The sequence below is a fragment of the Chryseolinea sp. T2 genome, from assembly GCF_037203685.1.
Lineage (GTDB): Bacteria > Bacteroidota > Bacteroidia > Cytophagales > Cyclobacteriaceae > Chryseolinea.
Map to the genome: position 1 here is coordinate 461,372 of NZ_JBBCAU010000004.1, position 57,671 is coordinate 519,042.

The following is a 57,671-nucleotide window of genomic DNA, read 5'->3' on the forward strand; positions in this document are numbered from 1 at the left end:
CCTGCACACCCAGATCAGTCGCGCTGTACAACGCGTTGGCGGCATCAACATCCATTCCCTGAACACCCGGGCCTGATGTGCCATACGCAATGTGATAATGAACATAGGGCTGCCCGTAGTCTATACTGCCATCTTCATTTACCTTGAATGAATAACCAAATGGAGTTTCTGAGGAGGCAACGTTCAGGAAGGTTTTTTCAGCAGAAAGCGCCACGGCGGCGGGTATGAAGTCCGTTGTGAAGTATCGCACATTCTTCTTTGCAATGTTGTAGTAACCGATCTGCGGCTTCTTCCCATCACCAAAGTAAATTCCCCTGGCAGTTGAATACATGAATTCGACATCAGAGTGTGTGGCAAGGGTTGTAGTCTCTCCTGAATTTTCGATCGACACTATCTTGCGCCCGTCTTTTACCCATCCAATGAGACCTGACGGACCAGCAGTGACCACGTCAATGGCCGTGTTGGTCTTCGTAACCTCATTCTGCGGATTCATTTTATAAAGACTTCCATGGTCAACAAAGAACAGATTGCCGTCCTTGTCGGCTGTAAACTTCCCAATCTGCTGCCCTTTCAGGGTGACTTCCTTCCAGGGTTCTCCATCGATGAGCAGATCCATTCTGGGCTTTATTCCTTTATGCGTAGCAACCGGTGCCGGATAATCTTTCCAAAGCCAGTCCATAGCCTGGCCCATGATAGATGATGCGTGTTTGCTGTCATGGCCTCCGGTTCCCCAGCTGTGTTCAACTTCGTAGCCGCCATAAGTAAGAGCGGACAGCATCGCCTGGTTAGCTGTCCACCAGTCGCCGGCGTAGATGTTGAGGTCGCTATTCCCATCTTCAAGGAAGACGCGAATTGGTTTTGGCTCCGACTTTCGCACGAGCGTCGTAAACTCATCTGCGCCTCTTAAACCAACGTAAGTGCCGATGGTACTAAGCACCCTCCTGAACTGGTCAGGGCGTTCCCACGCAACATTGAACGCGCATATCGCGCCCGAACTTGCTCCGGCAATAGCACGGCTGTCTGGATCCTTTTTGATGTTATACTTTTTCTCAACTTCCGGCAATAATTCCTCAGCGAGGAACGTGGCATACCGATCGCCAAGCGCATCGTATTCGAGGCTTCTGTTGTAGCGGGGAAACGCACCCTCACGCGATGCAGTTACTGAACCAGGATCCACAAATACGCCGATCATAACGGGGATCCTATGCGCAGCAATCAGCGAATCCATCACCTGGGGAAGCCGCCATCCCGTCGCGCGACCCAATCCATCCTGCACGACCATCAGACATGCCGGCGCTGAGGCGTCGTACTGCTTGGGCACATAATACCAATAGTTGCGCGTGGTCCCCGGATAAACACGACTTGTCAGTTGCAGGGGGCCGACAATATCCCCGATTGGCACCTGGGCAACAACAATAGCTACATTGAAGACGACGAGAACGAAAGAAAGTATCGATTTCATGGATGAAGGTTTATGAACTACGACTTCCATCGCGCATGTGGGACGCCATTCTCTGAGTCAGGTCCTGGCTATGCCGGTAGTCGTCATTGAATTTGAAGCTACTAATCTTCCCTGGATTTTCCGTAATCCGAACTCAACGTCGTCAGAAAATCGGTAATTTCGGGAAACGGAGTTTGCATACCCACCAAAGTGCAGCATCCCGTTTGCAGTTATGAATATTGAAGACATTCGAAACATCTGTGTCAGCTTTCCTCATGTAACCCAGGATATCAAGTGGGGCAACGACCTCGTGTTCTCTATCGGATCAAAGATGTTCTGCGTTGCTGGCTTAAACCAGGATCCTGCTTCTGCATCATTCAAAGTCACCGACGAGGAATTCGAAGAGATCTCTGGAAGACCACACTTCAAACCTGCTCCTTACGTCGCGAAGTATAAGTGGGTGCTGATAGATGACATCACAAAGATGCGCAAGAAGGACTGGGAACGTTACCTCAAACAATCGTACGAGCTGGTGAGGGACAAACTACCTGCTAAACTTCGCAAACAACTTGAAAAGTAGAACGTTTGTACGTCCCTGCACCGTTAGTAAACCACCGACTAAATCATCATTCCGTACTGATGCGAGATAAACTGATATACAGGCAGGCACGCCCGGCTGATGCAGAGCCCTTAAAAGAGCTTGCAGCAACTACATGGAGTCAGTTTGAGATTGTAATCGGCGCAGAGTCGTGGGCCTACTTATCCAACGCATTGAGCAAAGTTAACTATTCAACGCTGATCGATACATCCTATGGAGCCATCTGTGAAGTTGGAGATACAATTGCAGGCATGGCCTTCCTCGTCCCCAACGGAAACCCAACCGATATCTTCCCCGCCGACTGGTGTTATGTCCGGATGGTAACTGTGGATACCGCCTATACCGGTAAGGGTATTGGCCGTGGCCTTATGTCGATGTGCATTGAACATGCCCGGTCACAACACGAAAAGGTTATGGGACTGCATACCTCGGAATTTATGAATGCTGCCAGGCACATCTATGAGAGTATGGGATTCTATGTTGTAAAAGAACTCGAGCCGCGATTTAATAAGAAGTACTGGCTTTATCGCCTTGACTTGTAAACCAGTCAGAATCATAATTTTGTACCGGGTTAGGCTTGTGCTGTAACGCTATATAAGCCAACGGACGCGACAGATGTCGGGCGTGTCCTGACGTGTTTGGCACGAACCTGAACTGCAACGGCCAAAAGTATAAACAGGTGGGAGCCCTCGTAATATTCTCTGGGTGATATGGCGTAATACGATAAGCGCGGAGATGATGTTTTCTGACCAGCACCGGGAGCGTTGGTTTTGTTTTTTTCTCTTTCTTTGTGTCAAACCAACTTCATTTCTCGTTCCAATGTTAACGGCATTCAACACCTCGCTGAAGTTCAGGTACAGTTTGACCTTCCGGATCAAACTGTCAATCCTCGTGATGACATTTTGCCTGGCAGGCTGCAAAAAGGAAAGCACGTCTGACAATGAGTTGAACGATAGCCTTGCCTCTGCAGGAACTGATACAACGGGTATCGTCGAAGATGATGATATGATTGCACAGAACGATGGCCCGGCAGCGTTGTGGCCCCGTGCAATTATCGCTTATGATGGTCCCGTAGATAATGAGGTGAGAAAGTTGCTAGTGAGTTTTTTACCCTTGCAGAAAGTCCTTGATGCGTCAGAGAAATCTGTCGCATTAAAAGACAGCCTTGAGATGACGCACCTCGATGCAGATGGCGGCCCCGCACCAATACTCACTGAACCTTCCGATAGTGCCATATTCAGACCTGTAGAGATTGCAGCATGGCAGGCCATACAGAATTATAAGAAGTGGATTGAAGCGGGGTCTCCGGCGAAAGACGCTTGTCCGTCTTTGCTTGAACTTGAACGCTTGCAGGGCGATGACGACAAGTCAGTCTCCTATTTGCCGGAACCAGGAGCTTCAAAGTACCTTGCTAATGGCAAGTTCTTCTTTCTCGGTGGCGCGCCTTTCATAGAGGAGGTGGTCACTGAAGATGGAACACCATTCACAGATCCGAATGGCAAGCCGGAGAAGCATTACACAAGCGTGCTCAGCGAAAACGGACGATACTTCTTCAACTCGCTATACCATTTCAAAAACGTACCTGTCAAACTTGATTTTGGTAAGCCATTGCGTTCTTATGAAATGGGGCCACAGGAGGTGAATGGAGTCGGCTCGCTTATTCATCGCTTCGTGAATCCGATAACTGTATCATTCCTGACCGATGAAGGAGTCGTTCCTGCCAGGCTGATCTCGGTCGAAGTGAAACTAGTCGCCGAAAGCTTAGGATGTGTGTCCGACCAGCCACTCTACACTTTCGCGTGTGATAAGCCGATTGATCCAATGAACATCCTTGGTGTTTATGTTTCCTATAGCTCTTCGCACACAGGGTATAAACTGGTGCGACATTCCGCCGGCGTCTGGACGATTGACCTCAACGGAGATGGCATTGCCGATCTGGGTTGCGTATCGGGAGCATTCGAAGGTATTGCCAGCGACACCATGGCGGAAGTGCTATGGTATGTGAACAACAACGGCAAATGGCAGGTCCTTGACTATTCTTCCGAGCTTGATTGCACATGATCCTTATCCTTAAAGCCGGGCTGTTCTTGATTGTTAATTTTTCGAACTGAAGGTATATGATTCTATACTCTTCCGGGCAGGAATGCGCATGATTCCGAAACAACTGACAGGCATCTTTTTCCTCTGTGTATTTTTTGTCACGGTTATCGCTGCGGCAGTCTATCGTAGTATGCCCTATCCGTTGCAGGCAACTTCAGGCGAATCTTCCGCCGGCACGTGGCTGTCGGGAGTGTTGTTGGCCGTCGGCGCCACTTGCTCACTCATTAACGGGATGCAAAGCCGTAACTGGAAGTGGTATGTTATAGCTTTGTTCTTTCTGTTGCTTGCGGCCGACGAACACTTTATGTTTCATGAGCGACTTAAGGAATGGTTGATCTTCACCGACCACTCAAGACCTTTCTGGTTTTACGAAGCGCCGGTATTGATCGGTGCCGCCGCCGGCGTTCTGGTAGCCTATACGCTGGCAAGGATGTTACAGGGATCAGGCCGGCTACTGCTCTTCATTGGTGCAGTCCTCGGTTCGATATCGGTAATCATGGATGTCCTGGCGGCCGGTGTTTTGTTTGAGGATGTGTTTAAACTGCTCGCCGAGCTGACAATAGCGTGTGCGTTGCTTTACAATAAGGGCTGACGTGATTCACATCGCGTGCTATTACTGTATTCCATTTGCCCCGACAGTTCAAATGTAATACCTTAGGTTACTCCAATCGTTTAAGGTTATTTTTAGTTAGCCAGTCGTCGTAGAGGTAGTCTTTGATTTGTCTGCTCACAAATTTCTTTCTGAGGTATTTGCCAATTTCTTCAGGTTTGAGGAGCCTGATAGTAGGTTGCCTTGGAAGATCGAACAGATTCTGAAGAAGGTATCCGCATTTAACGAAGTACACCTCTCCGGGCTTCAGAGTGACGGGATAGTTAATGCTCTTTCGCTTCTGGTAGTTTGTGCGCTTGTCTGCATTCAGCGAAGGCGCCTTAGTGCCAGCATGAAGCGAAACGCGATCGAGATAGGTCTCCAGTATGATTACATCTTTAGTCTTGATCCTTCCCAGGAGGCTATCGCTGGCATAGAGTTTATAGCTCCTGTCGAAACTGAAGATGTCGAACGTTCTGAAGAGAACCACCGTTGAAAACGGCTCCGAATCACTCGAAACTGTTTTCTGCCCATGCAAAGGCAAATGAAGTACACACATCATCCCCCCAAGGAGGATTGTCTTACCGAATAAACACATACAGGAGCAGATGCTAAGAATAACTGCAATTCCGCCTAAATATTTTGCTAAAGCCCCTAAACAGTCCTACAATTCTTAATTCTTAATTCTTAATTCTTAATTCTCTCGTATCTCTCCGCATTCATTGGAAACTTGTTTTGGTATCCATCCGGCCATTGAAGGCAGAACATCGCCCACTCCGGTACATAGACTATTTTGCAGATGGGAAACTCGCCTTTGTAGTATAGCCGCACCGAGTCACCTTCATGCAGAGCGTTGCCGTTCACGTCGTACATGCCAATGAACTGTCCTTTGAAAAGATCCCCTGGAACTTGTTTACTCATAGACGCAAGATAGCATCAAAGCAAAATTAGTTTGGGCGATGAATGATGCTTTTCCTCCTATCAGGAAGATACAAGTGATTTAAGAATTGGTTGCAATATGTCCTTTTGATTATATTCGTTTGGGTGGAAATCTTCAGGAGGGGTGGTGGTCGCTTTCACCCTTTAACTCAGACATCCATGAAGAGAATACACGCCCTCGAATGGGAAGACCTGCGCTGGTTTCCGGAAAGCTGGCGCGACTACGGCACCGATTATCTCCGTTTCATTGCTATTCACTTCGGAATCTATAAGCCAGTGTTACCTTTTCTTAAGAAAGGTTTGCTTTCGAGCGGCAGCAACGAATGGGTGGATTGCGCTTCCGGTGGAGGCAGCAGCCTTGTCGATCTTGCATTGGATCTTCAATGCGATACTCCGGGTCTTAAGGTTGTTCTCACGGATTATTATCCAAACGTCAAATCATTCGAATATACGAGGAGTCAGCTTCCAGGCATCTTTAGGTATGAGTCTGCTTCCGTAAACGCGATGGACATGCCTGCTCACTTGAGGGGTAAATTCATCACTTTGTTCGGTGCTTTTCATCACTTTCGTCCCGACGAAGCAAAACGTATCCTGCAAAACGCTGTTGATACACAATCACCGATCGGCATATTTGAGCCACTAAATCGTACAGTAGCCAGTTGGTTGTCGATGCTGTTCGTTCCCATAAACACGTGGCTATTCACGCCCTTCATGCGACCTGTCCGATGGAACGTATTGCCTTTCATCTATCTCATTCCAATTGTTCCGCTGTTTATTCTCTGGGATGGCATTGCATCTATCCTCAGAATGTATTCGGCGAAAGAATTGAAGGAGCTGGTGGCATCGTTGAGGAACGGTGATACATTTCAATGGGAGATTGGTAAGACGAACAGCAAAATGCCTGTGTATTATTTGCTCGGCGTAAAGAAGAATGACGTACGGTAGAAATTCTGAATTGCTGCTAATCAGATAGTTCCTGCACTTCGAACACGACCGATAGTAAAATGCTTAATCAGCTCAATAATCAGCTCAATATGAAACTATTTCTTCTCAGTGTCTTCGTTGTAATTCTCTCAACCTGTGCCGACAGTCAGATGAGCAGAGCAATACTTGTAGTATTCGCCCATCCAGATGATGAAACCACGATCGGTCCGATAATGGCAAAGCTGGCCAAGTCGGATAAGCTTGTATACATCGTGGCTACAGATGGCCGGTACGGAACGAGGACCAAACTCTCAAGCCCCGACTCCCTGATTGCCGTACGAAAGTCGGAATGTGCCTGTTCTAAAAAAGCTCTCGGACTCGATTCCCTGATCATGTTGGATTATCATGACGGTCTCGGTTCTCAAACCAGCGTGCCTGAATATTTTAGCCAGACACGTGCTCTCCGCGATGCACTGAAGAATCACATTGAGGCAATTAGTCCAACCATGATTATCACATTCGGACCCGACGGCGATACCGGGCATGCTGATCATCGAATCGTCGGCAACCTGGTGACCGAAGTGTTGTTACGGGAAGGTTGGGTTGATAAATACCCGCTCTACTATCTCGGCTGGACGAAACAGCAGGCTGCAAAGTTCGATGTTGATGAACTGGGATATGCCGATTCCAAATATTTTAATACCTCCATTCCTTTCGATAAGGAAGATGAAAACAAATACTTCGCATCTATTCAATGCTTCGTGAGCCAGTACACAAAACAAGAAATGGCTTCCTGGATCGAAAAGGAAACGGCCGATAAGGAAAATGTTATCCACTTCCGCCGGTTTGCAGTAAGCAGTGGTCATTCATCATCCTTTTAATTGCAACCATCATTTGTAGTGACCGAGACTAATTACTCGTGCATCTCTCGAGTCAATGATAATTTCAAATCCTCCACCTCTGTCGTATCGGCCTCTCAGTGATCCTGAAAGGAACCAATATTCACCAATCTGAAATACACCGTAGGGTCGTTCGTGATGTATTTTCTCTTCGCCAAACGCACCGAACAGAAGCGGCTCGGCAATATTAATTGCAGTTTCCGAATCTTTGATCAAGATCTTCGCGCCGTATGGCCGATATCTTTTGGTAGAATCGCCGAGGATCTCATTGATTCTTCTCACGGCGAACTCACGATGGAGGGCCACTCGGTTTGGACGGTCGTAATAATTGACTGCACCGGTCAACCCGCCGAGCAATATCAATCCCCAGATGCACAACTTCGGATTGACAAACATATTTAGCTCAATAAATTTTCGCCGCGTAGCCTATTCCTGCCTCAGCGACGAGGTAGGATTTGCCGTCGCCGCCCTGAAACAAATCAATCCCACCGTCGACAGTGAAATGAACGTCAGGAACATCAGCGGCACAACAAACAACTCCCAGCCTGGTGTAACATGAAACGCAAATGCCGAAAGCCACTTCTGAGCCGCGATATACACAAGCGGTGTCGCTACAACATAGGCAACAGCAAGCAGTTTCAGGAAGTCGGCGGAGAAGAGGGACAATATCGTAAGCACTGATGCACCCAGCACTTTACGTATACCCACTTCCTTCGTCCGATGGATGACAGCGAAGATCGAAAGACCAAGCAATCCAAGGCAGGCGATCACAATGGCAAGTCCAGTGAAGATGCCAAAGATTGAACCAAGCTGCACATCGGCGGCATACTGACGATTGAAGAATTCATCGAGAAAGAAGTACTCGAACGCATTGTTGGGAAACGCCTTATCATAAATGCCTCGTATCTCATCTATCGACGCCCGCATGTTACCCGCCTCTAGATTGACAGAGAAGTAACCCCAGGCGGTGAACTCCGGGACGAGAAACATCATCGGCTCGTATTTACTCTTGAGCGATACCTGGTGATAGTCTTTGATAACGCCAACAATCTCTCCATGCTGTTCGCGGGGTCCCATACCAAAACTCACTTTCTGATGTATCGCCTCTTCAGGATTTTGAAAACCCAGTTGATGAATAAGCGACTCATTCACAATTAAAGGAGCCTCATGATCATATGAAAAGATATCCTTCTCGGAAAATGAACGTCCACTGAGCAGCTTCATCTGATAGGTGTCGAAGAAGTCCTTATCAACGCTTTGCTGAAAGCAATTGAAATCAGCGTCGTGTGTAAGCCCCTGTTTGCGTATACCGTTACGTGCAAGCAACACTCGTCCCGGTATTCCATCTGATGCTGCCGAATTTTTAACGGCCGACACCCGTTCAAGTTCATTCTTAAAGAAGGTAACATGATTGGCCAGTGTGGAGTCAAACACAGCGGGCGACTTAATAACCAGTATCTGGTCTTTGTTGTACCCTAGATCCTGTTTCTGCATGAAGGCCATCTGACGATACATAATGATCGTGCCGGCAATGAGGAATATTGACAATGCATATTGAAAGGTCACCAATCCCTTGCGCAGCAGTTGGCCTGAAGATGACTTATAGAATTTGCCCTTGAGGACCAGTGCCGGATTGAATGATGACAACAGAAGGGCAGGGTAACTTCCGACCAATAGTGTTCCCGTTATCAGGATACCGACGGCCAGCATCCAGATGCCGGCAGATCCGCCTACATGGCTGTCAAAAAGTACCGTGCTGAGATGCTTGCCTACGAGCTGCTCAAACAAAGGAAGCGTGATCATCAAAAAACAGGCGGCGGTGATCAACGCGAGGAAATTCACCAGGAATGCGTCGAAGAAGAATTGTATGATGAGTTGTGTCCGGTTCGCTCCAACCACCTTACGCAACCCTACTTCTTTACTTCTCTCCAGCGATTTTGCCGTGGATAAGTTGATGTAGTTTATCCAGGCAACTACGAGAATAAATATGCCCAGTAACCCGAGGAAGTAAACCACTCTCTCGCTGCCGTTCACGTCCTGCTCAAGAGACAAATTGGATGTAAGATGAATCGACTTGATAGGTTGGAGATGAAGTTTGATGTCCCATTTATATTCCTTCACGACATCACCGAGATACTTATCAACCATACCGGGAAACTTGTCCGTGACATTCTTCGCATCAACACCGGGCTTCAGGAGTACATAGTTGTAGAACTCGGGCCAGCGCCATTGGTCGTATCCCCAGTTTTCACCTACAGAAGAAAATGAAACCAGCGCGTTGAAGGACAGATGAGAATTCTCGGGAATATCTTTGAGCACGCCTGTGATGGTGAGGTTCACCTCGCGGTTCAGACTCAATTGCTTGCCAAGGCCGGGCTCCTCTCCGAAAAACTTCTTCTTCAGCGACTCAGTGATTACCACAGAGTTCTTTTCAACCAAAGCCGACGCAGCATCTCCTTCAACAAGAGGGTACGAGAACATGGTAAGAAAAGGACCGTCGGCCAGGAACATCTTTTCTTCATTGAATGAGGTAAGGTTGCCTTGCTTGTCCTGCGACGACAGCGTGATCGAATTCACGAAGAAGTTTGTCTTGGCTAGACGCGCGAAAGTTTCCACCTCCGGAAAGTCTGCCTTCATGGCCGGTGCTACAGCGGGATGGTTGGCTGCCGACTGATTAAAGGAACCATTGCTTTCCTGACTGCTGATGGTGACACGGTATAGCCTGTCGCCGTTCACATTGTATGTATCATAGCTTCGTTCGAATTGTATGTAGCAATAAATGAGGCCGCATACACAAAGCCCGATTGCAAGACCGGCGATGTTAATGGCAGAGAAGAGACGGTTCCGAAGGAGAGTTCTCCAGGCTACGGTAAGATAATTTCTGAACATGGTGCTTGTATTCAGCTAGTCAAATTCAAAAGTTGTTCCAGAGCTGCAGTGCAGCAAAAGAATTGAATTTGACGTGCTTTCGAAGTGTGTTGGCGCATGGCCCGTTCGTTGTTGAAGATTGACGTTCGTTTTCGGGCATGGGGTGTTTCGTGTTTCTTACCTGTGAACGATTGCGCAGTTCAAGCGGAGTCGTCATTGTTTTGGACCTTTTGTCTGCACTTAAACGAGTCACCTCAACCTTTCGTCAAGAAACCTGCGCCACAAGACATCGCCTGAGATTTGGTCTGAAAGTTTCAACGTATAATAGAGTATGGTTTGAGTTCAATCTTTTATCTCGGGCTTTTGAAGTCACGCTGGGTGGTTACGCAAGAACGCCTCTCATGATCATCCTGTCAATCGGAGAACGGAATTGTTGGTGGCAGTTCCCTCATCCAGGTAGCGTGATTTTGAAATAAAGCATTATGAATTCTATGGTGAGCTGTAACCATTTGAATTTTGTTTGGTCTTTAGTATGATATGATTAATGATCAGGCCAACGGAACCATGGATATGTTCAGTAAGGAACAACCTAGCTGTTCACATCTGAACAAAATACATCGTGATGATTGATAAAGCAGATTGAATAACAAACAATCTGCGACGGCATGATAATTGGCTACCCGACTATCGTGCGCCCGCTGATTCCTCTATAATAGTTAATAGTTTTTTTTAACCATCATTCAGTATGTACGCAAAATGTATACTGCTGCTACTCCTATGCTTGTTGCTTACCAGTTCACTGACGGCCAGGATGCGGAACGGATATGCGCCCGAACTTTCTATCGCACGCGAGTGTCTTCAACTATTGAGTCAACGATTATTATTCGAACCTGATATGTCGGAGCGGGAGCGAAGGAAGATACACACAGCAATAAAGAAGCACGCGGATGTAATTGCTATGTATGAGCTCACCCAGTCATTGCTTCTGCAATTTAAGGCCGTCTCACCAAAAATGTATGCGCTCATGGACGCACTGGAAGACAAGCGCGGAAGGGAAACGGATGTCTATGTGCGCTTTGTTCCCGAACAGAAGTCACCCATGAAGTTGAGCGGCACGAGCTTCTTCCGGGTATCCCCGACGGATACTGACGCCAGTCAATCCCGGTTTGGAAAGTTCACTGTCGCTATCGATATATGGATCTGCGATACTTCCCTTAACATTCTCGCCCACGAGCTGGGACACACGAGCTATATAGTGCCCAACCTCGCCGCATACCTGTCTTACTACGGAAATATTTACAGAAGCCCCTTGACAGCAACGCATGTCGGTCATAGTCCCACCGACGCCAGCGGAAGGATGGCCTATTCATTCGGCCAGCAGTATCTGCGCGATCGCCGCGCTTACAAATCGTCGATGGGCACGCTTCCACGCGTGGCAACTGTGATGAAGGATGTTAAGAGAACGATCTACGAATCGGTCGAATCGCGTTTCAACGATCTGATTGCCTCCTCAGTTTCTTACGAATAGTTTTTTATTCCCATTTGGTCTTTGCTGATAATGTGTTTGTTTTACGGATCATAGTGAGCCGTCTGGCGCTATAGTGCTGCCTCGCTGCTTCGTAACAAACCTCATGGCTAAGTTCCTCAGGAGAATCTTCATCTTTTCGCTGTTTGCTGCAGCGTTCTATTTCTGTTTTGGGTTCTTTATCGTTCAGCCGATCGGAAAGTTGAAGGACGGCTCTACCATCTTATACTTTCGTCTGGGGGCAAACGGCAGGTTCATCTCCTCAATAGATGGCGTTCTTCTCGACAATAGCGAAGACATAAATCTGGTCAGTAGGATGTTTGTGTTGGGAAAACTGGGCAAGGTCGTTAATGAACGAAAGGTGGCGTCGTTTCCTTATTCCAACACGCTGTACCTGATATCGACCAATGGTAAAGACTTCAATTGACGGAATATGATGCATAAACTGATAACTTTGTTGTTCTGCCTTACGCTATTCTCTGTGTCCCCCGAAAATATGCCCGTTCAGCAAATCTTCCTCACCGGATATGTGATTAATGATAATTCCGACGTTGTTGGTGAAGTGTTGAGCAGGCAAGGCAAAATTACTTCTGCCACCGTAAGTGGCAAAGATGCTGCTGTGTTCAGCATTGGGAAGGACAATGTTCTACATGTAAGAAGCTCAAAACTGAAGAGCACACAGCAACGCTTTGAAATCGAGATTAGGGCGTCAACATCTTCTGGCGAAGTGACTTCAACTTTCATCATAATTAAAAATGATTTTATTCGGAATAGGGTAGTGGCTCATCGCGGCGCCTGGAAGAATACAGGAGCACCGGAGAACTCGATTGCTTCATTGAAGCACGCTATAAAGCTTGGCTGTGAGGGGAGCGAGTTTGACGTTCACATGTCGTCCGATTCCGTTCCATTGGTGAATCATGATAATTCTATTCAGGGCGTCTCCATCGCAAAGTCGACTGCATCTGAATTATTGAAGATTAGCCTGCCCAACGGCGAGCCTATGCCTACTCTCGAAGGCTACCTGAAGACGGGCATGGAACAATTGAAGACGAAATTGATTCTTGAAATCAAGTCGTCGGAGATGGGCAAGGAAAGCTCTATTGCATTGACCCGCAAGATTGTGGCGATGGTCGAGAGCCTCCACGCGCAGGCCTGGGTCGACTACATTGCCTTCGATTTTGATGTATGCAGGGAAGTGCTACGACTAGCTCCTTACGCCAAAGTTGCTTATCTGAATGGCGACAAGTCGCCGGAAGAGCTGGTGGCCGACCATTTCTTCGGACTCGACTACCACTTCAAAATAATTCAAAAGAATCCGGATTGGATCAGGGATGCTCATGAACGAAAGCTTACCGTCAATGTATGGACGGTGAATGATGCGGATCTGATGAAAGATTTGTTGAAGCAAAATGTTGAATTCATCACTACGAATGAACCGGAGGCACTGCTGGATTTGATCCGAAGCAAATAGTTTCCCTATCAGCTCGCAATGGTTGACCGGCATTGTGGCCCCATAAGGCATGTGGTTTTGTTATCTTGTGAATCTTAAGTAATACTACATGAAAAATCGCCGGACTTTTCCTGCCTCCATCGTCCTTGCCTTTGTCATATTCACTTTCGGTTGTCAATCGCGACCGGCTCTTGCACCTGGAGAAGGATATGTTGACGTAAAGGGTGGAAAGATATGGTACAGAGTTATAGGAAAAGGGAAGCGCACACCGCTGATGCTTACTCATGGCGGGCCAGGAGGGACAAGCAGAAGCTTTTACCAGCTCGCATCCATTGGCGAAGATCGCCCGATCATCTTGTTTGACCAGCTTGGCAGCGGCCGCTCAGGATATCATGAGGACACCACATTGTTAACGGTCGATAACTTTGTTGAACAGGTAGCAGCTCTGAAGACGGAATTGGGACTTCAGACGTTTTACCTTCATGGGCATTCTTGGGGAACGGCACTGGCGCTGGAGTACTATGAAAAGTATCCTCAGGGTATCAAAGGACTGATCTTCAATAGTCCTTACTTCAATACGAGGCTTTGGAAAGCCGACGCCGACACATTGATTATGGGGCTCCCGGACTCCACTCAGCGGGCAATATATGAGGGAGAGAAAACTGGTGATTTTGAAGCGGCAGCATATTTGGCAGCCAATGAGATCTATGCGAAAAATTTCGGGCTGAGAAAGACCCGCCTTACAAGCGAACTTGATACTGTACCCGCTCCTGGAAACAAGTTCATCTACAAATACATGTGGGGGCCCACCGAATTCACGGCAACGGGAACGTTGAAGTCGTACGATAATCTTGATGAGTTGAAGAACATCGACGTCCCCACGCTGTTCATCACCGGCGAGTTTGACGAAGCGCGACCTAAGACGGTGCGTTACTTTCAAACCCTTGTTGCCGGCTCGAAGCTGGTAGTTATAGAAGGCGCCGGCCATGGCACTATGCACGACAACCGGGAACAAAACATTGCTGCAATTAAGACATTTCTGGACTCACTCGACGCAAAGGGCCTCTAGCCCCAGGGATCTCAAAGGATAATCAATGAGTTTGACGCCATCATGCGCCAGCCAATTCTTAACTCTTAATTCTTAATTTTTCTCCGCCTCATTCGCCCATGCCAACGTTCCCTTGCCATATCGTTGTATGTAACGGGCCGCCTTTCCTGTAGGAACGTTTACTATTTTCACTGCTTCGTTTGGCACAATCTTTAGTTCGCCAGAATCATGCCGCGGTGCTTCAGGAATGAACACAACACTGTTCTTGTCGTCCTGTTCCGATAGAAAGCCGACACTCCAGCCATCTTCACCTTTAACGAGAACTGTCTTAAGGTTGGCAGCATCGCCGTGCCCGACCACGTCAGCAGCGATGGATTTAATCATCGTATAGCCGGGCAGGTACGCAAGCACATTCTCCTCCAGCCAGTCGATATGCCTGCGGATTGATTTAGAATGAAAGATCAATCCGGCAACAAAACAAACCAGGATCAGCAATACGATAGCCAGAATGTTGCTACCGTCCAGCCCTAAGATAATGTCTGGAAGCCTATCAGTGAGTGGCTTTGAAAGTCTCAGCATGATAAGTTTTGCCCTGTTAAGAATAATGATGGATATCACTACTGGAATAAGAAAAAGAATTCCACCTGTTATGGTCGTGCGGAGGAAGTGTAATACTGGTTTCATAGGTTGTAAGTTTGGGCATCATGAACATTTAGCGATAGGCCAGTTTGGGCAAACTCACATGCGCTGCCGGTGGCGAGAAGTTGTTCAGGGTGTTGCCTAAATATAGTAACCTCAAATCATTAGTTGATCTGTCGATTTGGTGATTTGTTGATTTAATAGCACCAACAAACTCCGACCAAGCGTCACAATTGAAAGAGCCCGCCGATATCAGCAGGCTCTTTACATTTAGGACAGTTCTAAGTGATCCTCACTCTCGCACTGTTCCTCACTCTGTTCCAAGTGATCCTCACTCTCGCACTGTTCCTCACTCTGTTCCCAGCGATCCTTCGGCGCCAAATGCGTGGTCGATCAGTACCTTCCATGTTCCATCGGGTTGACGCTTCAGCAACTCGACACCTTTGGCAGCAACCTTGGTTTCATTCCCGTCCTTAATGCTCCATTCGGAACGACCTACAGCTACATCCCCGGACTCAAGGCAATACACGGTCTTGATTTCCATCACACCCTTGATGCCGAGAATTCCTTTAACGGCGGCTTCAAATTTTTCTCTTCCGCTCACCGGGTTGCCCGGCTCGGCGACAATGATTCCGTTTGTGTCGTACATGCTAAGTACTGTCTTGAGATCGCCGGTGTTGTATGCGGCCGCTAAACTGCGATGCGCTTCATGCGCGTTAACTGGTAGTTTCATATGAACGTTTTTTTGGTTTATTTATAAAAAGGATATTCAATGATGTTTTCATCCGAGAACGTTGTCCTCGTCAGTTCATTAGGATGTATTTCCTTGTTTAGGATGTACAACTAAAGAATACTTTTAAAGCTTCCCTCGCTGATCACGTTCGAGGCGAGTTCTTTAGCGCGACCATAAGTCTTCATCTGAAGAAACGGTCCCATACTTGCCCTCCTCACACCCAGCGATTGCAGCTTTGTGAAATCGGGAAGGCCTGGTATGCACATCACATTCAGTGGAAGAGGACTCGCTTCGACCGCAGCTTTGATATCGTCTTCCTGACTGATCACCGGAAGAAAAAGCCCATCTGCGCCGGCTGATGCGTATAGCTTTGCACGCCGAGAGGATTCGTCTCGTGCATTGGCGGTTTTCAGTAAATAGGTATCACTTCGTACGTTGATAAATAGTGACTTTCCCTCACGCTGAAGACTGTTCTTCAGATGTTGAATAGTCTTTGCAAAGTCTTCGGCGCTCCCCAGCGTTCGTTTTGAATTGGTGATGATCGAATCCTCGATGTTGATCCCGGCTACTCCTGCACCCACCAGCCTTTGGATATTAGCATAGATTGAAGATGGTGTTGTACCATAGCCCATCTCCATATCTACCGTTACCGGTACTTTCACTGATGCGGTTATACGTTTGATGATCATCAGATATTCCTCGAACGACATCTGCTCACCGTCGTCATATCCAAGCGCTGAGGCAACGGCTGCGCTGGATGTTCCTATAGCTTTGAATCCAAGGTCCTGCAATATCATGGCGCTTCGTGCGTCCCATGCATTGGGTAATACAAATAACTCCTTCACCTGGTGAAGGGCGTCGAATTCCTCAAATGTGGATTTCATTTCTTTACTCGCTGTGTCGTTTAACATGTTACAAAGATGCAACGCGCCACGATCAGAGAATTGTACAGAACGGAACTACTTATTGGGAGATGCCAGAATGGCTGAGGAATTTTCTCCATCAAATCGCGACGGCGTATTTCCAGTGAATGATTTGAATTCGCGGATGAAATGTGACTGATCGAAATAGCCGCTCTGATAAGCGATTGAGGTGAGGGATAGGTCACCCTTGCCAATGAGGACCAAACTCTTCTGAAAGCGGTTAATCTTGCTGAAGAGTTTTGGCGTTAAACCGGTGTGCTGTAAAAAGATCTTTTGAAGATAACGAGAGGTGATACCGTATCGCGATGCAACGTTATCGATGTTATCGAAGAAGTCGTCACGCGTCAATTCGTTCATCACCATTTTGACTAGCGTGCTCTTGTCTCGGCGTTTTTCATGAAGTGCAAGTCGCCTGTGGAGGAAGCTTTCAAGAAGCACTATTCTTCCGGCGATGGCAGCAGTATCCTGAAGCTGTTCATACAACTCATCAACCTCCGTCCCCATTACGCCTCGGAGTTCTACGATGTTGTCGTTGAACAAGCTGACGTCATCGTTGAGGAATATGGCAGCTCCAAAAGGATGAAATCGTATTCCCAACATTAAGCTGTTTCCCGAAAGCCTGATGGGAATCGGCCGGACGATCTGCCCCCACAACTCCATTTTGGCGGTGTGAGTAAACTTTCCTTTCTCCTGCGTTTCCCATCGAGACCCCTGGAGATTGAACATCACCTCGACACAGCCGGTAGCGAAGGCGTTGTCATTGATGATCTTCTGATCGGCAGCCTCAAAAACGTAGTAACATTTGACGTAGCTGCGCAATGACTCTGACGGTATGTATTCCTGGTAGTTCAAACCGTAATTGAAGTATTATCTATTGAAGATCCACGGTAATAATTCAGCATGCTAACGAGTGACCAACATTCAGTGTGCTATTTCAGATCAACGGATATTGGAGCCGAAAGATTCGAATCTTATGTGCAAAGAAATTGTACAAATCGGAACTGTCACTACCTGCCTTCAGATATCAAGATCAAAGTCCCTTAGAACAATATTATCCATGCCTTTGGGGTCGAATGGATACTCGATCAATTTCTGGAAGTTGGCCAGAGTAATCAGCAGGAAGCTGCCGAAACCGCAGCCCAGATAGATTGCCCAGTGGGGAAGGTCTTTAAACAGATGCAGAACTATCGGTGCCTGAATCAGTGGAAAGAGCATGATGAACAACGTAGAATAGAACCGGATCCCATACATAGTTCTGTGGCGCACGAGACTGATCAGGAAGGTGGAACTTTCCGTCATGTCCTTTATGTAACGGATTATGCGAAGCACATTTCGTTTTGAGATTTCTTCGCGATACTTATCGGCAAACGCCATAACCTCGTTAAGCTTGAGCTGCATGGTAGCATATTCAACCTTGTAGCCTTCCAGTTGCGCGACCAGTGTAGCAAACATTGATTTAAGCAGATTGCGTATCTCCGCTTTCTTGTCGTCCGGCAGATTCTGCGATACAACAAATGAATAATGCACGGCCATCGCACCGGCTTTGAACTGGCTGAAATATTCGAGCGCCTTCTCTCGCCTCTTGAATGCAGCCTGCAACGAGAAATGGAGAGGGAATACGATGATCACCCCAAACAAAAGCAGGTTGTGACTCAATCTTAGATCATAGGTGATCGCCAAAAAAGCGGCTGCCTGGGAAATCAAAATGGTCAGGAAAGTTCGTACATTGAAGTAATTCAGCACCTTCATTCGAAATGAAAAGAAAATTGGGATTGTTGTTCCTGTTAGGACTATGCGTTTTAACCGCCACTGCCCAGAAAGTTACTCCGCTCTTTCAATCAAAAGAGGCGATCAATCTTCGCGCGACGGGATCTGTCAAATCTATCAAAAAGAAGACGAATGATTCAACCTTTGTCTCAGTAAAGTTTGAATACGAGGAGTCGCCCGAAAAATGGAAGACGCTTCCAACGGAAGCCCGTGTTCGCGGCAATTTCCGACTCCGTTATTGTTATTTTCCTCCGTTGAAAGTCAAGTTCAGCAAAGACGACATAGATTCAACTCTCTTTCATGGGAACAAATCATTGAAGATTGTCATGCCGTGCCGGATTACTTCTGACATGAATCAACTCATCCGACGCGAATACATTTGCTACAAGTTTTATGAGACCGTATCTCCCTATCATTTCCTGACACGCCTGGCAAATCTCCACCTGACAGAGGTTACGGCGAAAAAGCCGCGTGAATACGACTTACTTACCTTTCTGGTGGAGGACAATTCAAATGTTGCGAAACGTTCAAATGGCAAGATCATGGAAGTGAAGGGACTAAGTCCCGCTGCATTCGAGGAAAAGCAGGCACTTCGAAACGACTACTTTCAATATATGATCAGTAACGCCGATTGGTCCGCCGTTTATCAGCACAACACGAACGTGCTATACGCCGATTCAAAGTATATAACCTTATCGTATGATTTCGACATGTCTGGCTTCGTGAATGCATACTACGCGCGCGAGAACCCGCCAAATCTGGGTACAGGCGATATTCGTGACAGAGTGTACCGCGGCTTCTGTAAGTCGCCGGAAGCGATGCAGGAAATCAGAAAAGAGTACCTCGACAAAGAGACCGAGTTACAGGGATTGATCGACGAACAAAAAGAGCACTTTTCAGAGGTGGAATTAAAAGATATGCACAATTTTACCAATGATTTTTTTGATATCTTCAGGGATGATTATCGCTTCAAAACGAAAATCCTGGATGCCTGCAGAACAGAGAAGTAGACATATTTCATTGCTTTCGATCCAGTTAGAATCATCGTTTAATAGCAACGAATTGCAATTGCTTATCGTTTAAAACTTGTGATGATATCAAATCAACATATAGCCATAACATGAAGAGCGCTGCCCTCAAGTCTAACCTCGAACCAATGATTGCCAGTCTTTCTTTTATGAAACGGCACTGGATTGTGTTAGTATCATTGGGTTTGATAGCTGCATTGGGCAGGGTGATTCAGTTGGGCGGTTTTGGCGAAGTATCACGGTTGACCCACACGCTGCTGGAGATCGTCGTCGAAGCGTCGCGTGTAGCCATCTTGTTGTTTGTTTTGGGAGTAGCAAATGTGCGAAAAGGGCTGCAACAAGTTGTTCGGCTGGTTACAGGTAAGATTCAGTTTCGAAGTTATTCGGGCCACGCCTGGAGCAAGATGAAATCACGCTGGTCAGCATTGACATTCAGCTTAGTCCTCTTCGGGTTGATCGCCTGGGGCTTGAATCTACTCATCAATCAGCTGGCCTACGAAACCTGCTTGTATCTCACACTGAAACGTGAGGGAATTCTCGTCGGCACCTCATCCGAATGGACCATTCTCCTGTTCTTTAAAAACCTTTCGGTGATACCTTTCACACTGGTATTCGAAACTGTCTTGGTGCTTTGGCTCGCGAATAAAGCACCGCTTCCGGAGAAGCATTCGGTGAGCCTTCACTGATCAATGTTATGAGGTACTGGTATCAGGCTCCTTGCGAGAATTTGGCGAACTACATTCGTACAATTTTGGTTGTCGATATGTTTTCAGAAGACGTTCGCCCAAATGTTCCGTTGGTGGTGGCGGGTATGGCAGCAGTGCTCGTACAACTCACACCGGGTGCAGACAGGACAGATGATGTTGAAATAACTTTGTATGGTACTCCGATACCTACCGACTTCGAGGTCAGCACCAATCACGCCATTACAATCATCTATGGTTTTAAGCCGTTCTCTATGGCTGCACTATTTGGTATTGATGCGTCGGCTTTAGCAAAGAATCCTATATCGTGCGACGACTGGAACAGTAAGACCGCAGGTTCTTTGAAGGATCGACTAATGGCGGCCTCACATCCCCTGCAAATGATAAACGTGCTGGACGAGTTCTTTATTACTCAACTGGCTCATCATTCACAGGCGTGCGAGGCAATCAGAATTGCTACGGACAACATTATGATTAATCCCGATGCCGATATGCTGAGCCAGCTGCCGGATCAATTGAACATGACCCGTCGTACTTTTCAAAGGATGTTCAAAAAGTATGTTGGAATCAGTGCTACAGAATACCGGCGCATTTGTCAGTTTCAGCAATCCTTCCAGCAGGTGAGGTCAAAGCAATTTGATAAGCTCTCAGATGTTGCCGCAGACAACGGATTTACGGATCAAAGTCATTTTGTAAGGTCGTTTCGCGAGTTCTCGAGCACGACTCCGGGAAAGTATGTGGAACATGGTTTGAAGCCAAAATGAATTTTGTCGTTTTTATTCTATTTATCGCCTGGTGGCAATAGTAGTTTCGTTCATCAAAATATGAACACATGAAAGAAAAAATTACCCCGTGTCTCTGGTTTAACGGGCAGGCTAGAGACGCTGCCGCCATGTATTGCGCGGCATTTAAGTCATCGAAGATAACATCCCAGTCACCCTTTGTAACAGGTATCGAAGTGGCGGGCCAGCATCTCACGTTGTTGGATGGTGGACCGATGTATAAACCCAACGCGTCGATTTCATTTTACGTGGGCTGTGAAACGGTGGAGGAATTTGATCAGGCCTGGAACGCTTTGATTAAGGGAGGAACCATTGTAAGCAAACCGGAAAAGACTCAGTGGAGTGAAAAGTATGGATGGGTGACGGATGCATTTGCTGTCTCATGGCAGTTGGGCATTCAACAGAAAAGGGACATTCGCCAGAAGATCACGCCGTATCTGATGTTTACCGGTGATCAATACGGTCATGCAGCGGCCGCTATTCGTCATTACGAAGAGGTGTTCAGGACGGCATCGACAGAAGGCGTCGTTCGCTATGGACCTGACGATGCCCCCGAGAAGGACGGCTTGATTCGACATGCTGAAATACAATTGATGGATCAGAAGTTTATGGTGTCTGAGGTTGTATCTGCAGACGTTCCATTTTCTGAAGGTGTGTCTCTGACGGTGCATTGTGAAAACCAGGAAGAGGTCGATTACTACTGGAACAAACTGACCGAAGGTGGCAAGGAAAGTATGTGTGGTTGGCTGAAGGATCGCTTTGGAGTTTCCTGGCAGATCATTCCAACGATTCTCACCAAACTAATGAGCGATCCCAAAAAGGCCGGTAAGGCAGCTCAGGCATTCATGAGCATGCGAAAGCTGGACATTGAACAGATCGTCCAGGCGTCAATCGCCTGATCGTAACTCCATTACCCTTCTTTAATGCCTCAAAAGCCAGGAAAACCATCCTGGCTTTGTTAGTTTGACATTTGGTCTTAAATTACATTCACAAAAGTTACTGACCATTTTTGTTCAGCACTTCTCATTTTTTGTACCCTGCTTATTTGTTAAGTGATGGGGTGAAGTAAAAAATTAAAAGGCATTCATGAACAGCAGGGTATTGGTACTTAATCAGGACAATAGTCCACTGATGGTGTGTTCCGTCGAACGCGCATTTATACTTGTGTTTCTGAACAAGAGCGAACTGGTACGTCCTGCGAATGGACACCGCTTGCATTCGGTCACCAAAAGTTTTCCGATGCCATCGGTCATACGCCTCAATAGATATGTTAACGCCCCTTACAAGGGCGTTAATCTTACCAGGCAAAACATATTCAAGCGCGACAATTTCGAGTGTCAATATTGCGGAACGCGGCGCGACCTTACGATCGACCACGTAGTTCCCCGTGCTAAGGGCGGAGGAGACTCATGGCTCAATCTTGTCGCAGCGTGCAAGCGTTGCAATGCCAAGAAGGGCGACTATTCGCCCGATGAGGCTAATATGCCCTTACGCAAAAAACCATATAAACCTTCTTACGCCATCTTCCTGAAAGACCATATGAGCGGGCAGGACGATGAGTGGGACTCTTACTTAAACGGCTCACATTCTCATTGATTTCATTTTAATCTTTCATGTTTAGTCTTCAAGGAAAAACAGCGCTGATCACTGGTGCAGGAAGCGGTATCGGCAAGGCAATCGCGGAATTGTTTGCTCAACAGGGTGCACAGGTAATTGTGGCCGATCTCAATGCTTCCGCGGCAGAAGAAATGGTAAAAACAATTCAGTCAGGTTCAGGACGCGCGCTGGCGCTACCCGTGAATGTTGCTGAACAGGCCACATTTAAGTCGGCCGTTGATGGCATCATTGCTAAAGTTGGTCGCATCGATGTTCTCGTCAATAGTGCAGGTATATCTCACATCGGCAAGCTTGACACCACGTCTGAAAGTGATTTCGATCGCATTGTCCAGGTAAACATCAAAGGTGTTTACAATGCCATGCACTGCTTGATTGGGCACATGAAAGAGCAGGGTGGTGGTGTAATTCTGAACGTGGCCTCAGTGGCAGCAACTCTTGGGCTATCGGATCGGTTCGCATACTCTATGAGCAAAGGTGCCGTTGTGTCGATGACGCTTTCTGTGGCCAAAGACTATATCAAAGACAACATACGCTGCAATTGTATTTCTCCGGCTCGAGTTCATACCGCCTTTGTCGATGGTTTCCTCGCTAAGAACTACCCGGGACAGGAGAAGGAAATGTTCGAGAAGCTATCCAAAACTCAGCCGATCGGCCGAATGGGAAAACCAAGCGAAATCGCCTCTCTGGCTTTGTACCTTTGTTCGGATGAAGCTGCGTTCGTAACAGGAAGCGATTATCCGATCGATGGAGGATTCGTAAGGCTGAATACATAGGCGGTCATTGATTCGTTTTCTGAATGCTAAAATTCTGTTGGCAATCTAAGTTCTGCTATACATCATAATTCTGTTCCGTTGGCCGCCAAAATTTCGATTCCTGCAGATTGTGGTAACTCGCCAAGAAAGCGATTCATCAAGGACATCATCGTTGCCATTGCCGAAGGAGATGACGCTCAACTCCTGAAACTTATCACAAATGAACCAGAGTGGGATCTTGTCGGAAAATCGACGAAGACTCCTATGCCATTTGTCAAGACATTGGAGAAGTCAGCACTTTGGAATGCAAAAAGCACTACGATCAATACAATAATCACACATGGAACGGATGCTTCTGTAGATGGGATGCTAATTACTTTGAAGGGCTCATTGCTTGCGTTTTGTCACGTCATTTCTTTCGGCGGTGCGGGTGGGTTTAAGATAAAAAGTGTAAGATCGTTTTTGATCGCGATAGGTTAACCTCATAATCAACATCTGTGGTTGATCAATTATACAAGTCGAAAGTCAGTATCGGTCTCCTGCTGTTCGTAAGCGTTGCTTTAATTGTGCCGTCCGTCGTGCTGATATCGCACGGGGTTTGGACCGCATTGCTGGTGACTGTTCCAGCGGCTTCGTTTATAATAAACATGTATGCGGATACCAGTTATCGCCTAACTATAGATGGTCGGCTGATTATTCGATGCGGCTATTTTTACAAGGACGAAGTCAGGGTCAATGATATCAGGTCTGTAAGAAGCAGTAATAACATACTAAGTGCCCCGGCTCTTTCTATCGATCGGTTGGAGCTTATCACGTGTGATCGCGTTCTGTTGATCTCACCACGAGACAAACTTCAATTTGCAGAGCAATTGAAAGAAATGAATCCTTCGATTGATGTTCGGATTAATTGAACAATTAATTGTAAGGATTATCGGCGTCGCTTTGTTTTTAGTTAGCCAATGGTCAACATACATTTGTCTCAGCTTCCGGCCCGAGGCCCGATCTGATTTACGCGGTGGCCAGCGCGAACAACAGATCAGTTGTATGTTATTAACTCAAACCACAATTCTTTATGAATCGATTTCAGCATTTTCAGGAGCTCACTCAGGATGAGCAATCTTCTCTCACAGGAGGCGGTTTTGCGTATGATCTGGGTTATGCGATTCGCTTTCTTTTTATTGCCAACAGTGGTCCAGGAGGACCAGGTTACGCAATGACGGATTACTTTATCAACTATAAGCCGCGGTAAAGTAAGTGTCAGGCAGGTACCAATGCCTGCCTGATAATAAGTACTGGTGAAGTAAACATTACAACCTAGGCAACCTGTTCGCTGGTGACCTTTTCACCGATCTGCTGTCTCCACATTGCGTAGTAAAGACCCTTTTCAGTTAACAGGTCGTCGTGATTACCCGATTCAATGACATGGCCTTTCTCAAGAACATATATACGGTCCGCATGCATTACCGTAGACAGGCGGTGAGCGATGAGAATGGTAATGTGATCCTTCGCGGTAGATACATCCCGGATGGTCTCCGTGATTGCCTCTTCCGTAATAGAATCAAGTGACGACGTAGCCTCATCGAAAACTATGATGTCAGGCTGCCTTAGTAATGCACGTGCTATTGATAAACGCTGTTTTTCACCGCCTGAGACCTTCACACCGCCTTCGCCAATGAGGGTGTCAAGGCCTTTGTCTGCCCGGGCGAGCAACGACTGACAGGCCGCCTTGTACAAAACATCGAGGCATTGTTCATCTGTTGCCTCCGGCCGAACGAATAGAAGATTCTCACGAATAGTGCCGGCAAACAGTTGTGTGTCCTGGGTAACAAAGCCGATCTTTTCACGAAGCTCGTCGAGATCGATATTGCCACCAGGGATATCGTTGTAGTAGATCTTTCCTGTTTTAGGGGGGTAAAGTCCGACAAGCAACTTAACAAGTGTGGTCTTTCCGGAGCCGGACGGCCCCACAAACGCAATGGTTTCGCCGCTTCTGGCGGAGAAGTTAATGCCATTCAATGCATTGGTACTTGCCGATTGATGTTTGAACCCAACATTGTCGAATGTAAGTGCCGTGACTTTTCCTAAGGGTTCAGGATTAACAGGTTTCGCCTCTTTTGGAAGCTTAAGTATCCTGTCAAAATTCAGCAAAGAAACTTCGGCTTCGCGATACGTAATGATAAGATTGCCAAGTTCCTGTAAGGGGGTAAACAGGAAAAAGGAATAGAATAGAAAAGTGAAGTATTTACCCGCAGAGATGTCGTTGTCGAAAATCAGGACGAGTAGGATAACCACCATTACACTACGGATGAAGTTGACCGTTGTTCCCTGAAGGAAGCTCATCCCGCGGACATACTTGACCTTCTTCAGCTCAAGGCCAAGGATCTTGAAGGTAGTGTTGTTGAGACGCTTTATCTCCTGGTTTGCGAGGCCAAGACTCTTCACCAGTTCGATATTCCTAAGCGACTCTGTAGTGGATCCTGCTAGTGCAGTGGTTTCCTTTACTATGGTCTTTTGTACAGTCTTTATCTTTCTGCTTAACAGCCAGCTGGTAAGCGAGATGATGGGCACTGATGCGAAATATACCAAAGTGACTTTGTAACTAACGCTTAATGAGTAAACCACAACGAAAGCCATAGACACAGCGCTGGCAAACAAAACACTGATGAATGAAGTAATGAACTTCTCTGAGTCAGTCTTTACTTTTTGAAGAATGCCCAATGTTTCACCACTGCGCTGATCTTCAAAGGTTTGGTACGGAAGTTCCAGGGAGTGTTTCAGTCCATCTGCATACATTGTAGCTCCCAGCTTTTGGACGACGATGCTGGTAAAATAGTCCTGAAGATTCTTGGCGATGCGCGATACCATGGCTGCTCCAACGGAAAGTGCCACCAGATACAGAATGCCTTGTATGAATTCGCCGCGGGGCATATCGGTTTTCTTCTCGATGAAGTTGTCTACGATCTTACCGGTGATGTGCGGGTCAAGCAACGAAAAGACCTGGCTCGTGGCAGCCAGAAATAACGCCAGGGCAATGAGGCCTTTATAACTTTTAAGATAACCTAGAAGTATTTTCATATCGGAGGGGTATGTCAACGATGACATAATGTTAGCAACAATCGGGGAGGTCCACAGGTTCCAGGAACCCGAAAACTGTTTTTTGTATCAGTTTATTTTCCTTTTTTCACGTCTGGATCCACATTTACACAAATTATGAAACTCCTCAGATTTGGCGACCCCGGTAAGGAAAGGCCCGGTATTACGCTTCGCGACCTCATTTTCGATGTATCTTCATTTGGTGAAGACTTCGATGAATCATTCTTTGGTAGCGATGGACCTGCGCGGCTCAAAGCCTGGCTTTTGACTAATCAGTCACGGCTGCCTATGGTTAACAACACAACACGGCTGGGCGCGCCTTTTGTGAGACCTTCAAAAATTATCTGTATCGGCCTCAACTATATGAAACATGCGCAGGAGTCGAATATGCCCGCTCCTAAGGAGCCGATCATATTCTTCAAATCGACCACGGCATTAACCGGACCGAATGATGCGCTCGTGATACCCAAGAACAGTACAAAGACGGATTGGGAAGTTGAACTCGCATTTGTCATCGGAAAGCGCGCGAGTTATGTGGACGAAGCCCATGCCATGGAACATGTTGCTGGTTTCTGCTTACACAATGACTACAGCGAGCGTGAATTCCAACTCGAAAGGAATGGTCAGTGGGTGAAAGGAAAAAGCTGTGACACGTTTGCACCAATAGGCCCATGGTTAGTCACCACGGACGACGTCCCTAACTACAACAACCTGAAAATGTGGTTGAAAGTTAACGGTACCACGATGCAGGACGGTAATACAGATGACATGATCTTCAATGTTCCATTCCTTGTCAGTTATCTGAGCCAGTTCATGACCTTGCTGCCCGGCGATGTTATCTCAACAGGCACCCCTGCAGGTGTTGGACTTGGATTTAAGCCTCCTGTCTATTTGAAGCCCGGCGACGTTATCGAATTGGGCATTGAAGGACTAGGCACTCAAAGGCAAAAAGCGCAAGCATACTGGTCGCCGGCTGATTCACAGTGATCAATCACTGTGATCAGACACTTCGATCAAATAACGTTGATCTGAATAACCTGGCAGTTCTTAGCATCCGGACCTGAACGACGCAGCTACCGATAAGCATCCAACCATTGGGTACAAGACTCAGGCTCCACGGATCATCATTCGAAGAGTGGTGACTGTGATGTCATGTATGGTTAATTTGTTAACGTTCGAAAAGGCGATGAAATACTTCTAAATCGCCATGGTATCCCTATATTCAGGGATGAAGGTAACCACTCCGCTGCTGACGATTGCAGTAATTTTTGCTGCTGTGGGATGTCTTAACGCCCAGGACGCCGCGGACCTGTTAAAGCAGGCAGAGGTGGCTATGAATAGCGGTGACATGGATCGGGCATTTCAGGTGATGGGTGATGCCATGACTGAAGCGAAGACTTCGAAACAAACAGCGTTATACCTCCGTGCAGCCAATGGCGTGGCGCGATTGGGCCTCGACAGGAAAATCAACTACGAATCAGCATTTGAATCCACCAAGGATGCCGCCCGGACAGTTGCATTCAGTGCCGGCGATACATCCTTGGCCACTCTTTACTTCAATCTTGCACGATTTTATAAGGCCGACTACCAGGCAGACGAAGCTATTCAGTATTTTGAAAAAGCTGTCTCAATCTATCGGTCGTTGCAACCGGGCTCGCTGAAGGAAGCCAACTGCTATCACGGCCTTGGTGACGTGTATAAGTTTACGGTATACGATTTTCAACAAGCCGAAGAGTACTACGAGCGCGCCCTGGGTATACGCGAAAAACAACACTTCGCCGATACGATCGTCCTGTTTAATAACTACTATGGTCTTGCCGCCACCAACCGCTCACAAGACGATTTTGAAAAAGCACTATCGTATGGAACAGTAGCGGTTGCGTTGTCAAGGTCCCTGAACACGGTGCGCCAGGAGTTCGCCTTGAGTATGATAGCCAACATTTATCGCGACATGGGCGACCGCGAAGAAGCGGAACGATCCTATAACGAAGCTTTGCGCCTGAATGACATTACGGGCAATACAATGGCCCGGGCATCGCATTTTCAGAACCTGGCTGAAGCAATGCTGATCGACTCTGCGTACGATGATGCGCTTCGTTTTATCCAAAACGCCGAACAGCTGTACAAAAAAATGAACGAGAAGGACGAGCGCCTTTTGTTACACATGCTCGGACTGAAGGCTTCTGCCTACGCGCAAAAGAAAGATGCAGCAAACTTCGAGAAGGTGATCTCGCAGATATTCGCTGAATTAAAACGCACCGGAAGAATGCGCAGTGAAGAAGCCGGAAATACGTATCTCACTGTTGCCGAGTATTTCGGGCACCAGCAAAAATATTACTCAGCGGTCGACCAATGCCAGCTGGCACTAGTTGCCTCAATTCCTGGTTTCAACTCACTTGATACTAAGGACAATCCGACACTGTCAATGATCGGAAACAGCTTTAATGCTGATGAGATCATAGCGCGTAAAGGTGAATACCTCAGCCGTCTTTACCGGGCAACCAAACGTCCGGGCTACCTGAAAGAGGCACTGGCATGTCTTTATCTTGCCGAGCAATTGTTCTCAGAGGAACGGAACACATTGGATACCGAAGATGCGAAGTGGGCATTTCTGGATACGAAGTACGCAGTATATGAAAGCATCGTTGCCTCGCTTCATGAATCCTGGCTGGGAACTAATGATACCGATGTGTTGGCACAAGTGTTTCAGTTCTTTGAAAGAAGCAAGGCACGATCTTTGGCCGATGCGCTCGCGGCTGCCGAACGTGCGCGTTCGATTGGAGCAAATGATAGTCTATTGCGGGTCCATGGCCGGCTTAAGTCAGAAATATTAATGACCGAAAATCGCGTCAGTGATTTAAGCTCGAAGGGTGGACAGCAAATTGAAATAACACAATTGCGCGAACACCTTGTAATACTCGATCGTCAGCTTCAGGAATCCGTTGCCGAGATAGAACAGAAATTCCCCGGCTATTTCAACACAAAGTATGCCCGGGAATTTAGCCCGTTAAGTGATATTCAATCAATGTTAAAGAATGAACGACGGGTTATACTTGAATACTTCTGGGGAAGTGAATGGCTTTATGGTCTCGGGATATCGGGTGATAGTGTGACGTTTGAGCGTATAGGAAAAAGCGATAGCGTAGCGCTTTTGATAGATAAGCTGGTTGGACATCTTCATAATAATCATTCGACAGCAAGCCCTGAGATTTTTCAGACATTCACGAGTTCCTCCCATGGGCTCTATCAATTACTCATTAGACCGTTCGAATCATTATTGGGAACTGCTTCATTGCAAATAATACCTGATGGTCCTGTTGGGCACGTTCCTTTCGAAATTCTGTTGCTTCGTATGCCTGAAAAATCAAACGTCAACTATCGTGGCCTCGAATATCTGATAAAGTCACGGTCCGTTGGATACGCGTATTCTGCGGCCATGCTGCGCAAGGAATCACAACGCGTAGTGAAGCATCCCTCATTGCTTGCTGTTGGATTTACAGGTGGGCTAAAGGAACGCGCTGCCGATGACGATATGTTGGCCCTTGAAGAAATTGAAGGCGCCGAAAAGGAGTTGGATGCCCTGGCACTGCGCTTTAAAGACGGAAGGTTCCTGCGCGATAGCACGGCCACTGAATCAAACTTTAAGTCTCTGTCTCCCGAATACGACATCATTCATCTCGCCATTCACGGACGTGCGGACAAATCCAATGGATTTTCAGCCAGCCTTTTCTTCAGATCGAGAAACGATAGAGCTAACGACGGTGTCTTTCATGCGTATGAACTGTACAGCATGAGGCTCAAAGCATCAATGGCAGTTTTAAGTGCATGTGAGTCCGGTCTTGGAAAAGATTATCGGGGAGAGGGAATGATCAGTATGGCAAGTGCGTTCACATCGGCAGGTTGCGAGAACACCTTGATGAGTTTATGGAAAGTGAACGATCAGGCTTCCATCGCATTAATGACCGACTTCTACGCGGAACTGCTGAGCGGCGTACAAATAGACGAAGCATTGCGGGCTGCGAAGCTTCTCTATCTGGAGCGTGCTGATGAAATCACAGCAGATCCAAAATCATGGGCACCTCTGGTCGCCTATGGAAGTATGCACCAGATATTTGAACAGAATGATAACATGCCGCTGCTATATCTGGTGCCACTTACGCTTCTGGGTGGAGGTGTTTTTATTTACCTGCGTCGTCGAAAGTCTTACAAGCTTGGTGGCTCAAGGTCGCCATTGTAGCGTCTTACATAGCTAACATTGGCTGCTCCAGGACTTTCATGACGATAGTCGATAGAATCAATCTTGCCGAATGTAGGTTTTAAATTTTCTTCGTACTTACGATTCCATTTGGCCTCTGTGTTTGGGTTAATGGTAACCATACCGTTGTAAATCTGCGAGCGTCTTTCGATCTCGCCAAGTACGCGATCGAGGTCTTTTAGTATTGCCGCCAGTCCGGGGTAGGAGCTGAGGTACTCATTAATCGCAAGTATCCTTTTGTCAGGATTAAGATCCATGTTGAAGGAGATCTTGGAAACTTTTTCGCCCTCCAGGATAGCATCCACGTTCAGGTTGAACTTGATGGATGTGACCTTGCGTGATTTCGAAACTGCCATAAGAGAAGTTTTTTGTGGTTATAAATTGATTAAACGAAATTCAGAAATTTCAGTGCGTTTCTTGCACGCTGTTTCGGCTTACAGTTCAAACTTCATTCTTCAATCTTCACGCTTCAATCTTCACTCACTATCTTCGTAACACGAACTTCAACCTTTGAACACCAGGCGTCCTTTTTACACTGTCGGTTAGTCGCACCCTTTCTTCTAAGGATAGCTATCTGCTCTAAGCTACAAAGGGAAGCCAGCTAATTACTTACCAGAGTAGAGTAGGCCATCTTTCCTATTCAAGTTTTTCAAGGACACTTTTCGCCTTATCTGCGTATGAGGCGTCCGTTGCAGCTATTTGCTGAAGCAATGGAGTCGCCTGCGATTCATCTCCATTTTTCAGATAGGCAAGTGCCAGGAACCATTTTGCCTGCATTGATAATTCAGGCGACGTCCTGTTAAGTTCGGAGAAGTTGGCGATCGCGGCGTCAGTATTACCGAGAACAAGATTACAATTCCCAAGAAGTAACAATGATTCTGGATCATTTCCCCGTTCTAGTATTGCCCGGAATAGAGTGGCCGCACGGAAAAAGTCGCTCTTGTTATACGCCTTGAATGCCTCAGTCCTGTCATCCACCTGTTGTTGGCCGCGTACGGCGGGCTGGAAGACATTGGGATACGGACGGAAGTTGTCTTCGTATAGATCCTGGGTTGTAACGCTCGAAGTAAGTGCGAATCTCGCAACAATTATAATCGCGACTACGGCTGCGGCGAGAAGGTACCAGGTTCGGCTTCCTGGAATATTGCCTGAAGGTGCTATTGGATCTTTCAATCCTGCCTCGATTTTTTTGATCTGCTCAAGGTCGTCCTTAAGTCCCTGCATCCGAATAGCACCTATAATATACTTCTCCTGTTCGACGAGGGAGCGAAAGATGTCGTCCGTTTTCAAACGCCTCTCGAAGCTTTCCATTTCGTATTCAGACAAATCCTCGTCGAAATACTTTTCGATGAGTTCTATATCCTTATCAGTGTGGTTCATGACTAAAATAGGTTGATTGTCTTGACGTCTCGTCCGAGAACAGCTTTCGCAGGCGGGCCATGCATTTGCATTTCTGATTCTTCGCGGTGTCGGGATTCTTATAACCCAGCGCTTCTGAAATCTCGGTCATATTCTTTTTCTCAAAATAGAATAGCTCAACAATTCGCTGGCAGGGTTGTCCGAGTTTCTCGAGGGCAACTCTGGCTAAGGCAAACAATCCTTCATCCAGTTGCTCTTCGGGTTCGTCAATTAGATACTCCTTGAGCCATTTTTCCTTGGCGATAGGCACTATCCTCTTCTCCTTTCGTTGCCTTTCGCGCGCGAGGTTCTTGCCGATGCCAAACAAATATGTCTTAACGCTGCTAACGAGATTTAAAAGTTTTCCCGTTCTAACGTTGTCATAGAAGATCATGATCGTGAGCTGGTAGATATCCTTGCTATCATCCAATGAGCATTTAAATTCCTTGGTAATCCACAGAAGAAACTCGTCACGATAATTTTCATAGACCATAGCAAGTGCTTCGTTCCCCTGTGTCCTGATCTTCTCAATTAGACCCTCCTGACTCATGACAGCGTTCTTTATGTTAATCGAGCAAACAAGTAACCTTGTGGTTTGAAAATTCAGCGATGCAAAAAGACGAGGCAAAGAAGTTATAAACCGCATCGCGTCCGAAGTTAGGGTTTTTTCTGTTGAATAGGGCTTTTTTTGGGCGTAGCTGTCCTTTTTTGGGCGTTAAGGAAAAAATCTTCCGAACGATTGGGTTACAACGTCCCCCTACATACATGAAGTTCACTCACTAGAAAATACGAACCTTTTAAACATTAAAAGAATGAGCTCACTAACAGGCAAAGAAAAAGAGGTACTAGCCCTTATTTCCACGGGCTTAACCACAAAGGAGATCGCTGGTAAGCTGAACATTAGCTATCACACCGTTGAAACGCATCGGAAGAACCTGCTACGCAAATCAGAAGCTAAGAACTCTGCAGAACTTGTACAGATGGCTTATTCCCGGCAACTGATTGCCTGAACGCCGCTAATGTTTGTTCAATCTAATGCGCTGATACCGATCGGTGCATAATATTTTTCCGGGCATGAACCGGTTATCGTTGTGTGTGATTTGATGAACGTGCTTCGCGTTGATGCATGTCTATAGTTTAGGTTGGTTGCAGGGGCTGTCGTACGACGGCCCCTTCTTTTTGGGCAGCTAGTCTCAGAGCTATGAAATAAATATACCGATCGGTATATTTATTCTCTATTCATTCCTATATTTGCCTCGTGAAAAAGGCGTCGCGTACCGTTACAAAGGATTTAAAACCTTCTGTTGCAGAAGAAGTTAGCGAGGTTATTGCTAAGACTAAACGACGACGTGAAGCGGCTGGCGATACGGCCCTTCCAGTAAGCAAGTCTGAGAAAACAAAAGAGTTCATTCGAAAGCAGGCCGCTCCACTTTTTAACAAGCAGGGTTTTGCCGGCACTTCTCTCGGTGATCTTACTCATGCTACAGGGCTCACTAAGGGCGCTCTTTACGGGAATTTCAAAGACAAAGACGGCATCGCATTGGAGGCATTTGCTTACTCAATGCATAAAGTCAGGGACTTGATGAAATCACGATTGGATCCCGTCGTATCGAACAAGGAGAAGCTTTTTGGTTTACTCGATTTCTTTGGTGAATTCGTAATGCAGCCCCCAATTCCAGGGGGGTGTCCAATGATGAATTATGGCGTTGAGGCCGACGATGGCCAGCGGTTCATGCGAAAGCCGGTGGCAAAAGAAATGCAGTCGACCATAGACTTTATTCAGCTTTGCTTGGTGAAGGGAGTAAGATCTAACGAATTCAAGTCAACCACAGATGCTGCCGTGGTCGCACGCGTTATCTTTTGCGCCATTGAAGGTGCGATTGTTGTGTCGCGGGTAACAGCAACGCCTGCGCCTATGAGTGCCGTGGTAGCTCATTGCAAATCAGTATTGGATCAACTTAGTAGTTCATAATTTGCCTATTAAATAACATTTAAAGAGTGTCATGAAATCACCGAGAAGAGTAGTTGTCACCGGATTGGGCGCTGTTACACCACTGGGAAATAATGTGTCAGCATTTTGGAACAACCTGATCCAGGGCAAAAGTGGCGCGGCACCCATCACGCGTTTTGATGCATCACGATTTAAGACAAAGTTTGCTTGTGAAGTAAAGGAACTCGACCTTCTACAGCATTTTGAAAAGCAGGAGATCAGAAAGATAGATCCGTTTACCCAATATGCTTTGATCTCCTCCACAGAGGCGATCAAGGATTCAAATCTTGACGTCGATAAAGTAGACAAGACACGTGTTGGTGTGATATGGGGCTCCGGTAATGGCGGCTTCTACACCTTCCAGCAGGAAGTAATGGAATATGCAAAGGGCGATGGCACACCGAGATTCAATCCCTACTTTATTCCAAAAGTCATAGTCGACATCGCATCCGGGTGGATATCGATGAAGTACGGCTTTATGGGATTGAACTTTACAACGGTGTCGGCGTGCGCAACTTCAACAACTGCCATAATTGACGCGATGAACTACATCAGGTGGAACAAGGCCGACGTCATTATCACAGGAGGATCCGAAGCGGCCGTCAATGAGGCAGGAATCGGCGGCTTTGGTGCCTTGAAAGCATTGTCTACGCGCAATGAAGAACCGCATGCTGCCTCACGCCCATTTGATGTTGGACGGGATGGATTCGTAATGGGAGAGGGTGGAGGAGCTTTGGTACTTGAAGCGTATGACCACGCCATCGCAAGAGGCGCCAGGATCTATGCAGAAGTAGCGGGCGGTGGCATGTCTGCCGATGCCTATCATCTTACCGCGACCCATCCAGAGGGAGCCGGTGCAATGCTCGGAATGCGGTGGGCACTTGAAGATGCAGAGTTGAAGCCCGCTGACGTTGATTATCTCAATCCACATGCAACATCAACTCCCGTCGGCGATGAAAGCGAAATGAAGGCGGTTTCAAAATTCTTTGGTGACCATATTTCGAAACTTCAGATCAGTGCCACGAAGTCGGCAACAGGACACTTGCTGGGTGGTGCCGGTGCTATCGAGGCAATCATCTGCATCAAAACCATTCATGAAGGGGTGATGCCAGCAACAATTAACACTACCAATATTGATCCAACGCTCCCACAGGGTCTTAATATTATTACCGGTGCGGCGAAGAAACAAATAGTGAACGTCGCCATGAGCAATACGTTCGGCTTCGGCGGACACAACGCAACGGCTGTGTTCCGTCGCGTTTAGCAACTCGAATAGTGTGTTTGCCAGCACGGGGCGGTTTCCAGGTTTCCTTAGGCTGCGTCATGAGGTTCCGAAAACGTTGTATGTTCCCCGGAGACCGACGTTGTTCTAATATTAGGTGTGAATGTTTGAAGGCGATGACCTGAATACGTATCTTCAGTAACTCATCCCTATTCCTAACCTAATAAAGCCCCCAATGAAATCACTTTACTGCCTCAAGTTCAGGCACGGGATTGCCGCCGTGCTTGTACTGGTAACCTTAATTTTTAGTGCCAGTTGCTCCAGGCAATCGGGACCAGCTCCCGTAGCAGACAAACCAGCCATACCTTTGCACCCGCTGAATCCACTTGATACAAACGAAATCAAACTGGTGAAGGAGGTTCTGCTTGGCGAAGGCAAAATCGATACTACTTATCGGTTTTATCTCATCAACTTAAATGAGCCACCGAAGTCGGAAATGCTCGCTTATAAAGATGGTGATGAATTCCGGCGTGAAGCTTTCGTCTCTGTTTACGAACGCGCTTCCAACAAAACGTATGAATCAGTCATCGATCTGAAAAGCAGGAAAGTGCTCTCGTTCGTTAACGTTCCAGGTGTTACGCCCGGAGCTTTTCTTCGCGATTCGGTCGCGGACGAATTACTGAAGAATGACGAAGCCTGGATGGCAGGACTCAAAGCACGTGGAATACATCCTGATTCCGTGTCGACATCAATAGTTTTTGCAGGCGACATGGGCATCGCTCCACCCGATCACCGCGAACTTATTTGTGCTCCCGAATACAAGAACAAAAAGTACAAGGAGCTACTGGTCGACGGTCTGGTGGCATACGTCGACCTCACGGATTCGAAAGTACTTAAAGTTCTCGACGACGGTGGCAAAGGTTTTTACAAGCCGGAGGACATCGGATACTTTGATGCGGATTCCGGTGAAGTGTTGCTTCCTAAAACAAAGCCGCTCAAAGTCTCCCAGCCGGAAGGCACAACGTATACGGTAGACGGCTTCCAGGTCACTGGAAAAAGCTGGTCGTTCAGAGTGGGACTTCACAACCGCGAAGGACTTGTAATTTATGATGCAAAGTTCAATGACAACGGGATCATGCGGCCGGTAGTTTACCGCGCATCGCTTGCTGAAATGTATGTTCCCTATGGTTCAACGGATTTAACTCATGCTGCCTGGAATTACTTTGATGGTGGTGCATATAGAATGGGGCAGGCCTGGCCCAAACACATGAATGCATTGAAAGCTGGAGCTGACGTTCCTGAGAATGCATCATTTCTCCAGGGGATTTTCCATAATGAGAAAGGTGTGCCAGCCTACATGGACAGCATGATAGCCGTGTTCGAAGAGTCTCCAGGGCCGATTACCCGCCATGGTACGTTTGCCCACGATGCACGAAATATTGCAGTAAAATACTTTACTCAGATCGGGAACTACGACTATGGCTTTAAGTGGATCTTCCGTGAAGATGGTACCATCGACCTCAAAGCTGAACTTACAGGTATTGTAGGAATTAAAGGCGTAAACCGTACAACGGACTTGCCAGGCGCCAGCGATGATTCCTTTAACGGTATATATTACGGTACTCTTGTGGCCCCTCATGTTGAAGCCGTGAATCACCAGCATTTCTTCTCATTCCGTCTGGATCTGGATGTCGATGGACGTGAGAATATCGTCGAGGAAATGAACACCGTCGCCCTTCCGGCCAGCGCCTCAAATCCATGGAACAACGCTTTCATTAAGCAGATGTCGCTGATCAAAACAGAAGCCGAAGGCCAGCGCAACATGAACAATGCGACGAATCGTCATTGGATGGTCGCTGATGCAAAGGCTGTAAACTCGCTGGGACAACAAAAGAGTTATGTGATCATGCCCGGGCACAACGCTAGTCCATTGGCGGCACCAGGTTCCGGTCCGCGAAAGATGGCTGACTTTCTGGAGAACCAGTTTTGGGTAACAGCCTACAAGGAACGTGAAGCATATCCTGCTGGTGATTATCCCAATACGCGTGGGCTACTGGACGGGCTGCCAAAGATGGTGCAGGACAATGAAAGCGTTGAAGGGAAAGACGTTGTTCTCTGGTATAATATGGGCATTACACACATTGTTCGCCCCGAAGACTGGCCGGTCATGAACGTCCACACCATTGGATTTTCATTGGTTCCATTTGGATTCTTTGATAAGAACCCGGCAGCAACAACAAAAACAACACCCGAACGTCCCAAAGTAATTGTCATGGATAAGCCTGTTCCGCCAGATTTTACCAAGTGCGTGCCCCTTCCACAGGAAAAGAGCGCGATGATGCAACCTAAGCCAAAGCGCACGAAGGGATAGATGACAAAAAGAGGGGCCGAAAGGCCCCTCTATAATTATCAATTATCAATTGTAAATTATCAATTACCCTCAAAGCTTCTCCGCCTTCCTCAGCTCCTTCATTACCTTATTAGCGAAAACAAAATCATCCAGCTCTTTCACGCCCGAGTGAGTGATGTCGTTCTTATTTCCATCCCAAAGTTTCTTGCCCTTATATAAGAACATAATTTTTTCTCCGATACCCATAACAGAGTTCATATCGTGCGTTACCACGATTGTCGTTATATCCAGATCTTCGGTAAGGTCGAGGATCAGTTCGTCAATGAGAATGGAAGTTTGGGGATCGAGTCCGGAGTTCGGTTCATCACAAAACAAATAGTTTGGTGTATTCACAATCGCCCGTGCAATGCCGACACGCTTCTTCATACCACCGCTGATTTCCGATGGCATTTTCTTGTTTACGTTCTCGAGCCCTACGCGCTTAAGACAAAAGTTTACCCGTTCAATCTTTTCGGGATACGACATTTCAGTCAATACACTCAGCGGAAACATTACATTTTGTTCAACGTTTTTAGAGTCGAACAACGCACCGCCCTGAAACAGCATTCCGATTTCACGTCGCACTGCAATGATTGTGTCGCGATCACTTCCAAAGAAGTCGCGGCCATCGTAAAAAGCTTTTCCCGTGTCGGGATGGATAAGGCCGACTATGCATTTCAGCAACACACTCTTTCCGGTACCGCTGGCCCCGATCAGCAGATTAGGCTTGCCTTTTTCGAAGACACCCGATACGCCCGCCAGTACGACCTTGTCAGCAAAGGATTTCGATATGTTTTCAATAGCAATCATGATCCGCTCAATAACAGTTGTGCAAGTAAATAGTCAGCGATGAGCAGAGCAATTACACTGCTGGTAACAGCCTGGGTGCTCGATATACCAACTTCTAATGCGCCGCCCTGCGTGTTGTACCCTTTATAAGAAGATATTGATGATACAAGGAAGGCAAACACAAAGGATTTGATCAACGCAAACGTAACGGTGAATGGATTATAACTCGAGCGCAGGCCATACACATAGTCATCGGCCGTAATGATTCCGGTAATTGTTCCGGCAAGATATCCACCAACCATACCACACACACCTGCTACAATAACCAACAGTGGATACATCAGAATAGATGCAATAACCTTCGGGAGAACCAGGTAGGAAATGGAATTTATGCCCATTACTTCAAGTGCATCTATCTGTTCCGTTATGCGCATAGTGCCCAGACCGCTGGCCATCGCTGAGCCCACTTTACCGGCATATATGATTGCGATAATGGTAGGTGCCAGCTCCAGCACGATCATTTCACGAACCACCTGTGAGATTACATACTTTGGTATGAAGTCGCTCACCATGTTGAAAGCGGTCTGCACTGTAGTTACTGCGCCCATAAACGTCGACACCAGAGCAACCAGAAACAATGAACCAATACCAATGGTTACGCATTCGTCAATGACCAGCTTGTAATAAGTTTTGAATCGTTCGCGATTGACAAAAAGTTGTCCTAAAAAAATGAAATACTGTCCAAACTCCCTGATCATAGACTACTTTAACCCAAGGCAATTACTACCTTGCGAAAGATACCCAAAAAATTAACATGTAGTTGTTATGCGGAAACTCATCATCGTCACCGGGGGAAGCAAGGGTATCGGTCGGGCCATTGTTGAAAAGTTTATGGCACAGGGATTCGACGCCGTGACCTGTTCACGCAATCCTGATCATTTACTGGCAGTTCAAAAGGCTGTTAAACAGCGTTATCCGGAATCGACGCTTCATGTATTTAAGGCCGATCTTGCAAAGTTCGGTGATGTTAAAAACTTCTGTGAGTTTGTTGCTGGCCTGAGCAGGCAAATAGATGTACTCGTAAACAATGCCGGTTATTTTGTACCGGGAAAAATTGTTTCGGAACCGGATGATACGCTTAGCCAGATGATCGACGCCAACCTGTATAGCGCATATCACACAACGCGTGGCCTGATGTCGCTGGTTCGTCCCAGTTCAGGCAGCTATATTTTTAACATGTGCTCAATCGCAAGCTTCATGGCTTACCCTAACGGAGGATCTTATGCCATCTCCAAGTTTGCATTGCTGGGCTTTTCTAAGTGCCTTCGGGCAGAATTGAAGAACGATGGAATTCGTGTCTCTGCAATAATGCCCGGAGCAACCCTCACCGACAGCTGGTCTGGAACAGAGCTTCCTGACGACCGATTCGTCAAACCGGAAGACGTTGCCGACACGGTATTTAACGCCTTTTCATTGTCGCCACGGGCCGTAGTTGAAGAAATCATAATTCGCCCTCAGCTTGGCGACATTTGAATGCGTTTTCTTCATTTTCGGGTTAAATTTGAGGAAAACATTGCTTTGTGAATGCACCTGTCGCGGCACCAATAAGTTATTGCAACAGTCTGGTTAATTACAGCCGTCGTCAAACGATTGAAGTGCCAATCGGAGATGTTCCTATGGGCGGACATCATCCAATTCGAATTCAATCGATGACGACCGTAGATACGATGGACACCGAGGGATCAGTGGCACAAACAATCAGGATGATTGAAGCTGGTTGTGAGTATGTTCGCATTACCGCTCCGAGTGTTAAGGAAGCTCAGAACCTGGCCGAGATTAAAAAAGAATTGCGTCGTCGCGGATATAATACGCCGCTCGTTGCAGATATTCACTTCACACCTAATGCTGCGGAACTTGCAGCCCGCATAGTTGAAAAGGTCCGGATTAACCCGGGTAACTATGCAGACAAGAAACGATTCGAGACAATCGATTATACCGACGCCTCATACAACGCAGAGCTTGATCGTATACGCGACAAATTCCTGCCGTTAATAAAAATATGCAAGCAATACGGTACAGCCATGCGCATTGGAACGAACCATGGTTCGCTTTCAGACCGCATCATGAGCCGTTACGGAGACAGCCCCTTAGGCATGGTCGAGTCTGCTCTTGAGTTCCTGCGCATTTGTGAAGACGAGCAGTACTTCAATATCGTCTTGTCGATGAAGTCCAGCAACCCGCAGGTAATGGTGCAGGCATATCGCCTGCTCGTAAATCGCCTGCAGGAAGAGGGACTAAAACCTTATCCTTTGCATCTGGGAGTAACCGAAGCCGGTGATGGTGAAGACGGCCGTGTTAAGTCGTCTGTTGGGATTGGAACATTGCTCGAAGATGGACTGGGTGATACTATCAGGGTTTCTCTCACAGAAGAGCCCGAGGCCGAGATTCCAGTAGCCTATGCGTTGGCACGCCGCTACGACAACCGCCCGGGTCATGCTTCTATCCCTCCCTATACACGATATCCGATTACTCCATTTGAATACAATCGCAGATACACTCGACAGGTCGTCAACATCGGAGGGGAGCATCATATTCCGCGTGTGATCGCCGACTATTCATGGAAAGATAAAGTTACACCTGCTTCGCTGTTTGGCGTTGGATACCATTACTCAGTTCCCCTCGATAAATGGAACATCGCTGATATGGCTTGCGATTACATTTATCTTGGCGATAATTCGGTGGACTTTGAGATCCCCGGAACCTTAGGGTTGATCTACAACTACTCCACATGGGAAAAAAATCAATCTCGGGATCGTGCCTATCCGATGTTGACGATTGAGCAATACGTGGGTAGTAAAAGTTCAGCTGTGTTGAATTTTGTTCAGGCGACGATCACTGATCTCTCTGTTGAGTTCATAGACAGGCTCAAATCCGATCCAACTGCAGTGTTAATTATTGATACTAAGAATCAACATGGAATGGCCGAGCAACGGCGTCTGGTTGCCATGCTGATGGAACACGGCTGTGATGTGCCTGTGATCATTGGCCGTTCATATGATGCGATCTCTCCTGAACAATTGCAACTCTGGGCGGCTACTGACATCGGAGGGCTGTTAGTTGATGGCCTGGGCGACGGCGTGTTTATTCGCGCTCATGGTTCTGCTTCTGACAAACAGATCAACGAGACGGCATTCAATATCCTCCAGGCTACACGCACACGCATATCCAAGACCGAATACATCTCCTGCCCGTCGTGCGGGCGCACCTTATTTGATCTGCAGGAGACAACTGCAAAAATCCGTTCGCGTACGAGTCACCTGAAAGGAATTAAGATCGGAATCATGGGATGTATTGTAAATGGCCCGGGAGAAATGGCCGATGCCGACTATGGTTACGTAGGATCCGGTCCGGGTCGCATTACCCTTTACAAAGGGAAGGAAGTCGTTCGGCGAAACGTGCCCACAGCGAAAGCCGTCGACGAGCTTATAGATCTCATTCGGGAACACGGTGATTGGATTGAGCAGCAGGAAGCCATCGCGTGACAGAATGGTCCGGCTATTCGCGAATGACGAACGAAATTGATTTAAAAGAAGTTAACGAATAAAGACAACCTGGATATGGAAGCAAAGAAGAACGGGTTGAAGGAGTTCTTTACATTGGGTGAAGTGGGCAGATACTTCTTTCGCAGAAAGGATCCGTCACGCCCAAGCAACATCAACATAAAAATGATGCATGGTATCAACAAGATTTCTATCATCATATTCTTGTTGGGAGTGTTGTTCATCATTCTCAAAAGAATCCTTTAATCTGAAGTAAAGACATAGCAGAACCCTCTCTGAAATGGATCTCGGTAGCTTTAGGAATTTCTGCCTTTCGATGAAAGGAGTTACAGAGGAGTTTCCATTCGGTGAGGAAACCCTGGTGTTCAAGGTGATGGGCAAAATGTTTGCCCTAACCGATGTTAACTTGTTTACCGGGGTAAACTTAAAGGTTGAACCTGAAACAGGTGTGGAGTTACGGGAGCGCTTCGCTGAAGTGAGCCCCGCATACCACATGAACAAAAAGCACTGGATAACAGCCGAAACAACGGGGTCTATTTCAGATAAACTCTTGCGCGACTGGACGCTGAATTCTTACAATTTAGTCGTTAAGGGACTTACTAAAACCCAGAAACAGGCGTTAGAGTCGATGTAGCTTGGGAATCAAGCGATTAGCGGTTCGCTGGTTTGGCTTATTTTTCCGTAATTTTGAACGATTTGACCCTTTTAGATGGCCAGGCCATTTTTTGCTTTAATTAGTTTATGCCTGCTATTCAGCGCGTGTACGCAACGGACAATTTGCCCTGCGTTCCAGAGCGCGTATATCTACGATAAAGAGGCTCTCCGCAAGAAATTCAGCTATTTCCTGGAAGATTCTACCCCTAAGATCCTTACTGCCAGCAAGAACCGTTATCTGGTAGCCGAGCCGGTTTCCTATAGAAAGAAGCTTCGCAGCATGAACACGGTTGTGATGAAAGATGTCAATCCTGTGCTTCCGGACTCAATGAAGGTAACTGAAGAAGGCCTTTTAGGCGAAGATGGCGCCACAGGCGAGGATGGTGTTGTTCCGGGCGCAGAGCTTGATCTTGCCGCCCGTTCTGTCATTGATAGCACATATATCGTCGATGTTCCTCAGGACGAGGGCGACACGACTGATGCCGACGAAGGCATATACATGATCTCGAAAGACAAGGAAGTACGGATGCTCAAGTACCATACTCCCGACACAGCTAGACTTGATCCCGCGACAGGCAAATATGTCGCCAAAACACCTAAATACGAAGTTGCCGACATCCGCTTCAATGTGGAGCAGGATAACTACATGTGGTATCTGCGTAAGAGCCTGGTATTACCGGACGTAAGACTGGCGCAAAACATGCAGGCCCAGCAAAACGAGGAAGCCAAAAAGGAGAAGAAGGGCTTAAAAGGTTTCTTCCAGAACCTGTTTAAGCGCAAGAAGAAGGACGCACCGGATTCGTTAGAGACAGCTCCTAAGCCCGTTGAAGAATTCGACTATGTAGACGAGAACGAGGTTGAGACGCCAACCGCGAAACCTGCTGAACAACCTGCCAAAAAGAAGGGCTTGTTTGGAAAGAAGAAAGCGGCCGAGGCTGAACCTGCACGAGATATTCCTGCTACTTCTGGTGGCAGAACAGAAGAATCAGGTAAAAAGAAAGAGAAGAAGAAAAAGGAGAAGAAGTCCAAAGACTCAAAACCGAAGGATGATGCTGCTCCCAAAGAAGAGGAAGATGACGACGGCTTCTAAACTCTGAAGGTTATTTCATGCCGCGGTTTGCCATCGACGTTGTAATACTTCTTCCGCCGCCCGTAGTGGACCTGGCAATCGCCTGGAACAGGAGATTGTCCCTCTTGTCAAAGCAATCTATTGAGCTGAATAATATCGATTTGCTTCCGCATATTTCATTGCTGATGGGATGTGTGGATGGTCACAACCTGCACGCCGCTGTAGGTTTGTTGCAAAGCGTTTTTAAAAATACACCATTGATGACCCTGGATGTTATGGGCCTTAAGTTTACAGAGGATAGCCATCCCGTTGCAGTATTGGATATTCGGCCGTCTTCGTCTCTTCTGGCATTGCAGCAATCATTGTTGGTCAAACTTGGCCCATTGATGACGCAGGATGCGACTGAAGCAGATTTATACGGTGCTCCACCCGACAGCGCTTCAGCAGTCAAATGGATCAATAGTTTTAGAGAAGAGCAGGTTGGATTGAAGTTCTGGCCGCACGTAACACTGGGTCACGGAAGGATAGGGGAAACACAGGAAGCGTTTTCGTTCACGCCCGATCGTCTGGCAATTTGTCATCTCGGCAAACACTGCACATGCCGGGACGTACTCGGCTTCGTATAGAGCTCGATTCATCGTTTCCAATGTCCATTTCCAGGGTCCGCATTGTTCATGATTGAACGTCCACTGGTGGGCACCTTCTCAAAACGCACTGATTTTGGATGCTGCACCCCTGTCCGCATAAAGGCATCGTTGTTGTAAGGCAGTGCGAAATCCTGAACTATGTTACGACACAACCTGCTCATCGTCTTTCGTAGCCTGAAGCGCTTCAGAATGACGTTCGTTATTAATCTGCTCGGTCTTTCTACCGGCCTTGCATGTGCCCTGCTTATCTACTTATGGGTAAATGATGAATTGCTGATGGACAAGTTTCATGACAAGGACGATCGGTTGTTTCAGGTTATGACAAACGTGCAGGAGAACGGAGTTTGGACCACCGATGCTACAACAGGACCACTCGCCAAAGCCCTCGCCGATGAAATTCCCGAGATAGAATATGCAACAACGGTTGCTCCTCCAAACTGGCGCGGATTTGACCGGTTTATTGTTTCAACCGATCAGCAAAATCTAAAAGCCACGGGCGAGTACGCGGCAAAAGACTATTTCAATATTTTTTCCTTTGAGCTTACTATCGGAGACCCCGCGCAGGTTCTCTCCGACAAAAACTCCATCGTCATATCCGATGAGCTGGCATTAAAGTTATTTAAAACGGCAAGCGACGCCGTGGGTAAAACCATAGACGTGAATCATGAGCGACAATACATTGTTTCCGGAATTTTCAATAAAGTGTCGCCTGCTTCATCAGTACGTTTCGACTTCGTTCTTCCATTCGAATCCTATCTGGACATTGCTCCCCAATACAAGTCGTGGGATGATTTCGGGCCACTTACTTTTCTTGCTGTAAAGGAAGGCACCGACATCGAAGCATTCAACACAAAGATCAAAGACTATTTTAAAGTAAAGCTCGGAGGCAATGACAACGCGCCACAACTATTGGCTACACGCTACTCGGACAACTACCTGCATGGCAATTTTGTGAATGGTGTTCAGTCCGGAGGGCGTATTTCATATGTGAAGTTGTTGTCTGCCATTGGCCTGTTCATAGTAATCATAGCATGCATTAATTTCATGAACCTGTCGACGGCGAAAGCGACGGTAAGAATAAAGGAAGTCGGTGTAAAGAAAACTCTTGGCGCCGGCCGGAAGCGATTGGCTGCACAGTTTATCGGCGAGTCTATGACAATGACACTGGTGTCGTTGTTCGTGGCGATGAACCTTGTCGCCTTGTTACTGCCCCAATTCAATATTATCACAGGAAAAGAACTTACACTTACCCTGAACGCACAACTCATTGCAGCACTGCTTGGTATTACCATTATGACCGGACTATTGGCGGGAAGCTATCCTGCTATCTATCTGTCTGGATTTAATCCGGCGACAGTATTGAAGGGTAAATTGAAGAGCTCAGCGGGTGAGGTTTGGATCCGCAAGGGCTTGGTCGCCTTTCAGTTTACATTGTCTGTAGTGTTGATTGTATCCGTATTGGTTGTGTATAAACAGATCGAATTTGTCCAGAACATAAACCTTGGATATAATAAAGACAATGTAGTCTACTTCGATGTAGAAGGACGCGTAAAAGATAATACGTCTACATTCCTGGAGGAAATCAGGCAGGTTCCCGGAGTGCTGAATGCGGCCAGCACCACCAGCGATATGACCGGACATAGCTGGTCGGTAGGCTTCGACTGGGAGGGAAAAACAACCGACGAAAAGGTACGTGCCGAGTTGATGGGTGTAAATCCCGATTTTTTCGAAACGGTTGGACTAGAAATAAAACAGGGGCGTTTCTTTTCGAAGGACATCGTAAGCGATACTACCAGAGTAGTTATAAATGAAGCAGCCGCCAGGATCATGGGATTTGAAAATCCGATTGGTAAGTTGGTCAAGGGAATGGCGAAGATGGAAGTGATTGGAGTGGTGAAAGATTTTCATCTTGAATCACTACACGAAGAAGTAAAGCCTCAGCTGTTCTTGATGCACAGGAGAAACTTTGCAACACCCTCGCTCGTGATGGCACGGATTGAAGGTGGACGTGAAAGAGAAACGCTGGAACGTCTTGATAAATTCTATAAGGCTTATAACCCAGGTTTCCCCCTCGACTATACATTTCTTGATGATGATTATCAGGCGCTGTATGTTGCCGAGCAGCGCGTGTCTACCCTCTCTAAATACTTTGCTGGCCTGGCAATCATAATATCTTCGCTTGGTCTGTTCGGACTCGCCGCCTTCACGGCTCAGAGAAGGACCAAAGAAATCGGCATTCGGAAGATCCTCGGCTCAACTGATTTTGGCATTGTACGTATTCTCTCCGGCGATTTTACAAAGACAGTTTTCGTGGCAATCGTAATCGCACTGCCTTTAAGCTACTTTATCGCACGGGAATGGCTTGGGAGTTTCGCGTACAGGATCGAACTTAAGTGGTGGTTCTTTGTTGGGTCAGGTTGCCTCGCGCTGATTATTGCCTGGGGCACAGTAGCGCTGCAAACTGTGAAAGCATCACGCGTGAATCCAACAGATTGCTTAAAGGAAGAGTGAGTTCGTGAAACATCATTTCATCGTGGAGGCCTGTTGCGACATTTGAGTCTGTGCAGCAATCAGCTCGGATGGTGTGCCGATATCCCTTACAAATCCCTTATCGAAGATCACATGCTCTACGCGAAGGTTGTGATCTATTGCCGCCTGGAATATGTGATTCATCACATATTCCTTTCCATCGCGGGCCTTGAATTGTTTATTTCTGATCGCCGAAGCCAGGTATTCATTCATGAAGGCAGAGAACTTTGGCGTCCACACGGCGATTGACCAGCCCAACCGTTGCAATTCAGATGGAGGTTCGGGCACGGCTACTACATTCATCCTGCCATCGGCTCCGAACGAACATATGTCCCACCGCTGATCGGGACGAATAGGGAAGACCCCCAGTGCGACATCAGCACCTGTTTCTTTTTGATGGTCAATCAATGTCGTAAACGCGTCTATGGGTTCAAAGAGAATATCCGGGTAACCAAATGCTATCATATTGTCCCTGATAAAGGGATAGGCCTGATCTAAAGTAAAAGGATGGCCATGTGGATGGTTCATAATCAGATAGGCTATATCCATGTTAACCATGTCGCCGTGACCATAATATTGAGGAATGTCCCACTTACCCTTTCGTAAAATGAAATAGGCTTTCTTTAGCCCAGCAGCAGCATAATGTTCGAGAAGATACTGGCTAACAACTTTTGGCTTTACGGCACCGGATTCGTCGTATCGCCAGCCGATAGGAAAGAGCTCTTTACTGCAGGGGAGAGGTGATATTCTTGTGGCATGTCCTCCCGCAGGGATCAGCCCAACTACTTCGATATCTGTTTTCATTTCGACTTGAAGATACGAAAAGTCAACCTGGATTCAGTTTTCGCTGCAGTTGTTCGTTTATCCGACAGCAAAGACTAATGCTACTTCAGGTTGCAATCAAAGTAATTATCCTAATCAATATAACTTCATTTGCAATTGTGAACTCATTCGTTGTAAATTAGATAACTATACCGCTACTGGCAGCACGCATTTTACGTTGTTTAATTTTGTTGTGTGTTATGCGAAATAAGTTCTCTGTTATTGTTTCCGTTTTATGTATACCGTGTCTCGTGTATGGGCAATCCGTATTTGAGTTCTCCGATTCTACTCATGCCATGTCTCCGGCATCTTCAATTGAATACCTGGTTGATCCAGCCTCTACGTTAGAGCTTACCGATATAGTTAGCAAAGATGCGGGATTTAGGCCATTACCCGAAGGACGAGCCAACTTTGGTAAGACCCAGGCGTCGATCTGGATCCGATTGGTTGTCAGGAACACAACAGGAAAAGCTTGCTACCTGCAACTCCAGCGTCCGACGATTCATTATGTTGATATTTACCACCCTGAAAATGGGGGATATCAGAAATTGTCAACGGGTGCACTTCGCCCTTGGACTAGTCGTGAAATCAAAAGTCACTTGTTCTACTCGCGAATACTTGGCCCACATGAAGAAGGCACGATGTATATAAAATTCAAAAGCGACCTTAACCTGGATGTGCCTTTCACTTTGGGTTCGATGGAATCGTGTCTTGATATTGAACGGAAGCACAACCTTCAGCTGACGTTGCTCGGCGCTCTTGCTGCCCTGATGATTTTCAATGTTTTCATATGGATGCTCGTCAGGGAAAAGGCATACCTGTATTATAGTCTTTGTCTCTTTTTTAAATTGGTGTCGCTGGACATGCTGTTCACGGGCATAGGGTTTCAGTTTCTCTGGCCCGGGGTTCCACAACTCAATCTCGCGTTGAGCAGCTGGATTGCAATGTCATTCGTGTTTACGATTTCATTTGGGATGGAGCTTCTTAATACACGCGCCCAATTTCCGGCGTGGCATAAACTCCTGGTCTGGTTCATTGGATTTGCTGGCATCATCATTATTGTAAACGTTGCAGGTTATTTCTACCTGGCCGACATACTGGATCATATATTCGCTATCAGCAGTACACTGCTTCTTTTCGTGCTAGGCTTCGTTGCTCTTAGGTCCGATGTCCGTGTTGCTCTCTACTTTATCGTGGCCCTGGCATGCTTGGTTCTTACGATAGTGCTGCATGCCTTATACGTAGAAGATGTTCTTCCGGCGAATACTCTTTCTTACCACGTTGCGCTTGGTGGAAACCTGGCGGAGGCTTTGTTGTTCGCTTTTGCATTGGCTCATAAAATCAGGACACTTAGAAGCGAGCGCGAGAAAGCGCAACGGGAAACATTGGAGCTAGTGAGACATCATGCGGAGACACTTACCATGCAGGTACAGCAACGTACTGAAGAGATAGCCGCGCAGAACGAAGAACTGATTGCACAACAGGAACAGATAAACTTTCAAAATGAATTATTGACCGAAGCAAAGACAGGACTTGAAAGGGAGGTGGCTTCGCGAATGGAAGAACTATTGAGTGCCAATCGTGAATTGGTGGGACAGAATCATCAGTTGGAGCAGTTCGCTTTCATCATCGCCCACAACCTCCGGGCTCCTGTTGCACGCATTCAGGGACTTGGCAACATTCTAGCGTTTTCAAAAAATGCGGATGAGTCTGTACTCATCAATCAAAAGATAAAAGACAGTGCTGATGAACTGAATGCCGTTCTAACGGACTTGTCGCGTATCCTGGACATCACGAAAGGAACTAACAGCAGCTTCGAAACCATAGATATTCTTGAGAGCCTCGGTAAAGTTAAGCTAATGTTGCAGGAGGAGCTCCAAACTTCAGCCACGGAACTGGTAGTAAAAACCTCCGGAGAAACAAAGGTGTATTCACTTGCAGCATACCTTGAAAGTATTCTCTATAACCTGATCAGCAATGCAATTAAGTATAGGTCTCCTAAGCGAACGCCACTTATTCAGGTAACAATTTATAGCGATGGTCCCCGGCTCCGGATTCGTGTCGAAGACAACGGAATGGGTATTGATATGACGCGTTTCGGTAAGAAACTGTTCGGATTGTATCAGCGATTCCACTTGCACCTCGATGGAAAAGGGATGGGTTTGCACCTGGTAAAACTTCAGACGGAAGCACTCGGCGGAAAGATATCAGTGGAGAGTGTTGAGGGGATTGGTACTGCCTTTGAAATCGATATTCCAAAGGGTGAAACTCGTGCGGACTAACACAACCCCGCGCTCGTTCTGCTATTTCTTTTTGTCAGGTTCACCCACTAAAAAATGATCGGAAGTCTTAATCGAATAGTATCGCGCTATTTTGATTTTGTAGGATCTGTTCTATCTTGGGATGAAACCCCGGATTTACATGAGAACCGTTCTAGTCCTTCCATTACTTCTTCTGGTCTTTGCTCTACATGCACAAAAACTGACAACAGCAACGACACCGGAGTCAGCGGGCTTCAGCAGCGAGCGACTTAAGCGACTCGATGATGGGTTTAAGACGTGGATAAATGATCGCTGGGTGAACGGCGCGGTTGCACTTGTGATCAGGAACAACAAGATTGTTTACCACAAAGCTTTCGGATACGACGATCCTGCCACCAAAGAGCCTTTTGCCAAAGACGATATCTTTCGCATTGCGTCACAAACAAAAGCCATTACAAGCGTGGCGGTGATGATGCTGATGGAGGAAGGGAAGTTCCTTTTGGATGATCCAGTCTCAAAGTACATTCCGACTTTTGCTAACCCTAAGGTCCTCGACAAGTTCAACGACAAAGACTCTTCGTACACAACTGTGCCCGCTAAACGCGAGGTAACCGTTCGTGACCTGCTCAGCCATACATCAGGAATCGGCTATGCGCAGATTGGATCAAAAGAAGCTAATGCCATCTACTTTAAAAATAAACTCACAGCCGGGTTGCTGGTCACCGACGACAAGCTCCTCGATGCTATGACACGTCTTGGCAAATTGCCACTTATGCATAACCCGGGTGAAAAGTGGACGTACGGACTCAACACTGATCTTCTTGGATGTCTGGTGGAGATATGGTCAGGCATGCCGCTCGATGATTTCTTCAGAACGCGCATATTCGGTCCGTTGGGAATGAATGATACCTATTTTAACATTCCTCAGGCAAAGGCCGGTCGACTGGTAAACTTCTTTACGCAGGATTCTACTCTGACCTTTGTGAAAGCCGACAATGCCTTTGGAAACGGCGGGCTCAATATGAAGTATCCGTTGATCAAGAAGTCATATTTCTCAGGCGGCGGAGGTTTGTCATCAACCATTCTTGACTATGGGATTTTTCTCCAAATGCTCGCCAACGGAGGAACTTACAATGGTGTAAGAATTCTCAGTCCTTCTTCGATTCGGTTGATGACCGTAAACCAGATCGGCAGTCTTACGTTGGGTGACGAGGAGAAATTCGGCCTCGGCTTTAGCGTTGCCACTCCCGAATCCAGCCGCATGGATCCGCGTAAGGCTGGAACCTTTGCCTGGGGCGGTGCATTTTCAACATCTTACTTCGTTGATCCGGCCTCGGGAATGGTAGTTCTTCTGTACCTGCAAATGTGGGGACCGCATACCCGGGATGTTAACGGGAGATATGTGAACCTGGTGTACCAGGCACTAACGGAATAAATGCGGTTCGTCAGTCAAATAAGGTCAGGTTTCCAAACTGGTCAGCTGCCTGCGTAGGCAAAACCATCGAAGGCAGGTTTATTGTCGCGTCCGAAATGTGAGGCGTGACAGGATAATAATTCATTTGTGCGCTCGCATACCCTTTAAGAATATCGAGTAACTGCAACTCGCTGCTGTCTTTGTTCATCCAAACGTGCTCGTCTTGTGGTCTTAACAACGCAGGCATTCTATCGTTTACTGAAGCAACGATTCCATTTGATGGAATTGTTATGAGCTTGAACGTGCAGATCGATTCACCGTTTTCATCTTCAAACTCTTCCCAGAATCCAGCCATCGAGAAGAGCTCCTGATCAGTAGTAACAAAACGATAAGGCACAGACGTTTTCTTGCCAATTTTCTTCCATGCATAAAAACCGTCAGCGGGAATCAGGCAACGTGCCTTCATAAGAGCTTTACGCAGTGAGCCCTTGTCGGGGATGGTCTCGGCCTGTATGTTAATGATCTTGTCGCTAAGGGCTTTGTTGTTCGACCAGTGAGGCGACGTACCCCAGTAAAAGGTGGAGATGCCTTGTGGAGTATCGTGCTGTATTACAGGAAGCAGGTGTGTAGGCGCCGCGTTGTATTTTGGACTATAGTTGTCCGGAACCTCAACGTGGAACCGCTCGCGAATACGCAAAGCTGACGCCGTAATGCTGTAACGATCGATCATTTCAGGGAAGTCAGAAACGCGAGTGTGCGCTCTTCCGACCAATATAAACCATTTTTATTGAATTGAGCGAATCCAACGTGACCCCCATGTGAGGGTGCCTCCAGTCTTACCATCGGATTATCTCTCGTAATGTCTACAGGATAGCATGTATCGCTGAGGAATGGATCATTTTGCGCGTTCACAATCAGTGTCGGAACGGTGATACCTTTCAGATAAAACAAAGCACTGCATCGATTATAGTAATCGAGCGCATCTTTAAATCCGTGCAAAGGTGCTGTATATCGATTGTCAAAATCGACAAGCGTTTGAATGCTGTCGATGTCTGTCAGGTCAAGTCCCTCCATTTGAGTGGCCTTGCGCTTTACTTTTAATTTCAGATTCTTAAGGAACCTGCGTGAATAGACAATATTTCCCGGCTGTGAGATCTTGAGGCAGCTGTTATAAAGGTCGAGAGGGACCGAGAAAGTTACTCCTCTTTTCACTGCCTCATGAGGCGCTGCCTCGCCAAGGTATTTCAGCGTGAGGTTTCCTCCGAGACTGAATCCGATCAGGGAGATATCTTTGTAACCGGCGGTTACCGCGTGATTGATAACCAGTTGCAGATCGTCGGTGGCACCACTGTGATAGAACCGAAGCTGGTGGTTCATATCATCGCTGCATCCGCGAAAGTTCCAGGCAATGACGTCGAAGCCGTTGGATGATACGGCGCGTGCCATGCCAGTGATGTATGCGCGTCGCGAATTACCTTCAAGTCCGTGCGATATAATAACAAGGCGTTGATTGCCATTTCGAAGCCAGTCCAGGTCGAGAAAGTCTTCGTCGTTGGTGGCAATGCGTTCGCGATCAAATGTCACGTCATCAACACGACGTAGAAGTGCCGGAAAGATTGTTTCCAGATGCCTGGAGAATAAGAACAGTGGTCGCCGATAAGACGGGAACACAAGATTACTTTACGGATTTTTCAGCAACAATACGCAGGTGTCCCAGGTGGTGTTGACCATGCCATGCATAGGTAGCTATCATGCGCGAAAGCGAAAGATGCCTGCGTGTATCGGGATGGATAAACTCGCGTTTGAGTTGTGTTTCGTCTAATGACCGGAGCAATGTAATCCACTTTAAATGCAAAGCCTTGAGCAATGACAATGACTCAACCGGATCGATAATGGTATCCGGTGTTTCTGCCCAGCCCTTTTCATCGTAAGCCTTAATCGTTGGAGTTGCTTCCGTGAGTGTCCACTTGAACCTGATGTAGGCGTTCATATGGCTGTCGGGCAGGTGGTGCAATACCTGGCGGGCAGTCCATCCGCCTTCGCGGTAGGGAAGATCCAGCGCACCAGGTTTAAATGATGCCACCATCTTTTCCACTTCTGAAGGAAGCTGTTGAATCTGCGATATAAACTGATCGAGCTCCTGTCGGGAATAGACATCCTTGGGGTTGAATCTTCCGACGGGATATCGGAGGTGTTCGTCACTGCTATTCATGAAATTCTTCTTTAGCTTTCTTGCGCCTGTTGCGTACGCGGATGTTCACCATTTCGATGATCATCGAGAACACAATAGCAAAGTAAATATAGCCTTTTGGAACTTCCTTATGAAGCCCTTCGAGGAAAAGCATGAAGCCGATCAGAATGAGAAAGCCGAGAGCCAGCACTTCCATGGAGGGATGTTTATTAATGAAATTGCTGATGCTGCCTGAAAAAATGATCATAATACCGATCGACAATACTACGGCAACGATCATGATAATAACGTGCTGGGTGAGGCCAACAGCAGTTAGAATTGAATCAAAAGAGAAAATAATATCCAGCAGGATAATCTGAACGATAACGCTTGCAACATTTCCTTTCTTGCCGCCACTTTCCTGTTCTTCTTCATCTTCGCCCTCCATCTCATGATTGATTTCACGCGTGCTTTTGGCAATCAAAAACAGTCCTCCGAAAATCAGGATGAGGTCCCTGCCGCTGATGTCGATGGCTTCCTGGAGGATCCAGGTGTCCGGAATAGTGAACAATGGCTGTTTGAATTTCATCACCCACGTAATCGTTAGCAATAGCAAAATGCGAACGACCATCGCCAGAACCAGACCCATGTTACGGGTTTTCGAACGTATCTCTACCGGAAGTCGGTTTGAGACAATTGATATGAATATGATATTGTCAATGCCAAGGACAACTTCAAAAAATGTTAGTGTGAGGAGCGCTAGCCATGCCTCAGCATTGAGAAAAATTTCCATTTACGGATTTAAGGATTTTTCAATGGGCAAAAATAGAATAATCAAAAATACCGTCCAAAGTATGTGCCGTCACTCTTTTAGTTGATTGAGAAACATGGAGATGGCTTGAGGAGAGAGGGGTTTGCCGCTGATCATGGTGAGCCTGTCATCGCCAAACCTGCTGCCCGCTGGCAGCGTGTCATAACTGCATACCACGGCCTTGGCGATAACGGGTTTCTTTCTGCCGAAGCCCGGTGCCTTGAGCAAGTCAAGAACCTTCATGCGGACCCATTGATCGTTCATGGTTCCCTGAAAAATGATTGCCACATCCATCCTTCGAAGATGCTCTATATGTTGCTGTCGTAAGCTTAATATGTCGCGGTCGAAATCGGGACGATACACCTTAAGGCCGGCGTGTGCCACCATGTCAAGCAAGGGCGAGGCAAGATTCGAATCTGTCTTGTCATATATAACGTATGCAGAGTCGCCACCAGCGGTTTCGTGGCTCTGTTTTTCAAACGTATCTACCAATTCCTCGCGGATGATCGACTTGAAATCTTCTAACTGTGACTGGATGATCTCGGCACCCTCGGACAGCTCCACATCACGCCGCAGGCTCTCGATAAACTTCCTCTGACGTTCACCAGCCTGGCTGAGTTGATTCGTGATCCATATGAACCGTGGAAACTCTTCATTTCTTTCTTTGGCAGAAAGACCACGCTCCATGGCCAGCTGGTTCTGCAATTCCTGCGCTGACTTTTCAGTACCACCAGGAATGAGGCCCGCATCGGCACCGATTAGATGGATTGACAGGCCGGATTGCGCCAGGTCCTCCCTTACTACACGTTCAAAATCCGTCAAATCTCCGGGCAACGAACGACGGGGAAGGACAGTGTAACCCAACCGTTGAAGTTCCCGGTGAATAACATTGCGCTGCACGGTTAAGTCGTAACCGGTTTGCGCCAGGTAAACGGGTTTATTACCGAAGAGATTTCTCACTTCGTTTAGAGACTTGCCCTGCTTTAAAAACTGCAGCGTGTTATAAACATCATAGCAGAGATCAACCATCTCCATCCAGTACTGGCGCTCTGCCTCTTCGTTGAAGTAATCTGTAAAAGTATGCGACTCTCCCGCCTCCATGTCGAACCTGAACATGTCGTAGCCAAACATATCACGAAGTTCGGGTGGCTGTTCCAGAGCGTTAACAGGGCCCTTGTAAACCTTAAACATACGCGTTACGGCAGAGGCAGTGTCGCGTGTGGCCAGGTCAAACTTTTGAAGATACGCCCTGCAATTTGGTGATTTTGCAGCCTCAGGGGATAGCAACGTTACCAGTACGCCAACATTGTCAAGAGAGGGCGAAGTGATTGAATCGTACTCACCCTTCAGCACCACCTTAAGTTGTTCGCCGGACAGGTATGATAGTACAGTATTGAAATACTTCCGGAATGAATCAACCCAACCGTTGGGCTGATTGTCGACGTCGGAAAAAATGATCAATACGTCAATTTCGAAGGTCATGTTAAGTCGAATGGTCAGGCCAGACAAGCCAGACACCGATGTAATATCGTATGGAAAGACGACAAGGAGTCAGGCAGGTCAGATACAATTCTTTAGTGCTACATAAAAAGCGACGAACACCCCTAAAATTCATGATAATCGACCAGATTTCCTAAATGACTCAAAAGGGCCGAGCATAGTCGGTATCCCAACATTACCGTTGGAACGCGTTGTATTGATCAATTCGAGGGTTGGGATTTGTTTCCCTCTGTAAGATTCACGCTTAAATGGAGCGGTGCGGCCATATCGGATCAGTTAGCTTTGAATTTTAAATACCCGAAATATGCCCACCAGGATTTTTTACTTTTTGGCATTTCTCTTCGTTGCATTAGCGGTACATGCTCAGGCCCAGAGCAAAAAGTCGCTTGCTGATGCCGAACATTATTTCAGTGTGCGCAGCTACGATGTTGCCCTCCCCAAATTCCTCGAAGCAATTGCTGCGGGGGAAAAGGATGCAATGGTCCATTACAAGACCGGCGTTTGTTACCAAAAGTCGCCCGAGACTGACGAGCAGATTAAAGCAATTCCATACTTCGAGTACGCCTTAAAAAATGGCACCGAAATGCCAGCGACCCTGTACTACGACTTGGGAGCGATCTATCTCAAAGACGAGAAATTGCAGCAGGCGATTGACTCGTTTACGAAGTTCAAGGAAAAAAGCAGCAAGGCCGACAAGAAGTCGATGGCAATGGCCGATGAAGCCATTCAAATTTGTCACAATGCAGTAGCGTTGATGTCGGTGCCACGCGACTTTAAGGTGACACGATTTAATTCCATTATCAATTCCAAATTCACAGAGTATAATCCTGTTGTTTCTGCCGATGAAAGCGTAATGGCCTTCACAGCGCTTCGCCCGAATACGGGCAAGACGCGCACCGGAGACAAGTTCATCGAAGAGATTTACATCACTGAAAATCACAATGGCAGCTGGACAGAACCTAAGTCGATTCCGGTTGCAAGCGATTATAACGTAGGCACTGCTGGTATCTCACCCGACGGCCAGAAAATGCTCATCTTCATGGGAGCAGCTACAGATCCTGGAAGCCTTTTCCAGATAACCCGTGCCGGCGATAGCTGGTCAAAACCGAGCCTGCTTACACCTTCTATCAATACCCCTAAGTATCTCGAATCAACGGCCAGTATCACTCCCGATGGCAAAACAATATACTTCGCCAGCGACCGCCTCGGCGGTCAGGGTGGTTTGGATATTTATAAAACTACGATGCAGGCCAACAATACGTGGTCAGCACCTGTTAACCTCGGCCCGACGGTTAACTCCAAAGCCAACGAGGACGCACCTTATATCCATCCGGATCAGAAGACACTCTTCTTTACTTCAGATGGTCACAATACAATGGGAGGACGGGACATTTTTGTGAGCCGTTTGATTGAGAACAAGTGGACAAATCCTGAGAACATGGGTTATCCTGTAAACACGACGGTGAACGATAATTACTTTACGTTGATTGCCGACGGAACTCGTGCCTACTTCTCATCTGATCGTAAAGGTGGAATGGGTGGACAGGATATCTACTACATAGACTTACCGAAAGAGTCAGCAAACATTCCTCTTACCATGATCAAAGGTAAGATCCTCAATGCCGAGACAGGAAAGCCCCTGCCGACAAAGATCTATCTGATCGACAATGAAACCAACAAGCGTCTGGACTTTGTGTACGACCCGGATCCGGTGACAGGAAACTATCTGATTATTTTACCTCCGTCGAAGAACTACGACATGGTAATTGAGT

The 57,671-nt window shown here is 47.0% G+C and carries 57 protein-coding genes (2 of these 57 running past the window's edge); 35 read left to right on the top strand and 22 right to left on the bottom strand.

Annotation, left to right across the window (positions count from 1 at the left end; translation table 11 throughout):
- A protein-coding gene (locus WBG78_RS16410; protein WP_337327536.1) for an alpha/beta hydrolase-fold protein crosses the window boundary here: on the bottom strand, positions 1-1,462 show its 5' portion. It extends 185 nt beyond the left edge of the window; only the first 1,462 of its 1,647 coding nucleotides appear in the window; the start codon lies at positions 1,460-1,462; its stop codon lies off the left edge, out of view.
- 211 nt (positions 1,463-1,673) lie between these two features.
- On the opposite strand from WBG78_RS16410, the gene WBG78_RS16415 reads away from it, so the two are divergent.
- The 4 genes from WBG78_RS16415 to WBG78_RS16430 all read left to right on the top strand — a co-directional run bounded on the left by WBG78_RS16415 (position 1,674) and on the right by WBG78_RS16430 (position 4,731).
- Positions 1,674-2,021 (top strand): MmcQ/YjbR family DNA-binding protein, encoded by a 348-nt coding sequence (locus WBG78_RS16415; protein ID WP_337327537.1) that lies wholly within the window; start codon positions 1,674-1,676, stop codon positions 2,019-2,021.
- Positions 2,022-2,080: 59 nt separating this feature from the next.
- Complete coding sequence (locus tag WBG78_RS16420) at positions 2,081-2,581, top strand: GNAT family N-acetyltransferase (protein ID WP_337327538.1); 501 nt, start codon at positions 2,081-2,083, stop codon at positions 2,579-2,581.
- 277 nt (positions 2,582-2,858) lie between these two features.
- Positions 2,859-4,100: a hypothetical protein gene (locus WBG78_RS16425; RefSeq protein ID WP_337327539.1), complete on the top strand. Its 1,242-nt coding sequence runs from the start codon at positions 2,859-2,861 to the stop codon at positions 4,098-4,100.
- Positions 4,101-4,182: 82 nt separating this feature from the next.
- Positions 4,183-4,731 (top strand): hypothetical protein, encoded by a 549-nt coding sequence (locus WBG78_RS16430; protein WP_337327540.1) that lies wholly within the window; start codon positions 4,183-4,185, stop codon positions 4,729-4,731.
- Between the two features lie 67 nt (positions 4,732-4,798).
- Here WBG78_RS16430 and WBG78_RS16435 read toward each other — a convergent pair whose 3' ends face one another.
- Together WBG78_RS16435 and WBG78_RS16440 are read right to left on the bottom strand one after the other, a co-directional pair.
- Complete coding sequence (locus tag WBG78_RS16435) at positions 4,799-5,290, bottom strand: hypothetical protein (RefSeq protein WP_337327541.1); 492 nt, start codon at positions 5,288-5,290, stop codon at positions 4,799-4,801.
- Positions 5,291-5,415: 125 nt separating this feature from the next.
- Complete coding sequence (locus WBG78_RS16440) at positions 5,416-5,649, bottom strand: hypothetical protein (RefSeq protein WP_337327542.1); 234 nt, start codon at positions 5,647-5,649, stop codon at positions 5,416-5,418.
- Positions 5,650-5,826: 177 nt separating this feature from the next.
- On the opposite strand from WBG78_RS16440, the gene WBG78_RS16445 reads away from it, so the two are divergent.
- Positions 5,827-6,612: a hypothetical protein gene (locus WBG78_RS16445; RefSeq protein ID WP_337327543.1), complete on the top strand. Its 786-nt coding sequence runs from the start codon at positions 5,827-5,829 to the stop codon at positions 6,610-6,612.
- Between the two features lie 89 nt (positions 6,613-6,701).
- The gene (locus WBG78_RS16450; protein WP_337327544.1) at positions 6,702-7,472 is read left to right on the top strand and encodes a PIG-L deacetylase family protein; all 771 of its coding nucleotides are present in this window, start codon (positions 6,702-6,704) and stop codon (positions 7,470-7,472) included.
- Positions 7,473-7,481: 9 nt separating this feature from the next.
- On the opposite strand, the gene WBG78_RS16455 is transcribed toward WBG78_RS16450, so the two are convergent.
- The gene (locus WBG78_RS16455) at positions 7,482-7,886 is read right to left on the bottom strand and encodes an NTF2 fold immunity protein (RefSeq protein ID WP_337327545.1); all 405 of its coding nucleotides are present in this window, start codon (positions 7,884-7,886) and stop codon (positions 7,482-7,484) included.
- A gap of 30 nt (positions 7,887-7,916) precedes the next feature.
- Positions 7,917-10,379 carry an ABC transporter permease gene (locus WBG78_RS16460; RefSeq protein ID WP_337327546.1) on the bottom strand — a complete coding sequence of 821 codons (2,463 nt, stop codon included), beginning with the start codon at positions 10,377-10,379 and terminating at the stop codon, positions 7,917-7,919.
- A gap of 724 nt (positions 10,380-11,103) precedes the next feature.
- On the opposite strand from WBG78_RS16460, the gene WBG78_RS16465 reads away from it, so the two are divergent.
- The 4 genes from WBG78_RS16465 (at position 11,104) to WBG78_RS16480 (ending at position 14,402) form a co-directional block, all read left to right on the top strand.
- Positions 11,104-11,886, top strand: coding sequence for a hypothetical protein (locus WBG78_RS16465; protein ID WP_337327547.1), 783 nt, complete (start codon positions 11,104-11,106; stop codon positions 11,884-11,886).
- A 103-nt stretch (positions 11,887-11,989) separates the two neighbouring features.
- Positions 11,990-12,310, top strand: coding sequence for a hypothetical protein (locus tag WBG78_RS16470; protein ID WP_337327548.1), 321 nt, complete (start codon positions 11,990-11,992; stop codon positions 12,308-12,310).
- A gap of 6 nt (positions 12,311-12,316) precedes the next feature.
- Positions 12,317-13,354: a glycerophosphodiester phosphodiesterase gene (locus WBG78_RS16475; RefSeq protein ID WP_337327549.1), complete on the top strand. Its 1,038-nt coding sequence runs from the start codon at positions 12,317-12,319 to the stop codon at positions 13,352-13,354.
- Between the two features lie 88 nt (positions 13,355-13,442).
- Positions 13,443-14,402, top strand: coding sequence for a proline iminopeptidase-family hydrolase (locus WBG78_RS16480; RefSeq protein ID WP_337327550.1), 960 nt, complete (start codon positions 13,443-13,445; stop codon positions 14,400-14,402).
- A 72-nt stretch (positions 14,403-14,474) separates the two neighbouring features.
- Here the strand turns inward: WBG78_RS16480 and WBG78_RS16485 are convergent, their stop codons facing one another.
- The 5 genes from WBG78_RS16485 to WBG78_RS16505 form a co-directional block, all read right to left on the bottom strand.
- The gene (locus WBG78_RS16485; protein ID WP_337327551.1) at positions 14,475-15,065 is read right to left on the bottom strand and encodes a DUF502 domain-containing protein; all 591 of its coding nucleotides are present in this window, start codon (positions 15,063-15,065) and stop codon (positions 14,475-14,477) included.
- A 304-nt stretch (positions 15,066-15,369) separates the two neighbouring features.
- Complete coding sequence (locus WBG78_RS16490; RefSeq protein WP_337327552.1) at positions 15,370-15,753, bottom strand: YybH family protein; 384 nt, start codon at positions 15,751-15,753, stop codon at positions 15,370-15,372.
- Between the two features lie 110 nt (positions 15,754-15,863).
- On the bottom strand, positions 15,864-16,637 hold the full coding sequence (locus WBG78_RS16495; protein WP_337327553.1) for an isocitrate lyase/PEP mutase family protein: 774 nt from the start codon (positions 16,635-16,637) through the stop codon (positions 15,864-15,866).
- A gap of 75 nt (positions 16,638-16,712) precedes the next feature.
- Entirely contained in the window at positions 16,713-17,528 is an 816-nt protein-coding gene (locus tag WBG78_RS16500) for a helix-turn-helix transcriptional regulator (RefSeq protein WP_337327554.1), read from the bottom strand.
- A gap of 165 nt (positions 17,529-17,693) precedes the next feature.
- The gene (locus WBG78_RS16505; protein ID WP_337327555.1) at positions 17,694-18,425 is read right to left on the bottom strand and encodes a hypothetical protein; all 732 of its coding nucleotides are present in this window, start codon (positions 18,423-18,425) and stop codon (positions 17,694-17,696) included.
- A gap of 5 nt (positions 18,426-18,430) precedes the next feature.
- Here WBG78_RS16505 and WBG78_RS16510 point away from each other — a divergent pair, with 5 nt between their 5' ends.
- The 9 genes from WBG78_RS16510 (at position 18,431) to WBG78_RS16550 (ending at position 24,575) form a co-directional block, all read left to right on the top strand.
- On the top strand, positions 18,431-19,453 hold the full coding sequence (locus WBG78_RS16510) for a hypothetical protein (RefSeq protein ID WP_337327556.1): 1,023 nt from the start codon (positions 18,431-18,433) through the stop codon (positions 19,451-19,453).
- Between the two features lie 110 nt (positions 19,454-19,563).
- The gene (locus WBG78_RS16515; protein ID WP_337327557.1) at positions 19,564-20,157 is read left to right on the top strand and encodes a hypothetical protein; all 594 of its coding nucleotides are present in this window, start codon (positions 19,564-19,566) and stop codon (positions 20,155-20,157) included.
- 77 nt (positions 20,158-20,234) lie between these two features.
- Positions 20,235-20,939 carry a helix-turn-helix domain-containing protein gene (locus WBG78_RS16520; RefSeq protein ID WP_337327558.1) on the top strand — a complete coding sequence of 235 codons (705 nt, stop codon included), beginning with the start codon at positions 20,235-20,237 and terminating at the stop codon, positions 20,937-20,939.
- A gap of 68 nt (positions 20,940-21,007) precedes the next feature.
- On the top strand, positions 21,008-21,856 hold the full coding sequence (locus WBG78_RS16525; protein ID WP_337327559.1) for a VOC family protein: 849 nt from the start codon (positions 21,008-21,010) through the stop codon (positions 21,854-21,856).
- Positions 21,857-22,043: 187 nt separating this feature from the next.
- Positions 22,044-22,553 (top strand): HNH endonuclease, encoded by a 510-nt coding sequence (locus tag WBG78_RS16530; protein ID WP_337327560.1) that lies wholly within the window; start codon positions 22,044-22,046, stop codon positions 22,551-22,553.
- A gap of 17 nt (positions 22,554-22,570) precedes the next feature.
- The gene (locus WBG78_RS16535) at positions 22,571-23,347 is read left to right on the top strand and encodes an SDR family NAD(P)-dependent oxidoreductase (RefSeq protein ID WP_337327561.1); all 777 of its coding nucleotides are present in this window, start codon (positions 22,571-22,573) and stop codon (positions 23,345-23,347) included.
- Positions 23,348-23,425: 78 nt separating this feature from the next.
- Positions 23,426-23,806 (top strand): hypothetical protein, encoded by a 381-nt coding sequence (locus WBG78_RS16540; protein WP_337327562.1) that lies wholly within the window; start codon positions 23,426-23,428, stop codon positions 23,804-23,806.
- A 17-nt stretch (positions 23,807-23,823) separates the two neighbouring features.
- The gene (locus WBG78_RS16545) at positions 23,824-24,237 is read left to right on the top strand and encodes a PH domain-containing protein (RefSeq protein ID WP_337327563.1); all 414 of its coding nucleotides are present in this window, start codon (positions 23,824-23,826) and stop codon (positions 24,235-24,237) included.
- A gap of 161 nt (positions 24,238-24,398) precedes the next feature.
- Positions 24,399-24,575 (top strand): hypothetical protein, encoded by a 177-nt coding sequence (locus tag WBG78_RS16550; RefSeq protein WP_337327564.1) that lies wholly within the window; start codon positions 24,399-24,401, stop codon positions 24,573-24,575.
- Between the two features lie 65 nt (positions 24,576-24,640).
- Here the strand turns inward: WBG78_RS16550 and WBG78_RS16555 are convergent, their stop codons facing one another.
- Positions 24,641-26,401 carry an ABC transporter ATP-binding protein gene (locus WBG78_RS16555; protein WP_337327565.1) on the bottom strand — a complete coding sequence of 587 codons (1,761 nt, stop codon included), beginning with the start codon at positions 26,399-26,401 and terminating at the stop codon, positions 24,641-24,643.
- A 135-nt stretch (positions 26,402-26,536) separates the two neighbouring features.
- Here WBG78_RS16555 and WBG78_RS16560 point away from each other — a divergent pair, with 135 nt between their 5' ends.
- Together WBG78_RS16560 and WBG78_RS16565 are read left to right on the top strand one after the other, a co-directional pair.
- Positions 26,537-27,406 carry a fumarylacetoacetate hydrolase family protein gene (locus WBG78_RS16560; protein ID WP_337327566.1) on the top strand — a complete coding sequence of 290 codons (870 nt, stop codon included), beginning with the start codon at positions 26,537-26,539 and terminating at the stop codon, positions 27,404-27,406.
- A 220-nt stretch (positions 27,407-27,626) separates the two neighbouring features.
- Positions 27,627-30,656, top strand: coding sequence for a CHAT domain-containing protein (locus WBG78_RS16565; protein ID WP_337327567.1), 3,030 nt, complete (start codon positions 27,627-27,629; stop codon positions 30,654-30,656).
- On the opposite strand, the gene WBG78_RS16570 is transcribed toward WBG78_RS16565, so the two are convergent.
- From WBG78_RS16570 to WBG78_RS16580, 3 genes are all read right to left on the bottom strand, one after another.
- A complete protein-coding gene (locus WBG78_RS16570; protein WP_337327568.1) occupies positions 30,623-31,030 on the bottom strand; it encodes a hypothetical protein in 408 nt (135 codons plus the stop codon). The genes WBG78_RS16565 and WBG78_RS16570 overlap by 34 nt on opposite strands.
- Before the next feature lie 280 nt (positions 31,031-31,310).
- The gene (locus WBG78_RS16575) at positions 31,311-32,054 is read right to left on the bottom strand and encodes a tetratricopeptide repeat protein (protein WP_337327569.1); all 744 of its coding nucleotides are present in this window, start codon (positions 32,052-32,054) and stop codon (positions 31,311-31,313) included.
- Complete coding sequence (locus tag WBG78_RS16580; protein ID WP_337327570.1) at positions 32,041-32,622, bottom strand: RNA polymerase sigma factor; 582 nt, start codon at positions 32,620-32,622, stop codon at positions 32,041-32,043. The genes WBG78_RS16575 and WBG78_RS16580 overlap by 14 nt, the downstream gene beginning before the upstream one ends.
- Before the next feature lie 262 nt (positions 32,623-32,884).
- Here WBG78_RS16580 and WBG78_RS16585 point away from each other — a divergent pair, with 262 nt between their 5' ends.
- From WBG78_RS16585 to WBG78_RS16600, 4 genes are all read left to right on the top strand, one after another.
- The gene (locus WBG78_RS16585; protein ID WP_337327571.1) at positions 32,885-33,082 is read left to right on the top strand and encodes a helix-turn-helix transcriptional regulator; all 198 of its coding nucleotides are present in this window, start codon (positions 32,885-32,887) and stop codon (positions 33,080-33,082) included.
- 248 nt (positions 33,083-33,330) lie between these two features.
- A complete protein-coding gene (locus tag WBG78_RS16590; protein ID WP_337327572.1) occupies positions 33,331-34,044 on the top strand; it encodes a TetR/AcrR family transcriptional regulator in 714 nt (237 codons plus the stop codon).
- Between the two features lie 31 nt (positions 34,045-34,075).
- Positions 34,076-35,326 carry a beta-ketoacyl-ACP synthase II gene (gene fabF / locus WBG78_RS16595; protein ID WP_337327573.1) on the top strand — a complete coding sequence of 417 codons (1,251 nt, stop codon included), beginning with the start codon at positions 34,076-34,078 and terminating at the stop codon, positions 35,324-35,326.
- 193 nt (positions 35,327-35,519) lie between these two features.
- Positions 35,520-37,655, top strand: a complete 2,136-nt coding sequence (locus WBG78_RS16600) for a copper amine oxidase (protein WP_337327574.1) — start codon at positions 35,520-35,522, stop codon at positions 37,653-37,655.
- A 69-nt stretch (positions 37,656-37,724) separates the two neighbouring features.
- On the opposite strand, the gene WBG78_RS16605 is transcribed toward WBG78_RS16600, so the two are convergent.
- Positions 37,725-38,483, bottom strand: a complete 759-nt coding sequence (locus WBG78_RS16605; protein WP_337327575.1) for an ABC transporter ATP-binding protein — start codon at positions 38,481-38,483, stop codon at positions 37,725-37,727.
- On the bottom strand, positions 38,480-39,220 hold the full coding sequence (locus tag WBG78_RS16610) for an MlaE family ABC transporter permease (RefSeq protein WP_443092787.1): 741 nt from the start codon (positions 39,218-39,220) through the stop codon (positions 38,480-38,482). The genes WBG78_RS16605 and WBG78_RS16610 overlap by 4 nt, the downstream gene beginning before the upstream one ends.
- A 67-nt stretch (positions 39,221-39,287) precedes the next feature.
- Between WBG78_RS16610 and WBG78_RS16615 the strand changes: the two genes are divergently transcribed.
- From WBG78_RS16615 to WBG78_RS16645, 7 genes are all read left to right on the top strand, one after another.
- Entirely contained in the window at positions 39,288-39,995 is a 708-nt protein-coding gene (locus WBG78_RS16615) for an SDR family oxidoreductase (RefSeq protein ID WP_337327576.1), read from the top strand.
- Positions 39,996-40,042: 47 nt separating this feature from the next.
- Positions 40,043-42,004 carry a (E)-4-hydroxy-3-methylbut-2-enyl-diphosphate synthase gene (ispG, locus tag WBG78_RS16620; RefSeq protein WP_337327577.1) on the top strand — a complete coding sequence of 654 codons (1,962 nt, stop codon included), beginning with the start codon at positions 40,043-40,045 and terminating at the stop codon, positions 42,002-42,004.
- A gap of 75 nt (positions 42,005-42,079) precedes the next feature.
- Positions 42,080-42,268 (top strand): DUF6728 family protein, encoded by a 189-nt coding sequence (locus tag WBG78_RS16625; protein ID WP_337327578.1) that lies wholly within the window; start codon positions 42,080-42,082, stop codon positions 42,266-42,268.
- A gap of 70 nt (positions 42,269-42,338) precedes the next feature.
- Entirely contained in the window at positions 42,339-42,656 is a 318-nt protein-coding gene (locus WBG78_RS16630; protein ID WP_337327579.1) for an MmcQ/YjbR family DNA-binding protein, read from the top strand.
- A gap of 75 nt (positions 42,657-42,731) precedes the next feature.
- On the top strand, positions 42,732-43,766 hold the full coding sequence (locus WBG78_RS16635; protein ID WP_337327580.1) for a hypothetical protein: 1,035 nt from the start codon (positions 42,732-42,734) through the stop codon (positions 43,764-43,766).
- Positions 43,767-43,783: 17 nt separating this feature from the next.
- Positions 43,784-44,371 carry a 2'-5' RNA ligase family protein gene (locus WBG78_RS16640; RefSeq protein WP_337327581.1) on the top strand — a complete coding sequence of 196 codons (588 nt, stop codon included), beginning with the start codon at positions 43,784-43,786 and terminating at the stop codon, positions 44,369-44,371.
- Positions 44,372-44,530: 159 nt separating this feature from the next.
- Positions 44,531-46,903, top strand: a complete 2,373-nt coding sequence (locus tag WBG78_RS16645; protein WP_337327582.1) for an ABC transporter permease — start codon at positions 44,531-44,533, stop codon at positions 46,901-46,903.
- Between the two features lie 12 nt (positions 46,904-46,915).
- On the opposite strand, the gene WBG78_RS16650 is transcribed toward WBG78_RS16645, so the two are convergent.
- A complete protein-coding gene (locus tag WBG78_RS16650; RefSeq protein ID WP_337327583.1) occupies positions 46,916-47,725 on the bottom strand; it encodes a nucleotidyltransferase family protein in 810 nt (269 codons plus the stop codon).
- Between the two features lie 218 nt (positions 47,726-47,943).
- On the opposite strand from WBG78_RS16650, the gene WBG78_RS16655 reads away from it, so the two are divergent.
- Both WBG78_RS16655 and WBG78_RS16660 read left to right on the top strand, forming a co-directional pair.
- Positions 47,944-50,025 (top strand): sensor histidine kinase, encoded by a 2,082-nt coding sequence (locus WBG78_RS16655; protein WP_337327584.1) that lies wholly within the window; start codon positions 47,944-47,946, stop codon positions 50,023-50,025.
- A 139-nt stretch (positions 50,026-50,164) separates the two neighbouring features.
- Entirely contained in the window at positions 50,165-51,439 is a 1,275-nt protein-coding gene (locus tag WBG78_RS16660; protein ID WP_337327585.1) for a serine hydrolase domain-containing protein, read from the top strand.
- 10 nt (positions 51,440-51,449) lie between these two features.
- Here the strand turns inward: WBG78_RS16660 and WBG78_RS16665 are convergent, their stop codons facing one another.
- The 5 genes from WBG78_RS16665 to WBG78_RS16685 all read right to left on the bottom strand — a co-directional run bounded on the left by WBG78_RS16665 (position 51,450) and on the right by WBG78_RS16685 (position 55,881).
- Complete coding sequence (locus WBG78_RS16665) at positions 51,450-52,148, bottom strand: SOS response-associated peptidase (protein ID WP_337327586.1); 699 nt, start codon at positions 52,146-52,148, stop codon at positions 51,450-51,452.
- Positions 52,145-53,089, bottom strand: a complete 945-nt coding sequence (locus WBG78_RS16670; RefSeq protein ID WP_337327587.1) for a YheT family hydrolase — start codon at positions 53,087-53,089, stop codon at positions 52,145-52,147. The genes WBG78_RS16665 and WBG78_RS16670 overlap by 4 nt, the downstream gene beginning before the upstream one ends.
- Positions 53,090-53,093: 4 nt before the next feature.
- The gene (locus WBG78_RS16675) at positions 53,094-53,630 is read right to left on the bottom strand and encodes a YfiT family bacillithiol transferase (protein WP_337327588.1); all 537 of its coding nucleotides are present in this window, start codon (positions 53,628-53,630) and stop codon (positions 53,094-53,096) included.
- Complete coding sequence (locus WBG78_RS16680; RefSeq protein WP_337327589.1) at positions 53,623-54,381, bottom strand: TerC family protein; 759 nt, start codon at positions 54,379-54,381, stop codon at positions 53,623-53,625. The genes WBG78_RS16675 and WBG78_RS16680 overlap by 8 nt, the downstream gene beginning before the upstream one ends.
- A gap of 69 nt (positions 54,382-54,450) precedes the next feature.
- A complete protein-coding gene (locus WBG78_RS16685; protein ID WP_337327590.1) occupies positions 54,451-55,881 on the bottom strand; it encodes a hypothetical protein in 1,431 nt (476 codons plus the stop codon).
- A gap of 322 nt (positions 55,882-56,203) precedes the next feature.
- On the opposite strand from WBG78_RS16685, the gene WBG78_RS16690 reads away from it, so the two are divergent.
- Positions 56,204-57,671 carry the 5' portion of an OmpA family protein gene (locus WBG78_RS16690; RefSeq protein WP_337327591.1) on the top strand. Its footprint extends 866 nt past the window's final position, so 1,468 of the gene's 2,334 nt are visible here — the first part of the coding sequence; it begins with the start codon at positions 56,204-56,206; its stop codon lies off the right edge, out of view.

What these genes read in the sequence shown, in the direction of transcription:
- WBG78_RS16415 (WP_337327537.1), top strand. Translation starts at nt 1,674, where the DNA reads ATGAATATTGAAGACATTCGAAACATCTGTGTCAGCTTTCCTCATGTA.
- WBG78_RS16420 (WP_337327538.1), top strand. Translation starts at nt 2,081, where the DNA reads ATGCGAGATAAACTGATATACAGGCAGGCACGCCCGGCTGATGCAGAG.
- WBG78_RS16425 (WP_337327539.1), top strand. Translation starts at nt 2,859, where the DNA reads ATGTTAACGGCATTCAACACCTCGCTGAAGTTCAGGTACAGTTTGACC.
- WBG78_RS16430 (WP_337327540.1), top strand. Translation starts at nt 4,183, where the DNA reads ATGCGCATGATTCCGAAACAACTGACAGGCATCTTTTTCCTCTGTGTA.
- WBG78_RS16435 (WP_337327541.1), bottom strand. Translation starts at nt 5,290, where the DNA reads ATGATGTGTGTACTTCATTTGCCTTTGCATGGGCAGAAAACAGTTTCG.
- WBG78_RS16440 (WP_337327542.1), bottom strand. Translation starts at nt 5,649, where the DNA reads ATGAGTAAACAAGTTCCAGGGGATCTTTTCAAAGGACAGTTCATTGGC.
- WBG78_RS16445 (WP_337327543.1), top strand. Translation starts at nt 5,827, where the DNA reads ATGAAGAGAATACACGCCCTCGAATGGGAAGACCTGCGCTGGTTTCCG.
- WBG78_RS16450 (WP_337327544.1), top strand. Translation starts at nt 6,702, where the DNA reads ATGAAACTATTTCTTCTCAGTGTCTTCGTTGTAATTCTCTCAACCTGT.
- WBG78_RS16455 (WP_337327545.1), bottom strand. Translation starts at nt 7,886, where the DNA reads ATGTTTGTCAATCCGAAGTTGTGCATCTGGGGATTGATATTGCTCGGC.
- WBG78_RS16460 (WP_337327546.1), bottom strand. Translation starts at nt 10,379, where the DNA reads ATGTTCAGAAATTATCTTACCGTAGCCTGGAGAACTCTCCTTCGGAAC.
- WBG78_RS16465 (WP_337327547.1), top strand. Translation starts at nt 11,104, where the DNA reads ATGTACGCAAAATGTATACTGCTGCTACTCCTATGCTTGTTGCTTACC.
- WBG78_RS16470 (WP_337327548.1), top strand. Translation starts at nt 11,990, where the DNA reads ATGGCTAAGTTCCTCAGGAGAATCTTCATCTTTTCGCTGTTTGCTGCA.
- WBG78_RS16475 (WP_337327549.1), top strand. Translation starts at nt 12,317, where the DNA reads ATGATGCATAAACTGATAACTTTGTTGTTCTGCCTTACGCTATTCTCT.
- WBG78_RS16480 (WP_337327550.1), top strand. Translation starts at nt 13,443, where the DNA reads ATGAAAAATCGCCGGACTTTTCCTGCCTCCATCGTCCTTGCCTTTGTC.
- WBG78_RS16485 (WP_337327551.1), bottom strand. Translation starts at nt 15,065, where the DNA reads ATGAAACCAGTATTACACTTCCTCCGCACGACCATAACAGGTGGAATT.
- WBG78_RS16490 (WP_337327552.1), bottom strand. Translation starts at nt 15,753, where the DNA reads ATGAAACTACCAGTTAACGCGCATGAAGCGCATCGCAGTTTAGCGGCC.
- WBG78_RS16495 (WP_337327553.1), bottom strand. Translation starts at nt 16,637, where the DNA reads ATGAAATCCACATTTGAGGAATTCGACGCCCTTCACCAGGTGAAGGAG.
- WBG78_RS16505 (WP_337327555.1), bottom strand. Translation starts at nt 18,425, where the DNA reads ATGAAGGTGCTGAATTACTTCAATGTACGAACTTTCCTGACCATTTTG.
- WBG78_RS16510 (WP_337327556.1), top strand. Translation starts at nt 18,431, where the DNA reads ATGAAAAGAAAATTGGGATTGTTGTTCCTGTTAGGACTATGCGTTTTA.
- WBG78_RS16515 (WP_337327557.1), top strand. Translation starts at nt 19,564, where the DNA reads ATGAAGAGCGCTGCCCTCAAGTCTAACCTCGAACCAATGATTGCCAGT.
- WBG78_RS16520 (WP_337327558.1), top strand. Translation starts at nt 20,235, where the DNA reads ATGTTTTCAGAAGACGTTCGCCCAAATGTTCCGTTGGTGGTGGCGGGT.
- WBG78_RS16525 (WP_337327559.1), top strand. Translation starts at nt 21,008, where the DNA reads ATGAAAGAAAAAATTACCCCGTGTCTCTGGTTTAACGGGCAGGCTAGA.
- WBG78_RS16530 (WP_337327560.1), top strand. Translation starts at nt 22,044, where the DNA reads ATGAACAGCAGGGTATTGGTACTTAATCAGGACAATAGTCCACTGATG.
- WBG78_RS16535 (WP_337327561.1), top strand. Translation starts at nt 22,571, where the DNA reads ATGTTTAGTCTTCAAGGAAAAACAGCGCTGATCACTGGTGCAGGAAGC.
- WBG78_RS16550 (WP_337327564.1), top strand. Translation starts at nt 24,399, where the DNA reads ATGAATCGATTTCAGCATTTTCAGGAGCTCACTCAGGATGAGCAATCT.
- WBG78_RS16555 (WP_337327565.1), bottom strand. Translation starts at nt 26,401, where the DNA reads ATGAAAATACTTCTAGGTTATCTTAAAAGTTATAAAGGCCTCATTGCC.
- WBG78_RS16560 (WP_337327566.1), top strand. Translation starts at nt 26,537, where the DNA reads ATGAAACTCCTCAGATTTGGCGACCCCGGTAAGGAAAGGCCCGGTATT.
- WBG78_RS16565 (WP_337327567.1), top strand. Translation starts at nt 27,627, where the DNA reads ATGGTATCCCTATATTCAGGGATGAAGGTAACCACTCCGCTGCTGACG.
- WBG78_RS16570 (WP_337327568.1), bottom strand. Translation starts at nt 31,030, where the DNA reads ATGGCAGTTTCGAAATCACGCAAGGTCACATCCATCAAGTTCAACCTG.
- WBG78_RS16575 (WP_337327569.1), bottom strand. Translation starts at nt 32,054, where the DNA reads ATGAACCACACTGATAAGGATATAGAACTCATCGAAAAGTATTTCGAC.
- WBG78_RS16580 (WP_337327570.1), bottom strand. Translation starts at nt 32,622, where the DNA reads ATGAGTCAGGAGGGTCTAATTGAGAAGATCAGGACACAGGGGAACGAA.
- WBG78_RS16585 (WP_337327571.1), top strand. Translation starts at nt 32,885, where the DNA reads ATGAGCTCACTAACAGGCAAAGAAAAAGAGGTACTAGCCCTTATTTCC.
- fabF (WP_337327573.1), top strand. Translation starts at nt 34,076, where the DNA reads ATGAAATCACCGAGAAGAGTAGTTGTCACCGGATTGGGCGCTGTTACA.
- WBG78_RS16600 (WP_337327574.1), top strand. Translation starts at nt 35,520, where the DNA reads ATGAAATCACTTTACTGCCTCAAGTTCAGGCACGGGATTGCCGCCGTG.
- WBG78_RS16605 (WP_337327575.1), bottom strand. Translation starts at nt 38,483, where the DNA reads ATGATTGCTATTGAAAACATATCGAAATCCTTTGCTGACAAGGTCGTA.
- WBG78_RS16610 (WP_443092787.1), bottom strand. Translation starts at nt 39,220, where the DNA reads ATGATCAGGGAGTTTGGACAGTATTTCATTTTTTTAGGACAACTTTTT.
- WBG78_RS16615 (WP_337327576.1), top strand. Translation starts at nt 39,288, where the DNA reads ATGCGGAAACTCATCATCGTCACCGGGGGAAGCAAGGGTATCGGTCGG.
- WBG78_RS16625 (WP_337327578.1), top strand. Translation starts at nt 42,080, where the DNA reads ATGGAAGCAAAGAAGAACGGGTTGAAGGAGTTCTTTACATTGGGTGAA.
- WBG78_RS16630 (WP_337327579.1), top strand. Translation starts at nt 42,339, where the DNA reads ATGAAAGGAGTTACAGAGGAGTTTCCATTCGGTGAGGAAACCCTGGTG.
- WBG78_RS16635 (WP_337327580.1), top strand. Translation starts at nt 42,732, where the DNA reads ATGGCCAGGCCATTTTTTGCTTTAATTAGTTTATGCCTGCTATTCAGC.
- WBG78_RS16640 (WP_337327581.1), top strand. Translation starts at nt 43,784, where the DNA reads ATGCCGCGGTTTGCCATCGACGTTGTAATACTTCTTCCGCCGCCCGTA.
- WBG78_RS16645 (WP_337327582.1), top strand. Translation starts at nt 44,531, where the DNA reads ATGTTACGACACAACCTGCTCATCGTCTTTCGTAGCCTGAAGCGCTTC.
- WBG78_RS16650 (WP_337327583.1), bottom strand. Translation starts at nt 47,725, where the DNA reads ATGAAAACAGATATCGAAGTAGTTGGGCTGATCCCTGCGGGAGGACAT.
- WBG78_RS16655 (WP_337327584.1), top strand. Translation starts at nt 47,944, where the DNA reads ATGCGAAATAAGTTCTCTGTTATTGTTTCCGTTTTATGTATACCGTGT.
- WBG78_RS16660 (WP_337327585.1), top strand. Translation starts at nt 50,165, where the DNA reads ATGAGAACCGTTCTAGTCCTTCCATTACTTCTTCTGGTCTTTGCTCTA.
- WBG78_RS16665 (WP_337327586.1), bottom strand. Translation starts at nt 52,148, where the DNA reads ATGATCGATCGTTACAGCATTACGGCGTCAGCTTTGCGTATTCGCGAG.
- WBG78_RS16675 (WP_337327588.1), bottom strand. Translation starts at nt 53,630, where the DNA reads ATGAATAGCAGTGACGAACACCTCCGATATCCCGTCGGAAGATTCAAC.
- WBG78_RS16680 (WP_337327589.1), bottom strand. Translation starts at nt 54,381, where the DNA reads ATGGAAATTTTTCTCAATGCTGAGGCATGGCTAGCGCTCCTCACACTA.
- WBG78_RS16685 (WP_337327590.1), bottom strand. Translation starts at nt 55,881, where the DNA reads ATGACCTTCGAAATTGACGTATTGATCATTTTTTCCGACGTCGACAAT.